Here is a 57671-nt window from a genome sequence, read left to right as displayed (position 1 = left end):
TCGCGCGCTGATCGCGTGTCCTTCGGGTGCTCCGAAGAAGCCAACTTCACCTACTTCGGCGATGCGCTGTTCGCCCAGGCATTGAACCAGACCGACGATCTGGAGCAAGCCTTCAAACTGGCCAAGGCCACCGTCGCCGAGCGTGAACTGGCGGACAATTTCGAAGCGTCGGAGCCGCAGATCTGGGCACCGAAAACCGTTTTGTCGCACTGGCAGCAACTGCGTAAACAGCAAGCGCGAAAAGCTTTGCAAAGTGCTGCGTTGAACGACGGAGCGACAAAGAGCAACTAAGCTGAACAGTATCAAGGGAGAGACACTATGTACTTGACGCCTCAGCACGTATTGCTTGCCGGAGCCACCGGTTTGACCGGTGAACATCTACTCGACCGTTTGCTCAACGAGCCAACGATTTCTCGCGTCCTCGCCCCTTCCCGTCGGCCACTGGCCGAGCATCCGCATCTGGAAAACCCGGTCGGCGACCCACAGGCATTTCTGCCGCAGCTCAGCGGTCGCGTCGACATCGCCTATTGCTGCCTCGGCACCACCATCAAGCAGGCCGGCTCGGAAGCTGCGTTTCGCGCCGTCGACCTGGACATGGTGGTGGCGTTTGCCAAGCGCGCGCGGGAGATGGGTGCGCGGCATCTGATCGTGATCAGCGCCATCGGCGCCGATCCGAAATCCTCGGTTTTCTACAATCGGGTCAAAGGGGAAATGGAGCAGGCATTGCGCGCGCAAGACTGGCCGCAACTGACCATTTGCCGGCCGTCGCTGTTGCTTGGTGAACGATCAGAGCCACGCTTGGGCGAACAGCTTGCTGCGCCGTTTTCGAAGTTGATTCCGGGTAAATACCGCGGGATCGAAGCGTGCCAACTGGCCCGGGCGATGTGGCGGTTGGCGCTGGAAGAGCAGGATGGGGTGCGGGTGATTGAGTCGGATGATCTGAGGAAATTGGGCAAATAACGTTGTGGTGTCCGGGCCGGCCTCTTCGCGGGCAAGCCCGCTCCCACAATGTTCTTCAGCGAGCACAGTATTGGTGAACGACATCGAAACCTGTAGGAGCTGCCGAAGGCTGCGATCTTTTGATCTTTACAACCCGCCAGTCGCCTGAAAGCTCACGCCTATCACCGTCAGCAATGACAACGGCAACAACAGCGTATCGAGCAAAGCACTCCCCGGCAGATCCACCCCCGGATAACTCGGCGCCTCAGCACCGAACCGATCCATCGCACAACACCCGCCATTCAACGCATACAAATCCAGCCGTGTCCCGGAATACACCACCGGCGCCCCCGGTTTCGCCGCGTCCAGCGTGCGCGCAGTGGCGCACCCGGTCATTTGCAGCGCCAGCACAATCGCCAGCAGCTTATTCATCGCTGCTCAGATGATGCTCGCCCCAACGCGGCAGCATGTCCTGGGGAATGCCCAGCAGATTGAGAATCCGCGCGACGACGAAATCGATCAGGTCATCGATGGTCTGCGGCTGGTGATAGAAACCGGGTGAGGCCGGCAGAATCGTCACGCCCATGTTCGACAGCTTGAGCATGTGCTCCAGATGAATGCTCGAATACGGCGCCTCGCGCGGCACCAGAATCAACTGGCGACGTTCCTTCAAGGTGACGTCTGCTGCGCGTTCGATCAGGTTGTTGCAGGCACCCGTCGCGATGGCCGACAGCGTCCCGGTCGAGCACGGCACCACCACCATCGCCGCTGGCGCACCGGAGCCCGAGGCCACCGGCGACATCCAGTCTTCCTTGCCGTACACGCGGATCTGCCCGGCCGCTGCCCCGGTGTATTCGGTGAGGAACGCCTGCATCATCTGCGGCTTGGGCGGTAGCGAGACGTCGGTCTCGGTGGCCATCACCAGTTGCGCGGCTTTGGAGATGAGGAAGTGCACCTCGCGATCTTCCCGCACCAGACAATCGAGCAGGCGCAAACCGTACTGCGCGCCCGAAGCACCGGTCATCGCCAGCGTGATGCGTTCCGGGCCGCCGTTCTGCGAAAAAGTGTTCATTGCAGCGCCTCGGCGAGTTTGCCGTGCAGACCGCCGAAACCGCCGTTGCTCATGATCACCACGTGAGTGCCGGGCTGAGCCTGGCTTTTCACGCGTTCGATGATGCCTTCCAGCGTATCGCTGACAATCGATGGCACTTTGCACAGCGCAGCGGTGGCGGCCAGATCCCAGCCAAGGTTGGCCGGGGCGTACCAGATCACCTGATCGGCATCGTTCACACTGTCCGGCAAACCGTCACGGTGCGCGCCGAGCTTCATCGAGTTGGAGCGTGGTTCGATGATCGCGATCAACGGTGCATCACCGATGCGCTTGCGCAGGCCATCAAGCGTGGTGGCGATCGCAGTCGGGTGATGGGCGAAGTCGTCGTAGATGGTGATGCCGCGTACTTCAGCGACTTTCTCCATTCGGCGTTTGACGTTCTTGAACGCGCTCAACCCGGCGATGCCCATCGATGGCACCACGCCAACATGACGCGCAGCCGCCAGTGCAGCCAAGGCGTTGGCAACGTTGTGCTGGCCAGTCAATTCCCACTCGACCGTGCCTTGGGACACACCTTCGAACATCACTTCAAAGGCCGAGCCGTCTTCGCTGAGCAGTTTGACCTGCCACTGACCGCCAGCACCGGTGGTTTGCACCGGGGTCCAGCAGCCCATCTCGATTACCCGCTGCAAGGCAGGCTCGGTGGTCGGATGGATGACCAGGCCTTCGCTCGGAATGGTGCGCACCAAATGGTGGAATTGCCGCTCGATGGCCGGCAGATCGGGGAAGATGTCCGCGTGATCGAACTCAAGGTTGTTGAGAATCGCGGTGCGCGGGCGGTAGTGCACGAACTTCGAACGCTTGTCGAAGAAGGCGCTGTCATACTCGTCGGCCTCGATCACGAAAAACGGCGTACCGCCCAGACGTGCGGACACCGAGAAGTTCTGCGGCACACCACCGATCAGGAAACCCGGGCTCATGCCGGCATGTTCCAGCACCCAGGCGAGCATGCTGCTGGTGGTGGTTTTGCCGTGAGTACCGGCAACAGCCAGTACCCAGCGACCTTGCAGTACGTGATCAGCCAGCCACTGCGGGCCAGAGACGTACGGCAGGCCTTTGTTCAGCACATATTCCACCGCCGGATTGCCGCGCGACATGGCGTTACCGATCACCACCAGATCCGGTGCCGGATCGAGCTGGGCCGGATCGTAGCCCTGCGTCAGCTGAATGCCTTGGGCCTCGAGCTGCGTGCTCATCGGCGGATAGACGTTGGCGTCGGAGCCGGTCACGTGATGGCCCAGCTCTTTGGCCAGAACCGCCATCGAGCCCATGAAAGTCCCGCAGATACCCAGAATATGAATGTGCATAGTCGACCTCGTAAAACATGGCCGCAGGTTAGCGTAGGGAGGGGGAAATCGCACTCTTTAGGTGATGGGCCGGGGTTGGTTGGGCGCAACATTTCGGTATGGCTCAGGATTGCTACCCTCACCCCAGCCCTCTCCCGGAGGGAGAGGGGGCTGACCGAGATGTCTTTTGCTATACGTCGACCTGAGAGACTGAGTCGATTATGGATCTACAACTGCCCGTCTCCTCTCAGAGCTAGAGCTCGACTCGTTTTTTCAGGTCGACGTACCCCGCAAGAACACCTCGGTCAGTCCCCTCTCCCTCTGGGAGAGGGTTAGGGTGAGGGCCTTCTAACTGACACACCGCTCAATCCCATGTTTGCGCAGCTTTCTATAAAGGGTGTTCCGGCTGACGCCGAGCTGCAGCGCGGTTTGGGTCATGTGCCAACGGGTCTGCTCCAAAGTATTGAGCAAGGCCAAGCGCTCGGCATCCTCCAGCGGATGATCGGATTGCATAACCTCCAACTCTACCGCCGGCCGCACCTGCCGGATCATCGCCGGCAAATCCTCCAGCCCGATCTGCCCCTCATCACACAACGCCGCCAGCGTGCGCAGGACATTGCGCAACTGCCGCACATTCCCCGGCCAGTTGAACGCCAGCAACGCCTGACGCGCCGGCTCATCAATCACCACCACATCCCCGCCCGCCTCTTCGGCCAGCAAAAAATCCAGCAACTGCGATTTATCACTGCGCTCACGCAACGCCGGCAACGCCACTTCCAGGCCGTTGAGCCGGTAATACAGATCCTCGCGGAAACTGCCGTTCTCCACTCGCTCCAGAAGATTGCGGTGAGTCGCACTGATGATCCGCACGTTGACCGCTTCCGGCTCACCGCCGATCGGCACCACTTGCCGGTCCTCAAGCACCCGCAAGAGACGGGTCTGCAAGGCCAGCGGCATGTCGCCGATTTCATCAAGGAACAATGTGCCGCCATCGGCCTGCTGAAGTTTGCCGCGCATACCGTCCTTGCGCGCGCCGGTAAAACTGCCACCACGATAGCCGAACAGCTCACTTTCGATCAGGCTCTCGGGAATCGCCGCGCAATTGAGCGCTACGAAGGCTTTGCTCGAGCGCTGACTGGCCTGATGCACAGCCTTGGCAAAAGCCTCTTTGCCGGAGCCCGTTTCACCATTGATCAACAGCGGCACATCACGTTCGAACACCCGCAGCGCTTTGCGAAAATCGGCCTGCAACGCCGCGTCGCCAAGGCAAATACCCGACAGACGCGGAGCCTGCGCCACGACCGGCGCGGGCGTGATCGGTATCGTTTTGCGCGACTCGCCGCGCAACACGGCAAACAGATTTCGCCCATCGCGGGTGCGTAACGGCCAACTGGCGCTGGCATTGGCGCTCGCACGACCGAGCAACTCATCCAGCGAACAATCGAAAAACGCCTCGACCGGTTTACCGAGCAAGCCGCCGCGAATATGCCCGAGCAGGTTCAGCGCGCTCTGGTTGACTGCGCTGATCCGCCCTTCTCCATCAAACGCCAGCAGCCCTTCGCTGAACAGCCCGACGGACTCGGCCTGCAAATGAAAGCGCAGCAACCATTGATTGTCGAAACAGCGCAGGAAGTAGCAGCTCTCGATCATCTTCGCCGACAGATTGACCAGTGCCATGGTGTGGAACTGGCTTTGGCGCGAGACGTCGTGACGTGCCGAGGACACATCAAGTACCGCCAGCAATTCGCCGTGCGGATCGAACACCGGGCTCGCCGAGCAGGTCAGGCCAGTGTGGCGCCCGCGGAAATGTTCATCCTGATGAATGGTCAGCGCCTGGCGCTCGACCAGGCAGGTGCCGATGCCATTGGTGCCTTCACAGGCTTCGCTCCAGTCGGCGCCCAGCCACAGGCCGGCACGCTCAAAAATCTTCCGTTCGGCCGGCGCGGTGACGCAGTTGAGGATCACCCCACGGGCATCGGTCAGCAGCACCGCGTGTCCGGCGCCGGAGAGTTGCTGATGCAGGCTGCTCATTTCATTGCCGGCAATCTGCAACACCTGTTGCAGACGTTCTCGGCTTTCAAGAACGCGCCCGTGCTCGAGCACGGTAGGCGCCATGCTCAGGGCAGGGTCGAGGTGGTAATCCTCAAGACAGCGCAGCCATGAGCGGGCAATCGACGGATCGGCTCCGGGCCCGTGCAGGTGCGGTTTGCCTTGGGTGGCGGTAAGAACCTGTTGGGCATGGCGATTCAAATGGTTGTCGTGCATTTCTTATTGTTCTCCCCGAAAGGTCGACTCGTTCCCCATGTAGGAGCTGCAGAAGGCTGCGATCTTTTGATCTTGATCTGCAAAAAAGCAGAATCAAAAGATCGCAGCCTTCGGCAGCTCCTACAGGTTTCGGTAGGGACCATCAAACCGATGATGCCCAGAGCATCCTCCTGCCGCTGCACCATTGCAATGCTGGCCAGACTGCCCGGTCACTGGCTGTGCCAAAAGCGGTACAAACTGTCCTCCCATCTGTACCGAAACCATAACAGTGGTAATCCGCCCGTCCGACATAAACCTCGCAACGCCTTGATTTACCTGACCTGCACGGCAGTGGCCCGACCTTTGCTCTACGCTTATAGCAAGCGCACTTGCGCGTTTCTCTAATAAGTACAAAGCCAAGGAGAACATCATCATGCGTTACGCTCACCCCGGTACTGAAGGCGCCAAAGTCTCGTTCAAGAGCAAGTACGGTAACTACATCGGCGGCGAGTTTGTCGCGCCTGTCAAAGGTCAGTACTTCACCAACACCTCGCCAGTCAATGGCCAACCGATTGCCGAATTCCCCCGCTCCACTGCCGAAGACATCGACAAGGCACTGGACGCCGCCCACGCCGCCGCTGACGCCTGGGGTGCAACCTCGGTGCAGGCGCGTTCGCTGGTCCTGCTGAAAATCGCCGACCGTATCGAACAGAACCTCGAACTGCTGGCGATCACCGAAACCTGGGACAACGGCAAAGCCATCCGCGAAACCCTTAACGCCGACATCCCGCTAGCCGCCGACCACTTCCGTTACTACGCCGGTTGCATCCGCGCGCAGGAAGGCAGCGCTGCCGAAATCGACGGCAACACCGTGGCTTATCACATCCATGAACCACTGGGCGTGGTCGGCCAGATCATTCCGTGGAACTTCCCGATCCTGATGGCCGCGTGGAAACTCGCGCCAGCGCTAGCGGCGGGTAACTGCGTGGTGCTCAAGCCTGCCGAGCAGACTCCGCTGGGTATTTCCGTGCTGGTCGAACTGATCGGCGACCTGCTGCCGCCGGGCGTGCTGAACGTCGTGCAGGGCTTCGGCAAAGAAGCCGGCGAAGCGCTGGCGACCAGCAAACGCATCGCCAAGATTGCCTTTACCGGCTCGACACCGGTTGGCTCGCACATCATGAAATGCGCCGCCGAAAACATCATCCCATCCACCGTGGAACTGGGCGGCAAATCGCCGAACATCTTCTTCGAAGACATCATGCAGGCCGAGCCGACCTTTATCGAAAAAGCCGCCGAAGGTCTGGTGCTGGCGTTCTTCAACCAGGGCGAAGTCTGCACTTGCCCGTCTCGTGCGCTGGTTCAGGAATCGATCTACGACGAATTCATGGCCGTGGTGATGAAGAAAGTCCTGCAAATCAAACGTGGCGATCCGCTGGACACCGACACCATGGTTGGCGCCCAGGCGTCCGAGCAGCAATTCGACAAGATCCTGTCCTATCTGGAAATCGCCAAGGGAGAAGGCGCGGAGCTGCTGACCGGCGGCAAAGTGGAAAAACTCGAGGGCAATCTGTCGACCGGCTATTACATCCAGCCGACCCTGCTCAAAGGCACCAACAAGATGCGTGTGTTCCAGGAAGAAATCTTCGGCCCGGTGGTGAGCATCACCACGTTCAAGGACGAAGCCGAAGCCCTGGCCATCGCCAACGACACCGAGTTCGGTCTCGGCGCCGGCCTGTGGACCCGCGACATCAACCGCGCCTACCGCATGGGCCGGGCGATCAAGGCCGGTCGTGTGTGGACCAACTGCTACCACCTGTACCCGGCGCATGCCGCGTTCGGCGGGTACAAGAAGTCCGGCGTTGGTCGTGAAACCCACAAAATGATGCTCGATCACTATCAGCAGACGAAAAACCTGCTGGTGAGCTACGACATCAATCCGCTGGGTTTCTTCTAAAGCCCTTGGGCGACACAGATATTTCTGTGTCGCCCTCTCGTCCGCTTTCGCGAGCAAGCTCGCTCCCACAGGGATCTGTATTAGATCTCAATGTTGAGCTAACCACGGAAATCTGTGGGAGCGAGCTTGCTCGCGAAAGCTGCGTGCCATTCAACCCGACAGTTCCTGACGGAACAGCCGGGCCAATACAACAATAAAAATGGTGAACCCTATGCCTGGCGAATCCCCTGCTGGCGCTCCGGCGACCGGCTCTTCCGTCGACTTTGAAAAAGTCGGCTCGGACTACTTCCAACAACGCGAATTGAAAAAAGGCGCCGCCGGCTGGGTTCTGCTGGTGGGGCTTGGCGTCGCATATGTGATTTCAGGCGACTATGCCGGCTGGAACTTCGGCTTGGCGCAGGGCGGCTGGGGCGGCATGTTCCTGGCGACCTTGCTGATGGCCACCATGTATCTGTGCATGTGCTTTTCCCTGGCCGAACTGTCCTCGATGATTCCCACCGCCGGTGGCGGCTACGGCTTTGCCCGCAGCGCGTTCGGCCCGTGGGGCGGCTTCCTGACCGGTACCGCGATCCTCATCGAATACGCCATCGCACCCGCCGCAATTGCCGTGTTCATCGGCGCCTATTGCGAGTCACTGTTCGGCATTGGCGGCTGGATGATTTATCTGACGTTCTACGTCATCTTCATCGCCATCCACATCTTCGGGGTCGGCGAAGCGCTGAAGTTGATGTTCGTCATCACTGCCGTCGCAGCGCTGGCGCTTGGCGTATTTCTGGTGGCGATGGTGCCGCACTTCGACGTCGCCAACCTGCTCGACATTCCGGTGACCAGCGCTGCCGGCGCCAGCCCTTTCCTGCCGTTCGGCTATGTCGGCGTCTGGGCGGCGATTCCCTACGCAATCTGGTTTTTCCTCGCCGTTGAGGGCGTGCCACTGGCCGCCGAAGAAACCAAAAACCCTAAACGTGACCTGCCACGCGGACTCATCGGCGCCATGCTGGTGCTGCTGGCCTTTGCCCTGCTGATCCTGATCGTCGGGCCTGGTGGCGCGGGCGCCAATTCGCTGCTGACGTCGGGCAACCCGCTGGTTGAAGCGCTGAGCAAAGCCTATGGTGGCTCGACCTGGATGGGCAGTTTCGTCAATCTCGTGGGCCTGGCCGGGCTGATCGCCAGTTTCTTCTCGATCATCTATGCCTACTCGCGGCAGATTTTCGCCTTGTCGCGCGCAGGCTACCTGCCGCGAAAACTCTCCGAGACCAACAAAAGCAAGGCGCCCGTGCTGGCCCTGATCATTCCAGGGATCATCGGTTTTGGTCTGTCGCTGACCGGCCAGGGCGACCTGCTGATTCTGGTGGCGGTGTTCGGCGCGACCATTTCCTACGTACTGATGATGGCGGCGCACATCACGCTGCGCATCCGCCGCCCCAAAATGGATCGGCCGTACCGCACGCCCGGCGGCATTTTCACCTCCGGTGTGGCGCTGGTGCTGGCTTGCATCGCCGTGATCGCGGGTTTCCTCGTCGATCCACGGGTGGTGATCGGTGCCGCTATCATCTATGGAGTGTTAATTGCTTACTTTGCTTTCTACAGTCGACATCACTTGGTAGCAGGTACGCCGGAAGAAGAATTCGCGGCGATTCAGAACGCTGAAAAAGCCCTGCACTGACTGTCGAAAACCACGGCGCAGGGGCACACCTGCGCCGTCACGGAGAATTCTGTATGGCGAGTTTCGCTCACACGGTCGGCGCCCAGACCTACCGCTTCGACAGCCTCAAGGACGTCATGGCCAAGGCCAGCCCGGCGCGTTCCGGGGACTTTCTCGCGGGTGTTGCCGCACTCAACGACGGCGAGCGCGTGGCCGCGCAAATGGCACTGGCCGACATACCGCTGACGCATTTCCTGCAGGAAGCGCTGATCCCCTACGAAGCCGATGAAGTCACCCGGCTGATCATCGACACTCACGACAAACCGGCCTTCGCCGTGGTCAGCCACCTCACCGTCGGCGGTTTTCGCGACTGGCTGCTCAGCGACGCCGCCGATGAAACCAGCCTGCGCGCCCTCGCCCCCGGCCTGACCCCGGAAATGGTTGCCGCCGTGTCGAAGATCATGCGCGTGCAGGATCTGGTGCTGGTGGCGCAGAAGATCCGCGTGGTCACAAAGTTTCGCGGCACCCTCGGTCTGCGCGGGCGCCTGTCGACGCGCCTGCAGCCCAATCACCCCACCGACGAGCCCTCCGGCATCGCCGCGAGCATTCTCGACGGTCTGCTGTACGGCAATGGCGACGCGATGATCGGCATCAACCCGGCCACCGACAGCATCGCCTCGATTTGCGCGATGCTGGAAATGCTCGACGCGATCATCCAGCGCTACGACATCCCGACCCAGGCCTGCGTGCTGACCCACGTCACCACCTCGATCGAGGCGATCAACCGTGGCGTGCCATTGGATCTGGTGTTCCAGTCGATCGCCGGCACCGAGGCGGCCAATGCCAGTTTCGGCATCAACCTCAATGTGTTGCAGGAAGGCTACGACGCCGGGTTGAGCCTGAACCGCGGCACCCTCGGGCAAAACCTGATGTATTTTGAAACAGGGCAAGGCAGCGCCTTGTCGGCCAACGCCCACCACGGTGTCGATCAACAGACCTGCGAGACAAGAGCCTACGCCGTGGCGCGACATTTCAAGCCGTTTTTGGTGAACACCGTCGTAGGATTTATCGGCCCGGAATACCTCTACAACGGCAAACAGATCATCCGCGCCGGCCTCGAAGACCACTTCTGCGGCAAGTTGCTCGGTGTGCCGATGGGTTGCGACATCTGCTACACCAACCACGCCGAAGCCGATCAGGACGACATGGACACCCTGCTGACCCTGCTCGGTGTGGCGGGGATCAACTTCATCATGGGCATCCCCGGCTCCGACGACATCATGCTCAACTACCAGACCACCTCGTTCCACGACGCGCTCTACGCACGCCAGACCCTGGGCCTGAAACCGGCGCCGGAATTTGAACAGTGGCTGGCGAACATGGGCATCTTCACCCAGGCGGACGGCAAGGTCCGCTTCGGCAACAACCTGCCGCCGGCCTTCCGCCAGGCCTTGGCGCAACTGGGATGAGCCTGATGGATAAACCGCCTGTCGACCCACAAAACCCATGGCTGGAACTGCGTCGCCTGACCCCGGCGCGAATCGCCCTCGGCCGCACCGGCACCAGCCTGCCAACCAGTGCGCAACTGGATTTCCAGTACGCCCACGCTCAGGCGCGGGATGCGGTGCATCTGCCGTTCGATCATGCCGGGCTCAGTGCGCAACTGAGTGAGCGTGGGCGCGAAAGCCTGCTTTTGCACAGCGCAGCGGTGGACCGCAACAGCTACCTGCAACGCCCGGACCTGGGTCGCAAGCTCAGCGATGAGTCAGCGCAGGCCTTGCGCGATTACGCAGCGGCCCATCCGGGCGGCGTCGATCTGGCGATTGTCGTGGCTGACGGTCTATCGGCGCTGGCGGTGCATCGCCATACCCAGCCGTTTCTGCTCCGGCTGGAAGAGCAAATGGGCGGCGACGGCTGGTCGATTGCGCCCCTCGTTCTGGTGGAACAGGGTCGCGTTGCCGTCGGTGATGAGATCGGTCAACTGCTCGGCGCAAAAATGGTCGTCATGCTGATCGGCGAACGCCCGGGCCTCAGCTCCCCGGACAGCCTCGGTTTATATTTCACCTACAATCCAAAAATCGGATTGACCGATGCTTATCGCAATTGCATTTCCAACGTGCGGCTTGAAGGCCTGAGCTACGGCATGGCGGCCCATCGCTTGCTGTACCTGATGCGCGAAGCCTGCCGGCGACAGCTGTCGGGGGTCAATCTGAAGGACGAAGCACAGGTTCAGACGCTGGAGTCGGACGCAGGTGCGGACATGAAAGGAAACTTCCTACTCCATCCGCCCCAAACCTGAACCGTTTCCGCATTGCGTTTCTGCGCTGGTTTAAGGCAGGATCGACGCACGGCCGCCAGGGTTTCCCATCGCCGTCAGAGCAGTTGAAGACAGCCACTTGAAGACGAGACCTATCATGCGGATTATTCAAGCGACCCTCGAACATCTGGATTTGTTGACTCCGTTGTTCGTCAAATATCGCGAGTTCTACGGCTCCCTGCCTTACCCGGATTCCTCCCGCGCGTTTCTCGAAAAACGCCTGCGCCGCAAAGAGTCGGTGATCTATCTGGCCCTGGCCGATGATGACGACAAAAAGCTGATGGGCTTCTGTCAGCTGTATCCGAGCTTCTCCTCGCTGTCGCTCAAACGCGTGTGGATCCTCAACGACATCTACGTCGCCGAAGACGCCCGCCGACAACTGGTCGCCGATAACCTGATCCGTACCGCGAAGAAAATGGCCAAGGAAACACAGGCCGTGCGCATGCGCGTCTCCACCAGTGCCAACAACGAAGTGGCGCAGAAAACCTACGAATCGATTGGCTTCAAGGAAGACACCGAGTTCAAGAACTACGTGCTGCCGATCAGCGACGAGCTCTGAAGTCAAAAGATCGTCCGAAGGTTCGGGGCGCGCCCGGACGATCTTCTCCCAACTCCCGATATGCGCTGTTTCCCTGACAATTCCTCACACCCCGACATCCGCCGCTACAAAACCAACACGCGCGTCATCATTCAAACCGTATAATCCCGATCTTTCCGGCTTGTAAGAAAAACTACATCCCGCTGTAGGCTTACACGAAGTCATCCGCACAGGCCCACAGAGTAGGGCCGCCATACAGGTGCCCCCATGGATTTCAACCCGCTCGACCTTATCCTGCATCTCGACGTTTACCTCGACTTGCTGGTGAACAACTACGGGCCGTGGATCTACGCCATCCTGTTTCTGGTGATTTTCTGTGAAACCGGCCTGGTGGTGATGCCATTCCTGCCGGGCGATTCGCTGCTGTTCATTGCCGGCGCTGTTGCGGCCGGCGGCGGCATGGACCCAGTGCTGCTGGGCGGTCTGCTGATGCTCGCGGCAATCCTGGGTGACAGCACCAACTACGTCATCGGGCGAACGGCTGGCGAAAAACTGTTCAGCAACCCGAACTCGAAAATCTTCCGCCGCGACTATCTGCAAAAAACCCACGATTTCTACGACAAGCACGGCGGCAAAACCGTGACCCTGGCGCGGTTCCTGCCGATCATCCGGACTTTCGCACCGTTCGTCGCCGGTGTAGCGAGGATGCCGTACCCGCGCTTCTTCGGTTTCAGCGTGTTGGGCACCATCCTCTGGGTGGGCGGGCTGGTGACCTTGGGTTACTTCTTCGGCAACGTACCGTTCATCAAGAAAAACCTGTCGTTGCTGGTGGTCGCCATCATTCTGCTGTCGCTGATTCCGATGATCATCGGCGTGGTGCGCAGCCGTTTTGGCGGCACTAAAGTCCAATCGCACTAAGCCGATGTGGTCGCTGAGCGCCTGGCGCCGCCGGCGGATTCTGGCCAGGCACCCGATTGCCGACGAGATGTGGCAACGGGTGCGCCATCACCTGAGCTTTCTTGATGGCATCACGCCCGCTGAAGATCAGTGGCTGCGCGAAGCCTGTGTGCTGTTTCTCGAAGACAAACACCTGAGCGCCCTGCCCGGCGTCGAATTGCATCAGGAACAACGCCTGCTGCTCGCCGCCCAGGCGCAATTACCGCTTTTGCATCTGGGCGATTTGAACTGGTATCAGGGTTTTCACGAAATCGTTCTCTATCCCGACGACTTCCTCAGCCCACAGCGTCACCGCGATGCCAGTGGCGTCGAGCACGAATGGGATGGCGAACACAGTGGTGAAGCCTGGCAGCAGGGGCCGATCATCCTCGCTTGGCCGGGCGTGATAGCCAGTGGTGGCTGGGAAGGCTACAACCTGGTGATCCACGAACTGGCGCACAAACTCGATATGCTTAACGGCGACGCCAACGGCCTGCCGCCGCTGCACACCGACATGCGCGTCAGCGACTGGGCCGACGTGATGCAGACGGCTTACGACGATCTCAACCGCCAGCTCGACGACAATCCTGACGCAGAAACCGCCATCGATCCCTACGCCGCCGAGAACCCGGCCGAGTTCTTCGCCGTCACCAGCGAATACTTCTTCAGCGCCCCGGATCTGCTGCACGAGACTTATCCACAGGTCTACGCGCAACTGCAGCTTTTCTACCGCCAGGACCCGTTGGGCAGGTTGCGGCAACTTCAGGCCAGCGACCCGGTCTATCAGGCGCACGACTAAGTTCTGCACGACTTTAGGTTCATGGCGTCGACGGCAGAATATGCCTATAATCGCCGCCACTTTTTGGTCAATCCGGCCAAGTGTTTTTGGTCAACTACGGGGGCAACGCCCAATGAGCTACAGCAAGATTCCGGCTGGCAAAGACCTGCCGAACGACATCTACGTCGCGATCGAGATCCCGGCCAACCACGCGCCGATCAAATACGAAATCGACAAAGACAGCGATTGCCTGTTCGTTGACCGTTTCATGGCCACCCCAATGTTCTACCCGGCCAACTACGGTTACATCCCGAACACCCTGGCTGACGACGGTGACCCCCTCGACGTGCTGGTTGTAACCCCTTACCCGGTTGCGCCAGGCTCGGTAATCCGCGCTCGCCCGGTCGGTATCCTGAACATGACTGACGACGGCGGCGGCGATGCCAAAGTTATCGCAGTGCCACACGACAAGCTGTCCCAGCTGTACGTCGACGTGAAGGAATACACCGACCTGCCACCGCTGCTGATCCAGCAGATCGAGCACTTCTTTGCGAACTACAAAGATCTCGAAAAAGGCAAATGGGTCAAGATCGAAGGCTGGGCCGGTGCAGACGCCGCCCGCGAAGCGATCACCAAGTCGGTTGCTGCCTACAAAGGCTAAGCTTCACGACTTGTGACAGGCTTGAAAAAAACCCGGTTGATCCGGGTTTTTTTTTGACCTGCCAGCCCGACTTAAACAGCCTGTTTATTGCGGACTACAGAAAAGTTTTAACCTGTGTAATTTCCCACAAGCACGTCTTACATCCAGTCGCAAAATTCAGCCCGTTTTTGAACGTCAGGTTTATTCAAACCCCTGTAGCACGGCCGTAGACTCCGTGTTTATGAGAAAGAACACTAGCGGTCCAAGATTCAAGGCACTCCTGGAAAAAGCGAACATCTCCACCACGGGTTTCGCGAAGTTCTGGGGCACGGAAGCCCAAAATGTCCACAACTGGTACACCCGGGGCGTCCCGGCGTATCGCATGGAAGAAGTCTCACGCCTGCTGTCCGTCAACAGCGAATGGCTGAAAACCGGTGAAGGCACAAAAGAGATACCAAGCCTGACCCCGCCCGCGAGCAATGGCGACACCTTTGACGCTCACGCCATCCGCGGCGTCTACACCGTCATCGACCCCAATGACATCGACCTGGCGTTCTTCAAAGAAACACCGCAGACCAACGGCTCTGGAAAAACCCACGTCATCCAGGACCCGGACCTGTCCATCCGCCTGCTGCGCGCGCACCTCGATCAACTGGAAATCCGCCCAGGCGACGCTATCTGCGCGCACATGATCGGCAACAGCATGGCCGACCGCATCGATGACGGTTCCATCGTCGCCATCGACCGAAGCCTCACCCAAGTCGTCGACGGCGAAATCTACGCCATCGAACACGACGGCATGCTGCGCATCAAATACCTGCACCGCATGCCCGGCAACGGCCTGCGCCTGCGCAGCCACAACAGCGCCGAATACCCGGACGAAGTCTTCCGCCCCGCACAAATCGAAGAGCAGCGGATCCATATATTGGGTTGGGTGTTCTGGTGGTCGACGCTGAGCAAACGAAGGCCGGTGGTGCCGTTTCTCTGAGTTGGTTTGGCTGATTCTGTATTCACACAGAACACTGTGGGAGCGGGCTTGCCCGCGAAGAGGCCCGGAAAAACAGTGCAAAATCCTGATTTGTACCGCTACGGTCGCTCTAACCCGCACTTCACACTGGGAATCCAAAGCAAAACTCAGTATCCTGCGCCCCACATTCGCGCATCGCCCCGCTCCCGCGGCTCAGATGACGCCCGACGCGGCAGACCAACGTCTGACCAAGTCCCACAGCCGGACGCAGATCCGGGTGTACGTTTTGAAGGCTGGCAAGGCTTACCAAAAATAGGCCAAGCCAGTCCCCGAGAAGCCGGCCACAAGCCGGCTTTTTAATGCCTGCCTAAAAACCTGAATCGGGACTTGTTGTTCACCGGGCGTAATGGTTACGGTAACGACAAGCGTCATTACAGGTATTTCATCATGGCATTCATCAGAATTCACATTGACGACGATCTGAAGCAGCGCTCCTATACCGAACTCGAAAGGTTAGGTATCACGCCCTCAGAGCTTTTGCGCCAAACACTTCAGTACGTCGCCGACCGGGGCAAGTTGCCATTCAAAACGGCGCTACCCAGTGATCAGGATAAAAAACTGATTGCCGTCGCCACCGAACGTATTGCCACTCCTCAGCGGGTAACGGTAAGGCTGGATGACCTATAACTCTCTCGCCCAGTGATGACTAGGTCTGAAATCGGTCAGCAGCCTGCTGACCGATTCAATTGGGCAGCAACCTGCTGCCCATTCCCCCTCACGGATAACTAAACGCCTTAACTAACGTCAACTCCCCAGCCGTCCGCATCGGGATCAAAAACGTCTCCATCTTCTCGCTCGGCGTACCTTCTTCAGTAATCACCGTCACCTGCGCCGTCGTCAGCGCCTGCACTGCTTCATCCCCACCTTCGTCATCCCCGCGATAGCCACCGCCGTAGTAATTCACATACACCAGATACTGGCCCTTGATCGGTGCCGGCATGGCGAAGATTTCCGGGCCGTAGCCGGTGGTGACGTCGACGTCGAGGGCGCCGCCGTTGGGGGCGGTGCGGTTGCCGTACCAGATGTGGCCGCCGTCGGGGGTGACGAGGTGCAGGTCGAGGTCGGTGCCGTCGCTGTCCCACGCGAGCAGGACGCGCAGTTTGGCCGGGGTGGCGCCGCCGCTGGTGTTGAGGAATTGGGTGCGGTGGCGTTGTTTGCCGTCGGGGCTGCGGACTTCGACGCTGTTGCTGCCGTTGGGGAAGGAGAATGGGCGGTCGAAGCGGCCGGCGTCGTCGATTTTCAGCGGCATGCTGACGCCGTTGACGATGAGGCGGCCGGGCTCTGGGCTCTTCGGTGTGGTTTTGATTTCGCCGCTGATGCGTGCGGTGTTGGCTTGGCCGATCGGGGTGTTCACCGAGGAGGCTGGGTAGTTGACGGTCTGGCGGAAGCTTTCGCCCTCGCCTTGCGGCGCGCCGCTGCGCCAGCCGCCGACCGGGGTGTCGAGTTTGACGCTGTCGGCGGCGATGGCCGGCGATAGCGCGGTTAGCGTGCAGAGCAGCAGCAAGACCTGTGGATAACGGAATGTCATGGTCTATTCCAGCAAGAGGTGACGGGCGAGCCCTTCGATGTAGGTTTCATCCTGGCCGTTGGGATGTGCTTCAAAGGCCAGGTGCAGATATTCGTGGGTGAGGTCGAGGCGATCCTGCAGGGTCAACACGCCGCGCACATAGATTCGTTGGCGCTCGCGGTCGACGAAGGGTCTGCCAAAAGCCAGTTTGCACACGGCGAACGTGCTGACTTCGTTGTAGCCGGTTTCGCTTTCAAGCTTCGGGCGCCAGCCGCGTCGTTGCTTGTGCAGCCAGTCTTGGGCGGCGGGCAGTGCTTCGCAGGAAGCGACCGGATTATCCCAACGGCTAAGGCTTGCGCGCGGATAGGCGTGGAGCAGAATCGCGTCGTAGCGCTGGCCAGCATTGGCCTGTTCGACGGCTTGTTGCCAAGCGAGTTTGTCCGGGCCGGGTTGATCGGAATGATAGGTGACGGTGCTGCCGGCCAACACCAGATCCGCGGTCCATGCGGCGATACTGCGAGACTCCGCCGAGGCCGGACGCGGGGCGACGCGTTGGCGGGTGCTGCTGTCATCGATACTCAGGCAATCGCCGTTACGCGCAGCGTTTTGCAGCAGGTAGGTGCGGATCGCCACGGCCAGCGCTTTGGCGGCTTCGGCGGGTTCGGGTTTGGCTTCGCGATCCAGCACGCGGGCGACGTATTCTTCGCGACCCAGACGCGCGACAAGTTTGTTGTTGAGCAGAAACAGTTCGCCGTCGCTGTGGATATCCAGCGCATTGCCGTTAGCGAATTCGACGCGGTAATCGCCCTGCAACGGGCCGGAAGTCACCGCCCGCTCGCCAGCCAAAACACGTAAAACCGGATAGCGCGAGAACAGCCCGACTTCGACACATCGGCCCGTCTCTGCTGGCCAAGCAGTAGGCAACACCGTCGCCAGTGCCTGACCGTAATTTCGTAGAACCATCTGACTGGTGCCACGCCCACCCGCCCACACAGGCGAACCGTCCACCGTCCAACCGGCAAATCCGCCCTGCCTCGATTGTGGATCCTGATCGCCGAGCCAGCTCCAGGTTTTCACCCGCAAGCGCCCACCCAATTCACCCACGACGTTGCCATCCGCCACATTCAGAACGACATCAAGCAACACGCGGCGCATCTGGTCTTGAGCTGGCAGCGAAGATAAAACCATTAACAAGTCAGCCACAGAAACTCGCGTGGCCGGTTGCACCATTGGCAGATCCAGCAACCACGACGGTGCCTGCCGCGTCTGCCAATACGCCCGCCAATCAGCAGAAGAAATCCCCAACCGCGCAGGCTCAAAATACAACCCACACGACTTCACCAACGCCTGATCACGTTCGATCTTGCCGCCGGCGCTGCAGCAATAAACTTCTTCTTTCGACTGCCCGCGGCATTCATAAGCGGGCTCGCGAGCGCCGGTATCCACCAGCCACGCATAAACAAACAGCTTCCACAGACTGCCCAGCGGCGCATCCAGCGAAGGTGGCAACGGCTCGCGAGCGATCAGTTGCGTTTGACTCAACGACAACAATTCGCCCTTGTAGGCCACGCGCAAAGGCTCATCCTGCGCTGTCGCCAGCGCGGGAATCACACACAACGTCAGCCACAGCAGCGGCCGCTTCATGTCAGTTGACCGTGACCTGACCAAGGGCGGCTTTCGCTTCCTGAGCCTGATGCTGCGGCGCGTAGACCTGAGTGAAGCGCACTGGCGGCAGATTGAACTGGCCCTTCTGCGAGAAACGCACGAGATGGCGCAGACGCAATTCGCCGCTCAGCGCATCCACCGGCACGGCATAAGCCAACTGCCCCGGCTCGAAACGCGCTTTCTCCAGCGCGGTCGGTTCGGTGCCGTCCTTGCCCTGCAACTTGATGCCCCACGTTGTGCGCTCGACATCGGCGCCCGGCGGCAGCGGCACTTCCAGCATGCCGTAGCGCAGCGGTTTCGGCGCTTTGCTGGTGAGGATCACTTCGTCCAGATACAGGCTGTCGCTGGACAGCGGCTTAGTGCCGACCGGTTCCAGTTTGAAGGTGAACGCTTCGTCGCCCGGCACCAGTCGCGACAGGCGACGGGTGATGGTCACGGCCATTGGATCGACGACTGGCTGTTGAGTCTGGAAACTCAGGGCCGCACGCAGCGGACGCTCCTGAGTGCCAGAAACCGTCAACACGCTCGGCACTGGCGTCGCCCCCTGCCACGTCCAGAACATCTCGCCACTGGCACCGTAGCTTTTCTTCCAGCCTTCACCCGGCGTCAGCGCAATGGTCGGCGAAGCCTGGGCGATGCTGCGTTGCAGCCAGGTCAACGCCAGTGCGCGTTCGAGCGTCGATTGCTGCGGCAACAGGCGTTGCAGCAAGGCCAGGGCGCGAGCCTGATCAAATGGTTGCAGCGACAGATTCAGCGCTTCGACAAACGGCTGCGAACTGACCGACAGACGCTGTTGCGCAGCGCCTACCTGACGATTGAATGCGTCAGGCAACGCGACTTTCGACTGCGTGGCCAGCGATGCGGTCAACACTCGCGCCGCCGCCAGACCGAGCGCCGAATCCGGATCGCTCATCACCAGACTGTCTACGCCATCGTCCATCAGGGTTTCGGCATTGCCTTCACCGGCCTTCGCCAGATCTTCCATCAACCCCGTCAGCAGCGTGTTCACCGGCAAATGCATCTGCTTGGCGAACGACAGAATCAGCGCCCGTTGCAGCAACGGCGTGTTCGGCGCCTGTTTGGCGTACACCTCCAACACCCGCTGCCAATGCTCCGGCGGCAGCGTCAGATCCAGTACCTGGCTGGCGTTCCAGTCGGCGAAGTAAGCGTACGCAGTGAGGAAAGCATCGGGCTCACCGTCGTAGCCCCACCAGGTGAAGCTCGCCGACGGCCCGGCCATTTGCACCAACCGCAGACGGCTGTTCTGCATGATCAGACGCAAGCGATCGCGGATCTGCGGGCTCGATGCCAGCGACGGATAAGCAATGCTCAGCGGCAACAAGCGACTGGCGGTCTGCTCGACGCCGCCGTACGGAAAGCTGAGCAGATCATCGAGCACCGAGCGGAACACCGCTTGCGGACTGTCATCCAGACGCAGACGAATGTCGGTCGCGTCCGCAGGCAAGCTCAGCGCCGTGTCGCCGCTGGCCACGTCGAGGCTTTGTATTTGCGTCACTTGCCAGCCGTCACCGGTTGCGCTCAAGCGTACGGCCAGGGAATCAGCGATTTTGCCGTCTTGCACCAACTCCGCCGTCCACTCGCCGGAAGCCAGTGCGAACGCCGGCAGCGGCAGGTAGTTGATGCCGTTGTTCAGGGTTACCGGCATGCGTTGTTCGGTGCCGGCGTAGTGGGTGACCAGCTCAGCCTTGACCGGTTTCTCGGCTTGGCTGAACGCGAAAATACCGAGTTGCGGCTGATCGCCCCTACGGAATTTGCTCGGCCCGCTCCACTTCAGGTACAGCGGTTTTTCCGAGCGGACAAACTGCTTCTTCTGGCCGACCTGACCGTCATCGGCGATGGCGCGGGCGGTGATGCGCCAGCGGGTCAGCGAGTCCGGCATCTTGAAAGTGAAGCGGGTTTTACCATCGACACCGGTGAGCAATTCCGGTTGCCATGCGGCGGTGTCGACGTCTTCACGACGCGGCCGCTCCAGCACTTTTACCCCGCGTTCACTGCGGTTGGCTTTGCCCGGTGCGCCCGGGCTGCCCGGCAGCGCCACGTCGTAACTGATGAACGACAGGCTGGCGCTGGTGCGCACGTTGTTGCGCCGTGGATGGTAGAAGAACTGGTCGATGGTCGGCGCGACTTCCGGCTGCAACGCGTAAACCATTTCGTCGACAACACTCACCGTCAGATGCGCCGGAATTGCTTTGCCGGCGAACTGCGTAGTCAGGTCGACGGTGACCGTGTCACCCGGCAGATACACCTGTTTGTCGGTGCTGATCGCCACGTCGATTTGCGGCGCGATCACTTTGATCCCGGCATTTTGGAAGCTGTACTGACCGCCCTTGGTGTACAGCACGGAGAAGGTCAGGTTCGGCGCGAAATTGTCCTTCACCGGAATGCGTGCGCGGTATTGGGTGTCGCTGAGTTTTTCCAGTTTCAACCAGTCGCCGCCCTTGGCCAGCAGCGCGGTGGCTTCGACCTTGTCACGCTCCAGCGACAGCAGTGCATCATTGACCGGCTCAGGAAAAGTGATCAGCGCCAGCGCTTCGTCGCCGGCCTTGTACTCAGGTTTGTCGAGGACGATTTCCACCGTGCCTGGCACCGCTTTGACGCCGTCACCGGTGACCGCATGACCGGTGGCGCCGAGGACGCGACCGTGCTGATCCTTAAGCGTCAGGTTGTAAGTGCCCGGACGTTCGAAGGCCAGACTGAAGCCTTTGTCAGTTGCCGCGAGTTTACCTTCGCCGGTGCTCTGGTCTTCCAGACGTACCCAGCCGTAAGTGCTCGGCGTGACCGCTTTGCTCTGCTCGGCGCCGCCCTCATTGGCGTAGCTGAACGCGACCTTGTCGCCGACCGCACTGAAACGCTGCGGCGCGCTCAAGCGGAAACTCGCGGCGCCACGGTCGATGAGGATTTCCTTGGTGGTCTTGACCCGATACGCCGCGCCATCGCTGGCGAACACGGTGAGCATGTAGCGGCTCGGTTTATCGGCGGCCGGCAGGTCGAGGGTGGCGTTGCCTTTGCTGTCGGTGGTCAGTTCGGTGCTGGTCAGTTCCACCGGGAATTGCCCGAGATATTGCAGTTCGTTGTCGACCATCGACAGTTGTTGCGCGCGCAGGCTCAGGGTCAGTTTGGCGTTGGCCACCGGTTTGCCGTCCGGGTACAGCAGCACCAGACTGCCTTTGACCAGCTCGCCGGTGCGGTAATCCTGCTTGGCCAGATTCAGCGAAATCTCGAAGTGTGGCTTGATGTATTCAGCCACGCGGAAGGCGCTGCTGTAGGCCTGATCCTTGTAGTTGAAGCGAATTTCATAACCGCCCGCCACCGCGTTATCCGGTAGCTGGAAGCGGCCCTGAGTGCCGGCCTTCGAATCGAGTTTCAGATCAAGGCGTTGCAGCTCGGTGCCAGTGGCATCAAGCACGCTGACATTGACGTCTGCGGCGCCCGGCAGCACCGAGTCCCGCGCATTCTTGAACTCGCGGCCGACGATTTTCAGCGACACCCAATCACCTGGGCGATACAGCGGTCGGTCGGTGAAGGCATAGAGTTTGGTGTCGTAAATTTCGCTGTCGTAATAGAAGTTTTCCGAGACGAATACACCGCCCTCCTCGTCCTCGCCGATGACGAAAGAACGCTCGGGGCTGACGTGTTTCAGGCGCAGCAAACCATCGGCATCGGTGGCGCCACTGCTCATCACGCCGAGGCCGTCGGTCCACAGCACATTGACCTTCGGCACCGAACTGCCTTCGTGCTTGCGCGCGGCCCAGACCAGCAACTCGTCACCGGCAATCTTGCTCACCGCAACGGTGTTGGAGACGAAGACCATGGTGGTCGCGCGATATTTACCGATGAGCGCTTCGACCAGATAAAGGCCCGGTTTCAACTGACCCAGCGGAATGTAAACGTTGCCCGGTGCGACGCTGACAAAGTCGCTGGAAGACCCGGCCAGGTTGACCCCGGCCGGCGGCTGAATCGGCTTGGCCTGCCACAGCGGATAACGGAACTGGCTGACCACCGGCAAGCCCGGAATCAGCGCGAATTGCGGCTGCGCGTCATACGGTGTCGGCGCCGCGATGGCGTTGCCCATCTTCAGTTCCGGCACTTCCTCGGTGACCTGTTTGCGCGACTCATAGGAGAACGCTCGCTGCATCACCCGACGGGATTTTCGGTACCAGTTGTCCCACAGATACGCGAGGGTGTTGGACAAGCCTTCGCCCTTGAACTGACCGTCGCTGACCACCCGGTGCAGGTTCTTCTGGCGTTTGAGGAAGTCCAGCGGCTTGTCGATGCGGTACACGCGAATGTCGGCGCCGCCGTAAGGCTCCATGCGGAAACGCCGATAATCGCGACCCGGCGCTTCGAGGCGAACCATGGCCTGCTCGTCGGCAGCGAAACTGCTGTCAGCCAGCAGGAAAAAACTTTCGCCGGACACCGGCGTATAGCCGCTCGGTGCAACAGTGTCTTCGGCGTTCACTACCGAAAATGGCAGGGCTAATAGCAACAGCAGAGGCAGTAAACGCAGCATGCGGGCACCGGTCATTGGGAGAGAAAGTTCAGTCGATAGACGCCGATGAAGTTGGGGTTGGCTGCGTCGGGTATCCATCGGGTGTCCTTCCATGTCATGAGTTGCTGCAGGCTTGCCGAACGCATGCCGTTGTCAGTCGGGGTGGTGGTGCCGGTGTGATAGGCGATGTAGCGGCCCATCCAGATCATCAGGTGCTGGTCGTCGCCCTGATCGAAAAACATCAGGTCACCGGGCCGCGCCTGCGACACGTCGCGGCTGACCAGATGACTGTTGAACTGAATCAGTTTGATTGCGTTGACGTACGGCCCGATCTTGCCGCCGCCCTGCTGCCATTGCTGGGCGAGCTTGCGCTGATCTTCGCTCAGCGACAGTTCCGGCGGCAGGTAACGATTGGACAGGCCATTGCTGCGCAGCCATTTGTCGTCGTGGACTTTCAGCGCTTCGTTGGCAGCGAAGCGCACCAGCCCGGCGCAATCCTGTTGATACCAGCGCGGGCTCGGGCCCTGGCTCAGTTGCTCCTGGGCGATGCGCACGAACCAGGCGCGAAACACCTGGGATTGTGCAGGATCGAGCGCAGGCGTTTCGACGGCTCGGGCGCCGGCGCTGAGTAACAGCGCGAGTAAGCCGAGGCTGCGGATCAGTGCCGTCACAGCGCTTTCCACTCCAGCGGCAGCCACTGCCAGTGACCATCCGGCTCGCTGCCTTCTGGCAAGGTCAGGGCATATTTGCCGTAGCCGCCGAGAGTGCGAAGTTTCGGGATCAGATAGGTTTGCGCGGCGTTGTAGAACACCGGTTCCATGTCTTGCGGCAGGCTGTCGAGGGTTTCCTGCTGCATCAGTTGCGCCATCGAATCCGGGCCGAAATAGATCGGCATCAGCACATCTTTGGGCAGCACATCGGCCATCGGCGGGAAGCGTTTGTCGAGGGTGCCGAGGGCCTTGTCGACGAGTTTGTCGTCGAGGGAAAACAGCAGCGTCGAGCCGTGACGGGCGAGGCTGACCTTCATGAACGCCTTGCCGCTGACTGCATCCGGATTCTCTGCGTCCTTGGCCGCGTATGGACCGAAGTTGGAGCTGACCTGACGCTGCCAGACGTGGCTCTGGCCTTCCTGTTTCTCCACCACCGGGAATACTTTTTCTTCGACGTTGGACTCGAAGGCGCCGACCATCGAACCGAACAGCTTGCCGAGATCACCGTCGAGCTTGCTGCTGTCCTCGTCTTTAAGACTGGCGACCAGCAATGGCGTGTACAAACGCGAATCGGCGTACCAGCACAGGCCCGCGGCGCCAGCCACGTGTTCGGTGAGCGTCTGCGCCACGGCGTCTTCGGCGCCGAGTTTTACCAGCAACGGCTTTTGCGGTTCGGCAGCTACCGGCAACGTTACGCAGGCACTGGCGCCCAGCGGCATGGCTTGCCAGACCGGTTTGAAATCGAATTCCGGCTGGTTTTCCAGCTCATCCATTGCGAGATAGCTGTGCCAGCCCTTGTCGTCCATGTCGAAACGCAGGCCGGCGAAGTTCGGAATGAAGCGCTGGTAGCCCATGGCGAGGACGCTGGAATTCACCGAGAGTCGCTGTTTGGTTTCCGGGGTTTTAGCAGGCAGGCCGAAGGCTTCGGGGAACAGCTTTTCGCCGTTGAGCAATGCCGCCAGTGCTTGCGGTGAAACGTGGCCGGACTCTTCGGACACGCCGCTTTCAGGGTCGTAGTACTTGGCCGGATTGGACAGCACCACCAGTTTGTCGCCGCGCGAAGCGAACAGCAGCGATTTGCTGGCGTTGTAGCTCAATTGGTACAGCGGCACCTCGTCACTGCCAACCTTGAGGTTGCCGAAAACGCTGAGTTGCGTGTCATCCAGCGCCACTTTCGCCAGCGGCTCCAGCAGCTTGGCCAAACCACCGCGATCCATTACCAGCAGAAAGTCCTTCAAGCGACCATCGGCACCGCGCCACAGCGCGACATCGGCTGGCTGATCGAAAAGTTGTTCGATCAAGCTGTCCTGCAACTTCAGGTCATGCTCGTAAATGATTCGGCGCAGACTGCCGATCAAGCCGAGGCGATCGGCGTGGGTTTCGTAATAGAAGACGAAATCTTCGGTGAGCGTGGCCTTGAGGAACGGCACCGTCAGCAGGTCTTTGGGCAACTGGCTCAGCGAGCGGGTTTCCAGCAATGCATCCGGGCGGCTCAGGCCAAGTTTGTCACCGGCAAGCTCCACCGGCGGCGCCTTGGGTTTGAGCAGCAGCCAGCCAAAACCGCCTGCTACGCCAGCCACCAGGCACAGCCCGGCCAACAGCAACGGCCAGCGCCGGGAAGGTTTGCCAGCAGGTGTTTCGGCAGCCGGGGTAACAGTGTTATCGCTCATCTTCACGCTCATTCCCAAAGCTCACGATTTCATCCATGGCGGGATACTTAATAGTTGAAAGTCTTGACCAGCAGCAGATCACCAATCGCCCGCAGGGGCACGATGAACGTCTCGCGTTTTTCGTCGACGGTGTTTTCGTTGAGCACCAGCGTGATTTGCGAAGTAATCACCTCGTTCTGGTTGCTGGTCTCCTCGAAGTTATAGCCGCCATTGCCGAAGTTGCCCCAATAGTTGACGTAAACCAGATAGGTGCCGTGCAGCGGCGCGGTCATGGTGAACATCTCAGGGCCGGGGCCATCGACGCCATCGGGGTCGAGGCCGCCGCCATTGCTCAGCGCCGGCCGCGCCCAAAAGGCATGCTGGCCATCGGGCGTGACAATGTGCAGATCCAGCTCAGCCTTTGGATCGTCCCATCCCAAGACAAGACGAATTCGCGCCGGCGTGCGCAAATTATTTGCTTCATAAAATTGCACGCGCTTGAGCGACTGGCCCTCGGCGCTGATCACCTCGACGCTGTTGGAACCGGCGCCAAAGGCATATGGCCGGGCGAAACGGCCCTGATCGTCGGTGTACAGATTCAGCGGATTGCCATTGACGGCGAGGCTGTGCGGCGGGCGCATATGGCCGATGGCCTTGAGCTGGCCCTGGATCATCGTGCGATTGCGCTGGATGCCGCGGTCGATCGGCGGCGTCGGATAGGCGACTTGCGGGTTTTCCGTGCGATCGAGAAAGCCGTGATAACGCCAGCCACCCACCGGTTCCGACAGCTCGGCACTCGGTGCGGCCAGCAGCGCGGATGCGCAGGCCATCCCGATCACCAGCAAAATGAATGAACGCATGTAATGCCTCCTGCCATGCCTGAACGAAACCTTGCACCCGATCCTCGGTACTTCACAGCCTCTAAAACTGCGTTTCGTCTGAAAGACCCGTGACTGCCGGGTCGTTGAAGGCGCGAAGATTAGCCATTCGGCGGTTTTTTAACAATCGGATACATGTGCTATCGCTGTAGGAAACCTGCCTTTTGAAGGTAGTGAGCCGAATAGCGAAGTTATTCGGCTCACAAAATGAGCCGAATAACCCTGAATCACCACAAATCCTGTGGCGAGGGGATTTATCCCCGTTGGGCTGCGCAGCATCCCCAAAAGTTAAGAACACCTATCTTCAGGTCTACAGAGTCAGCATTGATTACGACTGCTGCGCAGCCGATCGGGGATAAATCCCCTCGCCACAAGGGATCTTTGTTCTTGCTGACATCGCCCCGCTCATTTGCCCATACCCCCCCTATCTGCTAGTGTAGCGCCGGTTTAACGTCAACCGGAAACTGCCGCCATGGCCCGCAAAAAAGCTGCACTGGATTTCGAACAGTCCCTCGCCGACCTGCAAACACTGGTCGAGCGTCTGGAGAACGGTGAATTGTCGCTGGAAGACTCGCTGACCGCTTTCGAGCAGGGCATCGGGCTGACCCGTGACTGCCAGGCAGCGCTGGCTCAGGCCGAGCAGAAGGTGCAAGTGCTGCTGGAGCGCGATGGCGAACTCGCCGAGGAACCCTTCGACGCGGAACAGCCAGAATGATTGCAGCGTATTCGGCGACCAGCCAGGCCCGGGTCAACGCGGCACTGGAAAGCCTGTTCAACGCCCCGTTGCCGGAGCTGGCGCGCCTTTACGAGGCCATGCGCTACAGCGTGATGAACGGCGGCAAACGCGTGCGTCCGCTGTTGGCCTACGCCGCGTGCGAAGCCCTCGGTGGCAAGCCTGAGCAGGCTAACGGCGCGGCCTGCGCGGTGGAGCTGATCCACGCCTATTCGCTGGTGCACGACGATTTGCCAGCGATGGACGACGACGACCTGCGTCGCGGCCAGCCCACCACTCACAAAAAATTCGATGAAGCTTGCGCGATTCTCGCCGGTGACGGCTTGCAGAGTCTGGCGTTCAGCGCCTTGCTCGATCCGCGCCTGAGCGACCTCAGCGCCGATATCCGTTTGCAGATGGTCAGTGCGCTCGCACTGGCCGCAGGCCCGGCTGGTATGGTCGGCGGTCAAGCCATCGACCTCGGCTCGGTCGGTCTCAAGCTCGATCAAAAAGCCCTCGAGCAGATGCACCGGCACAAGACCGGTGCGCTGATCGAAGTCAGCGTCAAACTTGGCGCCTTGGCCAGCGGCCGTGCCGAGCCGGATGAACTGCAATCCTTGCAGACTTACGCACAAGCCATCGGCCTCGCCTTCCAGGTGCAGGACGATATTCTCGATGTCGAAAGCGATACTGAAACCCTCGGCAAACGCCAGGGCGCCGATATCGCCCGGGATAAGCCGACCTACCCGGCGCTGCTCGGCCTGGACGCGGCCAAGGCCTACTCCCTGGAGCTGCGCGATCAGGCCCTGCACGCCCTGCGACCGTTTGACGCGGCAGCCGAGCCGTTGCGCGAGCTGGCCCGGTATATCGTCGAGCGCCGCAGCTGACGGCGAATCGGCCAAAAAAGATCAACGCGTGGGCAGTGGGCGATGCATCAGGTAAACTGCCGCATCTTTTATACCTATAACGATTCGCCTGATGCCCACGACGTTTCATGAGATTCCCCGCAAGCGCCCGACCACGCCCCTGCTCGACCGTGCGAATACGCCGGACGGCCTGCGCCGGTTAGCCGAAGCCGAGCTGGAAACCCTGGCTGATGAGTTGCGCCTGGAATTGCTCTACACGGTCGGCCAGACCGGTGGGCATTTCGGTGCCGGTCTGGGCGTCATCGAGCTGACCATCGCGTTGCATTACGTCTTCGACACCCCGGACGACCGGCTGGTGTGGGACGTTGGTCATCAGGCTTATCCGCACAAGATCCTCACCGGTCGCCGTGAGCGCATGGAATCGCTGCGCCAGAAGGACGGCATCGCCGCTTTCCCGCGTCGCGCCGAGAGCGAGTACGACACCTTTGGCGTCGGCCATTCCAGCACGTCGATCAGCGCAGCGCTGGGCATGGCGATTGCCGCCCGCCTGCAGAACAGTGATCGCAAGGCGATTGCCGTGATCGGCGACGGCGCATTGACCGCCGGTATGGCCTTCGAGGCGCTGAACCATGCGCCGGAAGTCAACGCCAACATGCTGGTGATCCTCAACGACAACGACATGTCGATCTCGCGCAACGTCGGTGGTCTGTCGAATTATCTGGCGAAGATTCTTTCCAGCCGCACTTACGCGAGCATGCGCGAAGGCAGTAAAAAAGTGCTGTCGCGCCTGCCCGGCGCCTGGGAAATCGCCCGCCGCACCGAAGAATACGCAAAAGGCATGCTGGTTCCAGGCACCCTGTTCGAAGAGCTGGGCTGGAACTACATCGGCCCGATCGACGGCCACGACCTGCCGACCCTGATCGCCACGCTGCGCAACATGCGTGACCTGAAGGGCCCGCAATTCCTGCACATCGTCACCAAGAAAGGCAAAGGCTTCGCCCCGGCAGAAGTCGATCCGATCGGTTACCACGCCATCACCAAACTCGAACCTGTCGACGCACCGGCCGCTGCGCCGAAGAAAACCGGCGGGCCGAAGTATTCGGCGGTGTTTGGCGATTGGCTGTGCGACATGGCCGCAGTTGATCCGCGCCTGGTCGGGATTACCCCGGCGATGAAGGAAGGCTCGGATCTGGTGGCGTTCAGCGAGCGCTTCCCGCTGCGTTATTTCGACGTGGCGATTGCCGAGCAACACGCGGTGACGTTCGCCGCCGGCATGGCCTGCGAAGGCGCAAAACCGGTAGTAGCGATCTACTCGACGTTCCTTCAGCGCGGTTACGACCAACTCGTCCACGATGTGGCGGTGCAGAACCTCGACGTGCTGTTCGCCATCGATCGCGCCGGCCTGGTTGGCGAAGACGGCCCGACCCACGCCGGCAGCTTCGACCTGTCGTACCTGCGCTGCATCCCGGGCATGGTCATCATGACCCCGAGCGATGAAAACGAATTGCGCAAAATGCTCACCACCGGTCATCTCTACAACGGCCCGGCGGCGGTGCGTTATCCGCGCGGCAACGGCCCGAATGCGGCAATCGAGAAAGACCTCGAACCGATCGAGATCGGCAAAGGCATCGTTCGGCGTCAAGGCAGCAAAGTCGCCCTGCTGGTGTTCGGCGTGCAACTGACCGAGGCGCTGAAAGTCGCCGAGAAGCTGGATGCGACAGTGGTCGACATGCGCTTCGTCAAACCACTGGACGAAGCTCTGGTACGCGAGATTGCCGGCAGTCACGAGTTGCTGGTGACCATCGAAGAGAACGCGATCATGGGCGGTGCCGGTGGTGCGGTCAGCGAATTTCTTGCCCGCGAGAATATCCTCAAGTCGATGCTGCATCTGGGTTTGCCCGATGTTTACGTCGAGCATGCAAAGCCTGTGCAGATGCTGGCCGAGTGTGGGCTGGATGAGGCCGGGATCGAAGCGTCGATTCGCGAGCGTCTGGAACTGTTGAACCGCTAACGCGGCCCCCTGTAGGAGCTGCCGAAGGCTGCGATCTTTTGATCCTGATCTTCGGCAGCTCCAGACTTTTTAAAAGCAAAATCAAAAGATCGCAGCCTTCGGCAGCTCCTACACGGTTTTGCATAAACCATGGATTGCCATGAAACTCTCGCGTCTCGCCCTGCCCTTCCTTCTGCTACCGACCGCCAGCGCTGTCGCCGACACTTTCGAGCGCGATCAAGCGCTGAAGCTATCGGACGTGTTGATCAGCGCCAATCGTCAGGTCGAAGCGCGCAATGACAGCAGCGCCGCCAACACCGTGTTCACCCGCGAAGACATCGATCGTCTGCAACCGAGCGATGTGCCGGACCTGCTGCGTCGTGTGCCAGGCGTGCAAGTAGCGCAAGCAGGTGGACGCGGCAGCTTGCCCGGGGTCTATATCCGCGGCACGCAGTCGGCGCAAAGCCTGGTGCTGGTCGACGGCCAGCGCATCGGCAACTCCACTTCCGGTGACAGCAATCTGCAGCACCTGAACATCGAGCAGATCGAACGCGTGGAAGTGCTGCGCGGTTCGCGCTCGGTGATTTACGGCAGCGATGCGATTGGCGGGGTGATTCAGATTTTTACCCGCCGTGGGACTGAGCAAGGCTTGCAACCGCGCATGCATGTCGGCTTCGGCAGCCATCAAACCTGGGAGCGCAGCCTCGGCCTATCCGGTGGCGACGACAAAACCCGCTTCAACCTCGGCGCCAGCCTGGATGAAACCGCCGGGATCGACCGTACTCATGAGTCATATCCAAGCGACGGCGATCACGACGCCTACCGCAACAAGTCCGTCAGCCTGAGCCTCAGCCATGCGCTGACTGATGACATAGAAGTCGGCGCCAACCTGCTGGATAACCGTGGCAAAAGCGAGTTCGACAATCCGTTCGGCCGCTTCGACATGACCACGTTCGAAGCGGTCCAGCAACAGCCTTACAGCGATTTCAACGTTAGTAGCGTCAGCAGTTACGTCGATGCCCGGGTCAACGATATCTGGAAAACCCGCGTCGAATTCGGCCACACAGAGAACCGCGAAAAGACCCTCGACAAGCTCAGCGACGAGCGCACGGTATTCAACACCTACCGCGACTCGGTGAACTGGCAGAACGACCTGACCCTGGATGCGCGCAACAGCCTGATCCTGGGCGGCGACTGGTACGAAGACCGGGTCAACAGCAGCACCGCGTTCGACGAGGACAGCCGCTGGAACCGCGCCGCGTTCATCCAGCACCGTTATCAGGCCGACAGTTTCTCCACGGAGCTGGGTTTGCGTCACGACGACAACCAACAGTTCGGCAGCCAGAACACCTGGAGCGGCACCTTCACCCTGCCGCTTAATCCGGACAACGATCTGCTGCTCAGCTACAGCGAAGGCTTCCGTGCACCGACCTTCAACGACCTGTACTACCCTGATTTCAGCAACCCGAACCTGAAACCGGAAACCTCGAAAAGCTATGAGCTGCAATGGCGCAGCCAACTGAGCGACAGCAGTCGTCTGGAAGCGTCGCTGTACCGCACGGACCTTGAGGACGCGATCATCTTCGGCAGCAACTCACGGCCGGAAAACGTGGCTTCAGCACGGATCAACGGTTTCGAAGCAGCGCTGAAGCAGGAATTGTTTGGTTGGCAGAGCAACCTTGGCGTATCGATCATCGACCCGCGCGACCGTGATACCGGCCATACGTTGGCGCGGCGGGCACGGCGGACGTTGAGTTGGGATCTGGATCGGCAGTTTGATCGACTGAGCCTCGGCGCCAGTTGGCAGGCGGTGAGCAGCAGTTATGACGACCTGAACAACAATCAAGCACTAGGCGGCTATGCGCTGTTCGGCCTGCGCAGCAGTTGGGCGCTGAACCGGGAGATCAACCTGGATCTGAAGGTGGATAACCTGCTGGACAAGGGTCACAGCCGCGCAAACTACAGCTATGACGGCAGCCAATATGGTTATCGCGAAGAAGGTCGAGCGTGGATGTTTGGGGTGACCTGGACCCCCGAACTGCGCTGAAACTTCTGAAACTTCTGAAACTTCTGAAATTGCTGATGTTCCCTGTAGGAGCTGCCGAAGGCTGCGATCTTTTGATCTTATAAAACAACAACAAAAGATCGCAGCCTGCGGCAGCTCCTACAGGGGTTAATTGTCAGGCTGGATGAGGTGGCAGAGTTTGGCGGTAGCGTCGATCATCTGAGCGCTCGGGCGTTCCAGGCCTTTGTCGGTGACCAGCAGCAATTGCCTCTGCTTTACAGCCGTCACCTGCGGCCACGCCTTCCACGCATCCAGCTGCGCCTGATCACTGGCCAGAATCACCTCGGGATCTCGCTGCAACACCGCCTCAATGCTGACTTGCGGCGCCGGCAGACTCAAGTCGCCGAACACATTGCGCGCCCCGCACACCTCAAGCGCATCGCTGATGATCTGCCCCCCGCCGACGGTATACAGCGGCTTGTCCCACACCTGATAGAACACCTTAAGTGGCCTATCCCGGTGATAACGCTGGCGCAGGTTCTCGAGTTTCTTGCGAACATCCGCCGCCAACGCAGCCCCGCGCTCGGGCCGACCGAGCTGAGACGAAATGGCTTCGATCTGCGCAGAAAGCTGTTCAAGACTGTGCGGTTCGGCGACGTAAGTAGGGATGTTCAGCCGCTGGAGCTGATCGCGCTGCGCCGGCCCGACACTGCCGGGCCAGAGCAACAACAGATCAGGTTTGAGGCTGAGCAAACGCTCCATGTCGAGCTGGCCATAGCGACCGACCGAGGGAAGATTCGCAATTGCTGCAGGCCGCTCGCCCGCATCCAGCACGCCGACCAGCAGATCGGCGGAATCCAGTTCAACGACGATTTCAGAAAGCGACGGCGCGAGGCTGACCACGCGCAGAGCGGCGAATACAGGGCCATTGATGGCCAGCAGCAGAACCGCCAGCCAGAGATGGCGCATCAGCCGAGTTGACGCGGGATACGGTAGAGGTAAAACAGCACGACGGTGGACAGCGCCAGCAACATCAGCGGTATGGCTTCAAGGCCGACAAATACCGCCAGTGCACCGACCCACGCGGGCAACGCGGCCGCTAGAAATGCCGCTCGGCGACTTGCTGCGAGGGCGATCCAGGCCGCCGGTTCATCTGCAGTGTCGAGGGATTTCTGCGTGGCGATCAGCGCATGTTTGTAGCGGCCAAAAAACTTCAGGCTGACGAACATCGACGCGACACCGGCGATAAACAGCGGCATCGCCAGCACCGGCAGAATCGGCTCGTTCTGAGCAAACACAGCATTCAGCACGAACAACGGCACCAGCGCTAACGCCAGGTATTTCCACCAGTCGACGCTGAGGCGACGCTTTACCTGACCGCGAGTCACGCCCGGTCTACCTCGCCCTGATGCTCGTTGCCCATCATGTGGTCGAGCTTGCTGGCCTTGGTCGCCAGGTACAGTTTGTTGTGCGGGTTGTGGCCGGTGTGCAGCGGCACGCGCTCGGCGACGACGATGCCCATGTCGGTCAAGGCTTTGACCTTGCGCGGGTTGTTGGTCATCAGACGCAGGGCTTTGACCCCGAGGTGTTCGAGCATCGGCAGGCACATGGCGTAGTCGCGCTGGTCGGCGGCAAAGCCCAGACGCTCGTTGGCTTCAACGGTATCGGCGCCGCCATCCTGCAATTCGTAGGCGCGGATCTTGTTCAACAGACCGATGCCGCGACCTTCCTGACGCAGGTAGAGCAATACGCCACGACCTTCGCGGGCGATGGCCTTTAGCGCGCCCTCAAGCTGCGAACCGCAGTCGCAGCGCTGGCTGAACAAGGCATCGCCAGTCAGGCATTCGGAGTGCAAACGGCCGAGTACCGGGGCACCGTCGGCAAAATCACCCAGGCTCAGCACGACATGCTCGCGGCCGGTGGCTTCATCTAGAAAGCCGTGCATGGTGAATTGCGCAAAAGGCGTTGGCAGCTTGGAAGCGGCGACAAAAACGACAGGCACCGGTGTGCTCCTGATCTAAAAAAAGTCTGAAGATTCGCTGGGCGGCATTGTAACAGCAGGTTCCTACAGACGCTTAGGCTGAATTATCGGGCATAACGATCAAAAAGTTTGATGACTTACCCGACAACACAGACCCGTGTAGGAGCTGTCGAGTGAAACGAGGCTGCGATCTTTTGATCCGGCTTTCAAAATCAAGATCAAAAGATCGCAGCGTGCCGCAGCTCCTACAGGGGATTCGCCGCGCCCGCGCTAAACGGATACGGCTGCTTCCACTTCTCGAAAATCGGTTTCAGCTCGCCGCTCTTCACCAGTTGATCCATGCGCCGGTCAAACAGCGCCATCAACGTGCGGGCCTTGGGGGTATTGGCGAAGCACAGGTACAGCGGCAACTCGGCAACATGGGTCGTGCGAAATTGCGACGGATCCCTCGCCCGACTGAGCACGTAATTGATTTCAGTCAGCGCGTCGATGTAATAGTCGGCACGGTTGTGGGTCAGCATCGACAGGATCCCGGTGCGCCGGATCACTTCGTTGAAGCTGCGTACATTGGGCAAGTAGCTCTGATAGTCGTAGCCGCGCACCCAGGCCAGCCGATAGTTGCCCAAGGTCTCCAGCGTTGGTGCCGGGTTGCTGGCAAGGCCCAGCGCATAGACGTGATCGGTGTCGAAATTCCAGCGCGGATAGAGCAGATCACTGAACTCTTCGTGATACGAGCCCACGCAAGCATCGACTTCAGCACGCTGCGCCAGCCCTACAGAACGCGTATAGGGTTCGCTGCGAATATCGAGTTTTACTCCGACCGGTTCGAACACCTTGCGCAACACATCCCAGGCCAGCCCATGGCCATCGGCAGCGGTGTAGTCTTCCCAGACTTCGCTGGCCAGACGAATAACCGAGGGCGCCGGCGCGGTTTCCTGCGCACTGGCGACAGTGCCCAGCACAGCCAAAACCACCCCTGCCAACCAGCGCCGCGACATCCTAATTACCCTCTTTAGCCTGACAACCCTCGAATCAGGCAAATACCCACACCAGTCCCTGCATCGCCAGCCAGGCGAACACGCCGGCCAGCACGTCGTCGAGCATGATGCCGACTCCGCCATGAACATGCCGGTCGATCCAGCGGATCGGCCACGGCTTGAGAATGTCGAAGAAGCGGAACACCAGGAAACCCGCGAGCAACCAGTACCAGCCTTCCGGCACCAGCCACAGGGTGATCCACATCCCGACCATTTCGTCCCAGACGATGCCTTCGTGGTCGTGCACGCGCAGATCGTCGGCGACCTTGCCGCACAGCCAGAAGCCGAACAGCATGGTGATGCCGAGCATCAGCCAGTACCCCCAGTCAGGCAACATCTGCCACAACGGGATAAAGGGTAGCGCAACGAGCGAACCCCACGTGCCCGGCGCTTTGGGCAAAGTACCCGAACCGAAGCCGAAGGCGAGGAAATGCCAAGGATTGCGCCAGACAGAAGGCGGGACGAATTCGGCCGGAACCTGTTTCGGGTGATCTGTCACGGTGACTCCTGAAAATGTTGATAGCCCCGGATTTGCGGGGTGATGTCGTGCCCTTCGCGGTCCAGTAGCGCCACGCCCTGCCCCTGCGCCACACGACCGATCACATGGATCGGCCAACCATCGGCGAGCAGTGCCGGCAACTCGACGGACGGTAACGTGAAGGCCAGCACGTAATCATCGCCACCGCTCAGCGCCGCACGCTCGGCACCGCGCTGACCGAGAAACGCCACTAGTGCATCCGACAACGGCACACGCTCACGTTCAATTTCAAGTCGCACCTTCGACGCCAACGCGATGTGCCCACAATCGGCGAGCAAACCGTCGGAGATATCCAGCGCTGACGTGGCTTTGCCGCGTAGCGCCTGACCGAGCGCGAGTTGCGGTTGCGGTGACCAGTAGTGATCGAGCAGCGGCTGAGCGATATCCGCCGCGGCGTAGCGCTGGCCCAACACCAGCGGCAACGCGCCAGCGGCATTGCCCAGTTCACCGCCGACACACAGCAAATCACCTGGCTGCGCGCCACTGCGAGTCAAGGCCAATCCGGTCGGGACGCGACCGAACACAGTGACGGTCAGGCTCAACGGCCCGCGCGTGGTGTCGCCACCCACCAGAGCCACGCCGCAGTTCTGCGCCATGCGGTTCAAACCGTGGGCATAGGCTTGCAGCCAATCGGCGGTCACCGTCGGCACAGTCAGGGCAAGGGTAAAGGCAATGGGTGTGGCGCCCATGGCGGCCAGATCGCTGACCGCGACGGCCAGCGAGCGCTGACCGAGCAAAAACGGATCGCAGGGATCGGCGAAATGCACGCCGGCCACCAGCGTATCGGTGGAAATTGCCAGTTGTTCCCCGGGGGGAACCGCCAGCAAGGCGCAGTCGTCGCCGATCCCGAGAGCAACGCCCTCGCCGCCCTGCGCACAAGGCGCGGCGGCGAAGAAATTGCGGATCAGCTCAAACTCGCCCATTGGGTATCAAGCGCATATCAGCGCTTGAACGCCTTCACTTCAGCTTCACGCAGACGCGGGGCCAGCTTGTCGAGCACACCGTTGACGAACTTGTGGCCGTCGGTCGAACCATAGACTTTCGCCAGTTCGATGCCTTCGTTGATCACCACGCGGTACGGTACGTCGACGCGCTTGAGCAGCTCCCAGGTGGACAGGCGCAGCACGCACAGCTCAACCGGGTCCAGCTCTTCGATGGTCAGGTCCAGGCACGGCGCCAACGCAGTGTCGATCTCGGTCTGGTTAGCCGGAACACCGTGCAGGATGTCGTGGAAGTAGCTGGCATCGGCAAAGGTAAAATCGTTGTCGACGCGAAACTGCGCTTCGATTTCGTTCAGCGAAGTGCCGGCCAGAAGACGCTGGTACAGCGCCTGAGTCGCCAACTGACGGGCAGCCCGGCGCTTTTCGCTTTTCGAAGGCTTGCCGGCGTCCGCTGGACGTGGGTCGCGCGGGTTGAAACGATCGCTTTCGTCGCTAATCACTTGGCCTCCAACTGTGCCAGCAGGCTGACCATTTCCAGCGCGGACAGGGCTGCTTCAGCACCTTTGTTACCGGCCTTGGTGCCGGAACGTTCGATGGCTTGCTCGATGGAATCAACGGTCAGGACGCCGAACGCGACCGGAACGCCGAACTCCATGGACACCTGGGCCAGGCCCTTGGTGCACTCGCCTGCCACGTATTCGAAGTGCGGAGTACCGCCACGAATGACCGCGCCGAGGGCGATGATTGCTGCGAACTCGCCTTTCTGAGCGACTTTCTGCGCAACCAGCGGGATTTCGAAGGCGCCAGGAGCGCGGATGATGGTGATGTCGCTTTCGCTCACGCCGTGGCGAACCAGGGCATCCACTGCACCGCTGACCAGGCTTTCAACAACGAAGCTGTTGAAACGGCCCACTACCAGAGCGTAGCGGCCTTTAGGGGCGATGAAGGTACCTTCGATGGTCTTCAGGGTCATTCGTCAGATCTCTTAAAGAGCCGGGACGCGTCTCGTACGCATCCCTCAGTGATATTAGCCACGAATACATGATCGCAGACACCGCATTGCCGTTCCATTACATCCTGTGGCGAGGGGATTTATCCCCGATGGACTGCGCAGCAGTCCCAAAAACAGGGGCCGCTGCGCAGCCCGTCGGGGATAAATCCCCTCACCACAAGGGTACACACCAGCAATACGAATCTGCGGGTCATTATTCGGAGGGCACGTATTCTACAACTTCCAGATCGAAACCGGATATCGCATTAAATTTCATCGGTGCCGACATCAGGCGCATTTTGCGTACACCGAGGTCACGCAGGATCTGCGAACCGGCACCAACGATGCTGTAAGTGGTCGGTTTTTTTGCCGGTACCTGATCGCCGGTTTCACGAATATGCGCCAGCAACACGTCGCCATCGAGCGGATGACCCAGCAACAGCACCACGCCACTGCCGGCCTCGGCAACTGCAGCCATGGCGGCGCGCAGGCTCCAGCGGCCCGGTTGTTTGACCATCAGCAGGTCGCGTAGCGGGTCCATGTTGTGCACGCGAACCAGGGTTGGTTCTTCAGCGCAAACGGTGCCCAGCGTCAGGGCCATGTGCACGTCGCCTTCCACCGAATCACGATAGGTCACCAGGTTGAATTGGCCCAGTTCGCTGTCCAGTGGCTGCTCGGCAATCCGCTGAACGGTACGTTCGTGGATCATCCGGTAGTGAATCAGGTCGGCAATGGTGCCGATCTTGATGTTGTGTTCAGCGGCGAACGCTTCCAGCTCAGTGCGACGAGACATGGTGCCGTCGTCGTTCATCACTTCGCAGATCACGCCGCTCGGCTCGAAACCGGCCATGCGCGCCAGGTCGCAAGCAGCTTCAGTGTGGCCGGCGCGCGCCAGGGTGCCGCCAGCCTGAGCCATCAGCGGGAAGATGTGGCCAGGACTGACGATGTCTTCAGCTTTAGCGTCTTTCGCGGCGGCAGCCTGCACGGTACGTGCACGGTCAGCGGCGGAGATGCCGGTGGTCACGCCTTCGGCCGCTTCGATCGACACGGTGAACTTGGTACCGAACCCGGAACCGTTGCGTGGCGCCATCAGCGGCAGCTTCAACAATTCGCAGCGCTCGCGGCTCATCGGCATGCAGATCAGGCCACGGGCGTGCTTGGCCATGAAGTTGATGTGTTCGGCCTTGCAGCACTCGGCGGCCATGATCAGGTCGCCTTCGTTCTCGCGATCTTCGTCATCCATGAGGATGACCATCTTGCCTTGGCGGATGTCTTCAACCAGTTCTTCGATGCTATTGAGCGCCACAAGGCACCCCCTTCAGTCAGGAATTGAGGTAGCCGTTGGCGGCCAGAAAGCTTTCGGTAATCGTGCCACCAGCGCTCGGCTCTGCGGCCTTGTCGCCTAACAGCAGGCGCTCCAGATAACGCGCCAGCAAGTCGACCTCCAGATTCACCCGACGACCCGGCTTGTAGGAAGCCATGATGGTTTCGCTCAGGGTGTGCGGAATGATCGTGAGCATGAACTCGGCGCCATCGACTGCGTTCACGGTCAGGCTGGTGCCGTCGACGGTGATCGAGCCTTTATGGGCGATGTACTTGGCCAGGTCTTTCGGTGCGCGGATGCGAAATTCCACGGCGCGGGCATTATCGGCGCGCGAGACGATTTCGCCGACACCGTCGACGTGACCGCTGACCAGGTGACCACCCAGACGAGTGGTTGGGGTCAGGGCTTTTTCCAGATTGACCGGGCTGCCGCTTTTCAGGTCATTCATGGCGGTGCAGTCCAGCGTTTCGCGGCTGACGTCGGCGGCAAAGCCGTTGCCCGGCAGCTCGACAGCCGTCAGGCAGACGCCGTTGACCGCGATGCTGTCGCCGAGTTTGACATCGCTCAGGTCGAGCTTGCCGGTTTCAACATGCACCCGTACATCGCCGCCCTTTGGGGTCATTGCACGGATGCTGCCGATGGATTCGATGATGCCGGTAAACATGGGGTTCTCCTTGAGAACGAAGCCAGCGCTAACGCGATGGCCGGGAATTATACGCTCGCCGTAAGGACAGGGACGGCAGTGACTCGCCAGTCATCGCCCACCGCACGAATTTCAGTGATTTTCAGCTCCGGCGCATCCTTCATATAGGCCAGCGGCCAGTCCAGCAATGGACGCGCCGTGGAGCCAAGGAACTTGCCGGCGATAAAGATCACGAACTCATCGACCAGACCGAGTTGGGCAAACGCCCCCGCCAGACGCGGACCGGCCTCGACCAGCACCTCGTTTACGTCACGGTTGGCCAACTCGACTAGCAGTTGATGCAGGTCGACCTGACCGTCATCACCCGGCACGATCAAACATTCCGGGCCGTTGGCGTATTGCTCTTCGACGGCCATGCAGGTCGCGACCAACGCCGGGCCAGCCTTGAAGAAAGGTGCATCAAGCGGCACCCGCAGACGCCCGTCGATCAAAACCCGCAGCGGCGGACGGCTCATGGCCAATGCGGTTTGCTCGGCATCCAGACCCAGTTCGTCGGCGCGAACCGTCAAGCGCGCGCCATCGGCCAGCACGGTATCGGCGCCGGTCAGCACCACGGCCGCCTGAGCGCGCAAACGCTGCACCGCCGAACGCGCAGCCGGGCCGGTGATCCACTGACTCTCGCCGCTTTCCATCGCCGTGCGACCGTCCAGACTCATGGCCAACTTGACCCGCACAAACGGCAAGCCGTGTTCCATGCGCTTCAGAAATCCGTGATTGAGCTTGCGCGCTTCAGCTTCCAGCACGCCGCTATCAGTCGCAATGCCGGCATCGGCCAGACGCTGCAAACCACGCCCGGCCACTTGCGGATTCGGATCACGCATTGCCGCAACCACTCGGCCGACACCGGCAATGACCAGCGCATCGGCGCACGGCGGCGTGCGCCCATGGTGGCTGCAAGGCTCGAGGGTGACGTATGCCGTAGCGCCGCGGGCCAGTTGACCGGCGGCGCGCAAGGCGTGGACTTCGGCGTGAGGTTCGCCGGCGCGCTCGTGCCAGCCTTCGCCGACAATCTGCCCGTCCTTCACGATCACGCAGCCAACCCGAGGATTGGGGTGCGTGGTGTAGTGACCTTTGCGGGCCAGTTCCAGCGCGCGCGCCATGAAGTGGGCGTCGAGGATGGCCTGCTCGGCGACGGTGGTCATTCTTTCACCGGTTCGCGGGCGAGACGGTCGATTTCTTCGCGGAACTCGTTGAGGTCCTGGAAGCGCTTGTACACCGAAGCGAAACGGATGTAGGCGACTTCATCAAGCTTTTGCAGCTCGGCCATGACCAGTTCGCCGACCACGAGGGATTTGACCTCGCGCTCGCCGGTGGCGCGCAGCTTGTGCTTGATGTGGACCAGAGAGGATTCGAGGCGCTCGACGCTCACCGGACGTTTCTCCAGAGCGCGTTGCATGCCCGCGCGCAGTTTTTCTTCGTCGAACGGTTGGCGGCTGCCGTCGGTTTTGATCAGGCGCGGTAACACCAGTTCGGCCGTCTCGAATGTCGTGAAACGTTCGCCGCAGGCCAGGCATTCACGCCGGCGGCGCACCTGTTCGCCCTCGGCGACCAGACGCGAGTCGATGACCTTGGTGTCGTTGGCACCGCAGAAGGGACAGTGCATGGTGGCTGGCAACAAAAAAAGGGAGGGCCATGGTAGCGCATCCCGGTGGCAAGACAAGACATAGGGTTTGCGGTATACAGACGGGCATGATCGTTTGATCCATGGATTTCATTTTGCCGGAGCTGCCAATGCCTTTACGTCCGCTCGTTTTGCTCAGTCTTTTCAGCCTGCTGGTGGCCTGTGGCAGCGATGCGCCCAAGCCTCAGCCGCCGACACCAGGCCCGGCGCCGCAGCAGGCGCAGAAAAAAGCCAATCAGGCCGCTGCCCTCGGCCCGCTGCCCGCCCATCAACGCGAATTGAGCGGCACCCTGCAAGGTGTGCCGGCCGGTGCCGAAGTCGAACTGGCGCTGCTGGTGATCGACGAGAAGGATCGCCCGCAACAATTGCTCGCCAGTTCAAGCCTGATCGGCAACAACCAGATTCTGCCGTTTCACGTGCGCTTCAACCCCGAGGCCTTTCCGGCGGGCGCGCGGGTTGAGTTGCGCGGCCGTGCGAGTCAGTCCGGCCAACTGATCCTGCATCTGCCATCGCAGACCATCACCCAGCCGACCACACAGGCGTTGGGCCAGCTGCAATTCGTCAAAGCACCATGAATGCACCGCTCGACCTGCAACAGGCATTGGGGGAATTGCTCGGCGACGCCAGACTCAAGGCTTGCGCGTTGCCGGGCACCGATTTACAGCTCTGGCTGATCGACGGCGACAACATGGCGCGCGAATTCAGCCAGGAAGAAACCCAGCGCATACTGCATGAGCCGCCGTACTGGAGCTTTTGCTGGGCCAGCGGTCTGGCGGTAGCGCGCTATCTGGCTGAGTTTCCCGAATGGGTGCGCGGCAAACGCGTGCTGGATTTCGGCGCCGGTTCCGGCATCGCCGGGATTGCGGCGGTGAAGGCCGGCGCGCTGGAAGTGGTGGCCTGTGATCTCGATCCGCTGGCGATTGCTGCCTGTCGGGCGAATGCCGAACTCAATGATGTGCAGATGAGTTATTCGACGGACTTCTTTGCCGAGGCGGATCGCTTTGATCTGATTCTGGTCGCGGATGTGTTGTACGACCGGGCGAATCTGCCGTTGCTGGATGCGTTTCTCAGCCGTGGCCGCGAGGCATTGGTGGCGGATTCGCGGGTCCGGGATTTTCGCCATCCTTTGTATGAACGCATAGAGATGCTTGAGGCGATGACTTTGCCGGATCTGGCGGAGCCGGAAGAATTTCGGCATGTCAGCCTTTACCATGCGCGACGTGATTGATAACGCCAAAAGATCGCAGCCTTCGGCAGCTCCTACAGTGGTCGGATCCACCGCCAATATTGCGGATGAACGATAAACCTGTAGGAGCTGCCGAAGGCTGCGATCTTTTGCTTCACCCCTTATAGTGCGTTCATTGACGCTTAAAAGAGATCCCCCATGAGTCAGCAAACGCCGTACATCTTCGACGCCACGACTGCCGATTTCGACCAGTCGGTGATCGAGGCTTCTTTCAACAAACCGGTGCTGGTGGATTTCTGGGCCGAGTGGTGTGCGCCATGCAAGGCGTTGATGCCGATGCTGCAGGGCATTGCCGAGAGCTATCAGGGCGAGCTGCTGCTGGCCAAGGTCAATTGCGACATCGAGCAAGACATCGTCGCCCGTTTCGGCATTCGCAGCCTGCCGACCGTGGTGCTGTTCAAGGACGGTCAACCGGTGGACGGTTTTGCCGGCGCGCAACCGGAATCCGCCGTGCGTGCGTTGCTCGAACCGCATGTGCAGATGCCGCCGCCAGCCGCAGCCGATCCGTTCGAACAGGCTCAGGCGCTGTTCGATGACGGTCGCTACGCAGATGCCGAAGCGGCGTTGGTGGTGATGCTTAATGAGGACAACACCAACGCCAAGGCGCTGATTCTCTACGCACGCTGCCTGACTGAACGTGGTGAACTGGACGAAGCGCAAACGGTGCTCGACGCGGTCAAGAGCGATGAACACAAAGCCGCGCTGGCCGGGGCCAAGGCGCAGATCAAATTCCTCGGCCTCGCCCGCGATCTGCCGGACGCCGCCGACCTGAAAGCACGTTTGGCGAAAGATCCGCAGGACGACGAAGCGGTGTATCAACTGGCGATCCAGCAACTGGCGCGTCAGCAATATGAAGCGGCGCTGGATGCCTTGCTCAAGTTGTTTATCCGCAATCGCGGTTATGCCGAGGGCTTGCCGCACAAGACGTTGTTGCAGGTGTTCGAGTTGTTGGGCAACGAGCACCCGTTGGTGACTGTTTACCGTCGCAAGATGTTTGCTGCGCTTTATTAAGATCAAAAGATCGCAGCGTGCCGCAGCTCCTACAGGGGATCGTGGACCACCCGTTTTGCGGATGTACGCAGATCGTGGGCGCCACCCGTTTTGCGGATCAACACGGGGCGCGGGCGCCACACCTTTTTGCGGGTGAATGCTGAACCTGTAGGAGCTGCCGCAGGCTGCGATCTTTTGCTTTTGCGCGCTACTCGATCCAGCTGTAGAGCGGCGTATCCCCGCCGCTCATCACCTTTACATCCGCACTGTGCCGCAGTCGCACCAGCAGGCGCTTGCCTGACACCGCGCTGCCGGTCAGCCCTTCGAGCTGTTCCAGCAGATCCGGCCCGCTGAGTTGCCCGGCCTTGCGCAACAGATCCTTGGCGACCTGCCACAACGCATCGTCCTGGTTCAGCGGTTTCGCCGCTGGCGTTATCGCAACCCCTTCAGGTTGAGCAATTGGCGCCTGCGCATTCAAGGCCGAACCGAGCTTGGCCCAATCACTGTCATCCAGTTCCACCGTCAAATCCACCGGCAAGTCACCGACGGTTCCGCGTATCCGCAACATTGAGTTCGCTCCCGCACATTTCTGACCTGCATGCTCCCATGGGACTTGTGTAACGCCAAGCGCACGGGCAAACTCTGCGCACTTTCGTTATAAGATTACATAACAAACTTTTCATTTTATTGTTCGGAGACCGCCATGCGTCGTCTGTTGCTCGCTTTGCCGTTTGCCCTGTTGCCGCTGGCCGTTGCCCATGCTGCCGATGAGCATGACCACGATCACGACCATGAACACGGTAGCCTCGGCGCGCATGAACATGGCGTTGGCCGTCTCAACGCTGCACTGGATGGCCAGACGCTGGAACTTGAGCTGGAAAGCCCGGCGATGAATCTGGTGGGGTTCGAACACGCCGCCACCACGGATGCCGACAAGGCCAAGGTTGCCGCTGCCCGTGCGCAACTTGAAAAGCCATTGGCCCTGTTCAACCTGCCCGCCGCTGCCGGTTGCAAAGTGGTCAGCCAGGAACTGGAAAGCCCGCTGTTCGGTGACAAGCCCGACGCAGACGATCACCACGAAGATGAAGCCGGCAAGGACGGTCACGAGCATCACCACGACCACAGCGAAATCCACGCGCACTATCAGTTCAGCTGCGCGACTCCGGGCGCATTGAAGACGCTGGATCTGGCGACTATCTTCAGCACCTTCCCGGCGACTCAGAAAATTCAGGTACAACTGATCAGCGCAAGCGGCCAGCAAGGTACGGAAGTGACAGCGAAGGCTGCCTCGCTGAAATTCTGAATCCAGTGAAATACCCCTGTAGGAGCTGCCGAAGGCTGCGATCTTTTGATCCTGGTTTACAAAAATCAAAAGATCGCAGCCTTCGGCAGCTCCTACAGGGTTTGTGTTCAACTCTTGAAATTGGTGTCATGACCCAAGCACTCATCGAACTGTCCGACCTGGGCTTCAGTTGGCCCGGTCACCCACTGCTGCTGGACATCCCGGCGTTTCGGCTGGAAGCGGGTGAAACCCTGTTCCTCAAAGGCCCCAGCGGCAGCGGCAAGACGACCCTGCTCGGCTTGCTGGGCGGTGTGCAGAAACCCGATCGCGGCAGCATTCGTCTACTGGGCCAGGAGCTGACCGAACTCTCTGCCGGTGCCCGCGACACTTTCCGCGTGGACCACACCGGTTACATCTTCCAGCAGTTCAACCTGCTGCCGTTTCTCTCGGTGCGCGAGAACGTTGAGCTGCCCTGCCACTTTTCGAAATTGCGCGCTGGACGGGCGAAACAGCGTCACGGCAGTGTCGATCAAGCCGCGGCAACCCTGCTCGCGCATTTGGGGCTGAAGGACGAAAGCATCCTCAGTCGCCGCGCCGACTCGCTGTCCATCGGTCAGCAACAACGTGTGGCCGCTGCCCGTGCGTTGATCGGTCAGCCAGAACTGGTGATCGCCGACGAACCGACCTCGGCGCTGGACTACGACGCCCGGGAAAACTTCATTCGCCTGTTGTTCGCCGAATGCCGCGAGGCCGGTTCCAGCCTGCTGTTCGTCAGCCACGACCAGAGTCTGGCGCCGCTGTTCGACCGTCATCTGTCCCTGGCCGAACTCAATCGCGCCGCCACGTCTGCCGAGGTCTGAGATGTATCTGTTTCGTCTGGCCATGGCCAGCCTGGCCAACCGCCGTTTCACCGCGCTGCTCACTGCATTCGCCATCGCCCTGTCGGTCTGCCTGCTGCTGGCCGTCGAGCGTGTGCGCACCGAAGCCAAAGCCAGTTTCGCCAGCACCATCAGCGGCACCGACCTGATTGTTGGCGCCCGTTCCGGTTCGGTGAACCTGCTGCTGTACTCGGTGTTTCGCATTGGCAACGCTACCAATAACATCCGCTGGGACAGCTTCGAACACTTTGCCAACAACCCGAAAGTGAAGTGGGCGATCCCGATGTCCCTAGGCGACTCCCATCGCGGCTATCGGGTGATGGGCACCACCGAAGCCTATTTCGAGCATTACCAATATGGCCGCCAGCAGCATCTGGCGCTGGCCGACGGTCGCGCCTTTGCTACCGACCCATTCGAAGTGGTGCTCGGCGCCGAAGTGGCCGAGGCGCTGCATTACAAACTCGGCGACAAACTGGTGCTGGCTCATGGCGTGGCCGCGATCAGCCTGGTCAAACACGACGACAAACCGTTCACCGTGGTCGGCGTTCTCAAGCGCACCGGTACGCCGGTGGATCGCACGCTGCACATCAGCCTTGGCGGCATGGAGGCGATTCACATCGACTGGCACAACGGCGTGCCGGCCCGTGGCAATGGGCGGATCAGTGCGGATCAGGCGCGAAACATGGACCTGACGCCGCAAGCGATCACCGCGTTCATGCTGGGCCTCAACAGCAAGATTTCCACCTTCGCCCTGCAACGCGAGATCAATGAATTCCGTGGTGAGCCGATGCTGGCGATCCTGCCGGGCGTGGCCTTGCAGGAGCTGTGGAGCCTGATGAGCACCGCCGAAAAAGCGCTGTTTGTGGTCTCGCTGTTCGTGGTGCTGACCGGGTTGATTGGCATGCTTACGGCGATTCTGACCAGCCTCAACGAGCGGCGCCGCGAGATGGCGATTCTGCGCTCGGTGGGTGCGCGGCCGTGGCACATCGCGAGTCTGCTGGTGCTGGAAGCGTTCGCTCTGGCGTTGATCGGAGTGATCGCCGGGCTGGCGTTGTTGTACATCGGCATTGCGGCTGCGCAGGGTTACGTGCAGGCCAATTACGGTTTGTTCCTGCCGCTGGCGTGGCCGAGCGAGTATGAATGGACGCTGCTCGGTGGCATTCTGGCGGCCGCGCTGCTGATGGGCAGCGTGCCGGCCTGGCGCGCCTATCGCCAATCTTTGGCCGATGGCCTGTCGATCCGTTTATGAGGATGTTCACCATGCCCCGCGCACTGCTCGCGCTGTTATTAATGGTCGCCCTGCCCGTGTGGGCAGCCGCGCCAAAAGACCTGACCTGGTCGGAAATGATCCCGCCGGACGCCGCGCCGGAAGTGCCGAACATGACGCCTCTGCACGACCTGTCGAAAATGAGCGATGCGTTGTCGGCTGAGTCAGCGCCAGCAGCCAAACAGGACTTGCCGAATGCACCGGTGGTGCAGAGCCTCGACGGCCAGAACATTCGCCTGCCGGGCTATATCGTGCCGCTGGAAGTCAATGAAGAGGGGCGCACCACGGACTTTTTGCTGGTGCCGTATTTCGGCGCCTGCATCCACGTGCCGCCACCACCGTCGAACCAGATCGTGCATGTGAAAAGCGAACTCGGGGTGAAGCTCGACGAGTTGTATCAGCCTTACTGGATCGAGGGGCCGATGCAAGTCAAGGCGTCCAGCAGTGAGCTGGCGGATGCCGGGTATCAGATGGAGGCGGACAAGATTTACGTGTATGAGCTGCCGGAGTAAACCCCGGCACTTTCAAGATCAAAAGATCGCAGCCTTCGGCAGCTCCTACAAGGGATAGCATTTCAACTGTAGGAGCTGCCGAAGGCTGCGATCTTTTGGCGCCATCACTGTTTCATTGAGCTGAATCAAAAGACCGTATCAGTTGGCTTCATACAATAGGACATCAGAAAATTTCAACGTCCTTTTGGAGCCCCCATGAACAAGTCCTTGCTCAGCGCTTCGCTGGTTGCCCTCGCGCTCGCAGCCCCGCTCGCCCACGCCCACGAAGCCGGCGACATCCTGATCCGTGCCGGTGCAATCACCGTCAACCCGAAGGCCGACAGCTCCAGCGTCAAGGTCGATCAGGGTCCGTTGAGCGGCGCCAATCTGGGCGGCAAGGCGACCATGAGCAGCGACACTCAACTGGGTCTGAACTTCGCTTACATGCTCACCAGCCACGTCGGTATCGAATTGCTCGCTGCCACGCCGTTTGAACATGACGTGAAGCTCAAGGGCACTGCCCTGCCAGCGGCCAACGGCAAACTCGGCACGCTGAAACACCTGCCACCGACCCTCAGCGTCGTCTACTACCCGCTGGATTCGAAGTCGGCTTTCCAACCGTATGTCGGCGGCGGCATCAATTACACCTGGATCTACGACGAACACGTCGGCAGTGAAGCCAGTGCCAACGGCTTCAGCAATTTCAAGGCGAAAAACTCCTGGGGTCTGGCGTGGCAGGTCGGTGCGGATTACATGATCACCGACAACATCATGCTCAACGCCCAAGTGCGTTACATCGATATCGACACCCGCGCGACCGTTGAAAACAACGCTGTTGCACCGGGCACTCGGGCACGGGTGAATGTGGATGTGGATCCGTTCATCTACATGGTCGGTTTGGGCTATAAGTTCTAAGCCGGATTTACAGAATGTTCACGTGGTGGTGAATGAGGCTTGGTGGTGAGCAGGTTGAAACTGAAGGCGACTGATGTGCAGTCGATCGGGGAATAAGATTCCCTTGCCACAGGGATTGAGACAAATCCCGGCCGTGAAAAAGGCGCCTGTTGAAGGGCGCCTTTTTCATGTCTGACAGATTTGTGCAGTGAGTTGAATCGAACCCCCTCACCCCAGCCCTCTCCCCCAAGTGGGCGAGGGGGAAAGGGAGCCGATCTCATGCAGTTCAGAACCTGAGTTCAACTCGGACTTTCACGTCGACATAGCTCGACCATCCACCTCGGTCAGTCCCCTCTCCCTCCGGGAGAGGGTTAGGGTGAGGGGCCTTTCAGGCGCGCCCCAACAACCGCGCCAGACCAACGTTCATCGGCGTTTGCGGTGGCATTTCGAATCGCTCGAGCAACCGTCGATTGTTCGCCCGCGAATGGCGGATGTCGCCCGAGCGAGCCGGGCCGTAGCTGATCGGCGGCAACTCTCCGACAACCTTTTGCAGCTCGGCGAGCATCTGTTTGAGGCTCATCGCCTGATTCCAGCCGACGTTCACTGCGCCGGTTTCGACAACAGGCTTTTCGATTGCCTGCACCAGAATGTCGACCAGATCCTCGACATAGAGGAAGTCGCGCGTCTGCTCGCCATCGCCGAACACGGTGATCGGCAAGCCGCTCTGCGCGCGTTCGCTGAAGATGCTGATGACCCCCGAGTACGGCGAGGACGGATCCTGGCGGGGGCCGAAGATATTGAAGAAGCGGAAAATCGCCGGCTCAAGACCATGCTGGCGGCGGTAGAAATCGAAGTAGTGCTCGCCGGCCAGTTTGTCCGACGCGTAGGGCGTCAGCGGGGCTTTTGGCGTGTCTTCGTCAATCGATTCGCCCTCGCCGTTGTTGCCATACACCGCTGCGCTGGAGGCGTATAAAACACGCTTGACCCCGGCCAGACGCATGGCTTCGCAGACATTCAAGGTGCCGATGAAATTGCTCTGGTGAGTCTTCACCGGGTCATCCACCGACGCTTGCACCGAGGCCACAGCCGCCAGGTGGGCGACCGCGCTGCAGCCCTGCATCGCCTGGGCAACCAGCGCCGCATCGGCGACATCGCCAACAATCAGTTCCACCCGAGGGTTGTCCAGCGGCAGGTTGCTGCGTTTGCCGGTCGACAGGTCGTCCAGTATCCGCACCGAATGCCCCTTGGCGAGCAAGGCGTCAGTCAGGTGCGAGCCAATGAACCCGGCGCCGCCGGTGATTAAAACAGTGCCTTCAGCCATGGCGATAAAACCTATCCAATAAGCCCGGGAGCGCGGCACGCCAGGCGCGCGGCTTGATCCCGAAAGTGTGCAGAATTTTCTTGCAGGCGAGCACCGCGTGTTGCGGTTCCTCGGCAGCGTCCGGCCGTGCGGCGTGAGCCTGGGCGGTCGGTGCTTCGATGGCCAGCGCGTGGAGACTGCGGGCCTCGGTCAGAATCGCCTGACCCAGCGCCAGCGGTGTGGTCGCCTCATGCCCGGCGTAGTGATAAGTGCCCCACAGCGGTGCCGCGCAATCGAGTTGCTTGAGCACCGAGATGATCACCCGTGCGGCGTCGTCGACCGGCGTCGGATTGCCTCGGCGATCATCGGCCATGAGCAATTCTTCCGGCAGTTCGGCGCGGGCAAGGAAACGCCCAAGGGTGCCTTGCGCGCTGTCATCGAGCAGCCAGCCGAATCGCAGCAACACATGCTGTGGGCAGGTGGCGCGAACGCTTTGCTCGATCCGCCACAACGCCTGACCGCGCAGGCCCAAGGGCACCGGCTCATCTTTTTCGCTGTACGCGGTAGCACGCGAGCCGTCGAACACCCGATAACTGGACGGTTGCACGAGGACGATATTGTGGTGCTGGCACAGTTCGGCCAGACGCTCGATGGCGCGTTCCTGCCCGGCCATACGGCTTTCGCTGACCGTTTCGGCCTGGAACCAGTCGAAATAGTAGGCGAGGTTGATCAACGCATCCGGACGAGTGTCGTCGAGCAGTTGCGTCAGGCTCGCGGCATCCCAGCCGTCTTCTGGCGGGCGGGGGGCGAGGAAACCGATGTCTTCTTCCGCACCGAGGCGAATCAGCGCCTGCCCAAGGGCATTTCCGCCGCCCAGTAACATAAGGCGCATTCGCATAGAGTCAGCAGGCCCAGTCTGATTGGAACGATGGCTTTGGCGACGATGCTTGCAGCAGCGTCGTCGATAATTGCCGGAATCGTTGCATTTTGCGGGTTTAGTGCGCAACCGTCACCCGTAAAGTGTAGATCCCCGGGATTTGTACCAACGCAACTGGCCCTATCGCTGGCAAGCCAGCTCCCACAGGTTGCGCGGTGTCTGCAAATTCTGTGGGATAGCTCAGAGTTTGTGTTGAAGCAACAACGGGTTGGAGGTGTTCACAAATCATGTGGGAGCTGGCTTGCCAGCGATGAGGCCCCGATTGCCAGCCGAGATACCCGGCGGTACTTGCATCTTCCCGCCCTCGCCCGCATAACTTAAGCCATGAATCTGCCCATCCCCACGGACGCGGCCCTGGCAGGCTTTCACCCCGCCGTCAGCGCCTGGTTCAGGAACACTTTTGCGACGGTCACCGCCGCTCAGGCCCGCGCATGGCCGTTGATCCGGCAGCGCCGCTCAACATTGATTGCCGCACCCACGGGTTCAGGGAAAACCCTCACCGCGTTCCTCGCCGTGCTCGACGACCTTGTCCACCGAGGCCTGGAAAACCCCGCCGGCCTGCCTGACGAAACCCTGGTGGTCTACGTCTCGCCGCTGAAGGCGCTGTCCAACGATATCCGCATCAACCTGCAAAATCCGCTCGCCGGGATTACCGAACAGTTACGACAGATGGGCTTGCCGCAGCTGGAAATCACCACCGCCGTGCGCACCGGCGACACCCCGCAAAAAGAACGCGCGGCCATGCGCAAGACCGCGCCGCACATTCTGGTGACCACCCCGGAATCGCTTTACGTGCTGCTGGGCTCAGAGTCGGGACGCAAAATGCTCGGCACCACGCGCACCGTGATCATCGACGAAATCCACGCCATGGCCGCCGGTAAACGCGGCAGTCACCTGGCCCTGAGCCTGGAACGCCTGCAAGCGCTGTGCGCTGAACCGCTGACCCGCATCGGCCTGTCCGCCACGCAGAAACCGGTGGAAGCCGTGGCGCAGTTTCTCGTCGGCCATGATCGAACCTGCGACATCATCGATATCGGCCATGCGCGCCCACGGGATCTGGGCATCGAGGTGCCGTCGGTGCCGTTGTCCGCCGTCATGGCCAACGACGTTTGGGAATTGGTTTACGACCGCCTCGCCGAACTGGCCCGCGAGCACCGCACCACGCTGATTTTCGTCAACACCCGCCGCCTCGCCGAGCGCCTTAGCCGCCACCTCAGCGAACGCTTGGGCAAACACGCAGTGGCCGCGCATCACGGCAGCCTCGCCAAGGAATTTCGCCTCGATGCCGAACAGCGGCTCAAGCGCGGTGAGCTACAAGTGCTGATTGCCACCGCATCGCTGGAGTTGGGGATTGATATCGGTGAAGTCGATCTGGTCTGCCAGATTGCCTCGCCCCGCTCCATCGCCGGGTTTCTGCAACGAGTGGGACGTTCCGGCCACCAGGTCGGCGGCACGCCTAAAGGGCGATTGTTCGCCACCACCCGTGACGATCTGATCGAGTGCGCCGCGCTGCTCGACTGCGTACGCCGTGGCGAACTCGACACGCTGCACATCCCCGAAGCACCGCTGGACGTGCTGGCCCAGCAGATCATCGCCGAAGTCAGTTGCCGGGAATGGTCAGAAGACGCGTTGCTGGCGATGTTTCGCCAGGCCTCGCCCTATCGAAATCTCGACCAAAACCACTATCAGGCCCTGCTGACAATGCTCGCCGAAGGCTATAACGGCCGTCAGGGCATTCGCAGCGCCTACCTGCACCGCGACGCAGTCAGCCGCACCTTGCGTGGCCGGCGTGGCGCACGACTGGCGGCGGTGACCAGCGGCGGGACCATTCCGGACAACGCCGATTACAGCGTGATGCTCGAACCGCAAGGCCTGAACATCGGCAGCGTCAACGAAGACTTCGCCGTGGAAAGCATTGCCGGTGATGTCTTTCAGCTCGGCAACACCTCCTATCGCATCCTGCGGGTGGAAACCGGCAAAGTCCGCGTCGAGGATGCGCAAGGACAGCCACCGAGCATTCCGTTCTGGCTTGGCGAAGCACCGGGGCGCAGCGACGAATTGTCGGCCGCCGTGGCGCGTCTGCAAGCGACGCTCGACGAGTTGCTCGGCGCCAGCCTCGGCAATCTGCAACCTGCGCTCGACTGGCTCACGCAGACCCTTGGCCTGAACGTCGCCAGCGCCGAACAACTGGTCGAATATCTGGCCCGTGCACGACAGACGCTCGGCGCCCTGCCTTCGCAAGACACGTTGCTGATGGAGCGGTTTTTCGACGAGTCAGGTGGCACGCAACTGATCATCCATTCGCCGTTCGGCAGCCGCATCAATCGCGCCTGGGGCCTGGCCCTGCGCAAGCGTTTCTGCCGCACCTTCAACTTCGAATTGCAAGCTGCGGCCAGTGAGGACGCAATCGTGCTGTCGCTGTCGACCAGCCACAGTTTCGAACTCGATGATGTCTGGCGTTACCTGCACAGCAACAGCGCCGAACACCTGCTGATTCAAGCGGTACTCGACGCACCGCTGTTCGGCGTGCGCTGGCGCTGGAATGCCGGGGTGGCGCTGGCGTTGCCGCGTTTTACTGGCGGTCGCAAAGTCGCGCCACAGTTGCAGCGCATGAAGAGTGAAGACCTGATCGCCAGCGTGTTTCCCGATCAGATCGCCTGCCTGGAAAACCTCGCAGGCGAACGGGAAATCCCCGCGCATCCGCTGGTGGAACAGACCCTCGACGATTGTCTGCACGAGGCGATGGACTGTGAAGGCTGGCTCACCCTGCTGCGGCGCATGGAGGCTGGCGAGGTGCGCTTGATCAGCCGCGATCTGCCGGCGCCGTCACCGCTGGCGGCGGAAATCCTGAGTGCCCGGCCGTATGCCTTTCTCGACGATGCACCGCTGGAGGAACGCCGCACTCAAGCGGTGATCAACCGTCGCTGGAGCGATCCGCAATCCACTGACGACCTCGGTGCGCTGGACGCCGACGCAATCAATGCTGTGCGCGAAGAAGCCTGGCCGACACCGGGCAACCTCGATGAAATGCATGAGGCGCTGATGAGCCTGGCGTGTATCAGCGATCTGGAAGTTGAGGCCAACCCACAGTGGCGCGAATGGCTGGATGCACTGACCAGCAGCGGTCGCGCCTGTTTCCTGAAGATCAACCCACAACGTTCGTTGTGGCTGGCGCGGGAACGACTGACGTGCCTGCTGGCGCTTTATCCACAGGCCACGCTGCAACCGCAGCAGCAAGCCCTGCCCGGTTTCGATGAAGCCTGGACTTTCGATGAAGCGCTGGTCGAGGTCATTCGTGCGCGGCTCGGTGCATTCGGCCCGCTGCCGTTAAGCGCCATCGCCGAACCTTTGGCGCTTGCCGGCGCGCAAGTCGCGCAGGCTCTCGCTCATCTTGAGCGCGAAGGTTATGTGCTGCGCGGCCAGTTCACGCCGGGCGTGGCAGTTGAAGAATGGTGCGAGCGGCATCTGCTGGCGCGCATCCACCGTTACACGGTCAAGCGCCTGCGCCGGGAAATCGAACCCGTGGCGTTGCAGGACTTCATGCGTTTCCTGTTCGACTGGCAGCATTTGTCGCCCAGCACTCAGGGCCAGGGCAACGCCGTACTGCCGGCAATTGTCGGCCAGTTCGAAGGTTATGCGGCCGCCGCATCGGCGTGGGACAGCGACATCCTGCCGACGCGCCTGAAGGACTATTCACCGAGCTGGCTGGATGACCTGTGTCGCAACGGCAAACTGGTGTGGACACGTCTCAGCGCCCGGCAGAAAGTCAGCGGTACGGCGTTGCGCAGCACACCGGTCGTGCTGCTGCCGCGCAGTCAGGTCGGTTTGTGGAGCGGGCTCGCCGAGCAGACGCCGGTTAGTGAACTGTCGGCAAAAACGCAGAAAGTGTTTGAAGCCTTGAGTCAGCACGGCGCGTTGTTTTTCGACGAGTTGATTCACGAAGCGCATCTGCTGCGCACCGAGCTGGAAATCGCCTTGCAGGAACTGGTCGGCGCCGGTCTGGTGAACGCCGACAGCTTCGCCGGCCTGCGTGCGTTGATCACCCCGGCGAGCAAGCGCCAGCAACGCAGCAGTCGGCGCGGGCGCGGAGCGTTTATCGGCGGCATGGATGACGCCGGGCGTTGGGCATTGTTGCGGCGCGGGCCGGTTGTGGATAACCCGAGCGTCCCCGCCGAAACACTCGAACACGTCGCCATGACCTTGCTACGGCGCTACGGCGTGGTGTTCTGGCGTTTGCTTGAACGTGAGGCCGACTGGTTGCCGAGTTGGCGCGAATTGCTGCGCACGTTTCATCGACTCGAGGCGCGCGGCGAGATCCGTGGCGGGCGCTTTGTCAGTGGCCTGGCGGGTGAGCAATTTGCTTTGCCAGAGGCGATTCCGCTGTTACGCGAAGTGCGACGGCGACCGCATGACGGCAGCTTGATTACGGTGTGCGGAGTTGACCCGCTGAATCTGGCCGGGACGTTGTTGCCGGGGGCGAAAGTGCCGGCATTGGCGAGTAATCGGCTGGTGTATCGGGATGGTTTGCCAGCGGGGGCCGTGATCGCCGGCAAGCAGCAGGTCTGGATTGAGCTTGATCAGGAACACATGATTGAGCTCCAGCGCGAGCTGATCCGGCATTGATGTCGCCGAGTCTGGCCTAATCGCGGGCAAGCCCGCTCCCACAGGTTTGCGGGTGATGCCTTGATAGCCGTCACACCATAAACCACTGTGGGAGCGGGCTTGCCCGCGATTAGGCGAGCAATCCCGGCGCAAAACTGCTGTCAGGTCCGAGAAGGCTGCGGCAACACCACCGGCGAATTCTCAGGCGCCGCCTCCTGCACGACCTCCCCTTGCCGTTGCGGCAACAAAACCTGCTGTGGATAAGTCTGCGCGAAATGCACCGACGGGGTGTTATCCACAAGCTTCTTCAAACGCTGATTGAACGCTCTGCTCACCGCATATTGCCCACCCGACACCGTGCGGAATTGCGCCGTGAGCACCACGCCGTTGAGATCCATCTTGTCCACGCCAAACACATCCAGCGGCCCTTGCAGGTTGTATTTGAGGAACGGGTCTTCGCGGATCGAATCGCCGGTCTCGCGAATCAGCTCGATGGCCTTTTCGACATCCGTGTCGTAGGTGAACTGCACCGAGAAGAACGCGAAGGCGAACTGCCGTGATTGATTGGTCACAGCCTTGATTTGCCCGAACGGTACCGAGTGCACAAAGCCCTTGCCGTCGCGCAGGCGCAACGTGCGGATGGTCAGCCCTTCAACCGTACCGGCATGCCCAGAGTCGAGCACCACCCAGTCGCCGATCGACAGCGTGTCTTCGATGATGATGAACAACCCGGTAATCACGTCCTGCACCAACTGCTGCGAGCCGAAACCGATAGCCAGACCGACTACCCCGGCACCGGCCAGCAACGGTGCAACGTTAATCCCCAGATTGGCCATGGTTGTGATCGCGCAAATCACCACGAGGATGATTTTGATCGCATTACGCAGCAGCGGCAGGATGGTTTTTACCCGGGTGCTGGGCTGGCGCGCCCCGCGCTTGCTGACCGGCGGTTTCAGCGCTTCCTGAATCGCCGTGTCGAGCACTACCCACAGCAGCCACGTCACCAGGAAGATCAGGCCAATGCTGCTCAAGGCATTGCTGATCGCCCGGCCGACCGTGCTGCTCTGCGCGAAATCGAGTAGCGACACGCCCCAGATCCGCCCGAGGATATCGATGAAGGCAATGGCGATGACGATCCGCAGCAAGGCATGCAAAAGGCTGAGGAAACGCTCTTTGTAAGCACTGCTACGCTTGATCGTCTCGGCCTTCCGCGACTTGAACAGGTGCTGCAGGACGGTGCTCAAAAACACCGTGCCGATCAGCAGCACCGTGGTGAACAACGCGCAGCGCAGGGCCTTTTGATTGTCCTCGCCGATGCCGATCAGATTGACCGCCGACACCAACACCATCAGCACAATCGGCCAATACCACAACCCGGAAAAAATCCTCAGCGACTCCTGCAATGACGGCTGTTTCAGACGCTGGCTCAGTGACCGATTGCGGATCAGATGCGCCACCGGGCGGCGCAGGCGAATCACCAATAAACCGAAGATGATCGAAGCCATCAACCCGGTGAACACCGCAACACTGCTGGTGATGTTGCCGCCCAGCTGCCGGGCGATTTGCGGACTGGTCAACGCATCACTCAGCGCGGCAAGAAAGCCGATCAGGAACAGCGGTCGCGGGCAGTAATCGCGGATGATTTTTGCCGCCGGGCGTTTGTGCCCGACATTGAACATCACCACCACGCACAACAGCATTGACGTGGAAAAGATGCCGCTGCTGGTCGCATACGCAAAACACAGCGCCAATGCTCGGCCGACAGATGCTTGCAGGAAATGGCTGACGTACAGCGTCAGCGGCAGGCATATCAGCGCCGGCAGTGTGTACGGCAACAAATAGCCGAGCAAATCCTGGCAGCGCTGGCGTGTGCGAAACCAGCGCCCTTCGCGCAGACGTTTTGCCAACAGGCTGCCGAGTACGGTCAACAGGGCGAATGTGCCGAGCCACACCCCGGACAACATCAGGAAGTCCCCGGCGACACTCCAGCCAGAGCGGTTCGAGGGGTGATTGACCAGCTTGTCGACCTCATTCGCGGCGCGGTCGGCGCGCAGGCGCCAGGCATCCACCAGATTTTCGTTGAGGTCGAGTTTGTCTTGTACGTCGTCGATGCTCGTACTGATGGCACCGAGCAACCCGCCCTGCACAATCGGTTCGGGCTTGGCCGGCTCTTCAGTGGCGGCCGGCAACCCCGGCAGTGTCGCGGCTTCGAGCTCGCTGGCACCGAGAAACAACAATGCTCCCAGCAGAATGGCGATCCTGAACTTGATCAAAACTCCGATCTCCCGTTGGCTGAACCTGTAAGGAACTGATCGGTGAAAGGAGGACAAGTTCGGTTTTGGCCTGAATAACTCACTGAGCCCAGTGCAATCCCCATCAATGCTTCTTTTGAAATCCACCTTTCCCCCGTGGCGAGGAGATTTATCCCCGATGGGCTGCGAAGCGGCCCCAAACCTGTATCGCCAATCCCCCTGTCAGACCGAGTTGCACGGTTTACGACTGCTGGCCGGCCGATCGGGGATAAATCCCCTCGCCACAAAAGCGCTCTACCGTCCGTAACACCGCCGAAACTTTCCCGAACCGCCAGCAGTCATCAACAGACAGAGGCAACACGAGGACTTTCGACGGGAGGGCGGCATGGCAACGATTCACATTGGTATTTCAGGCTGGCGCTACGCCCCGTGGCGCGGGGATTTCTACCCCGATGGACTGGCGCAGAAACGCGAATTGCAGTTCGCCTCGCG

General features: G+C 60.6%; 52 protein-coding genes (2 of these 52 only partly in view). 26 read left to right on the top strand and 26 right to left on the bottom strand.

Features of this window, described 5'->3' with window-relative positions; all coding sequences use genetic code 11:
• A protein-coding gene (locus ICA16_RS24265) for a C13 family peptidase (RefSeq protein ID WP_210701810.1) crosses the window boundary here: on the top strand, positions 1-291 show its final stretch. The gene continues 1437 nt to the left of window position 1, outside the view; only the last 291 of its 1728 coding nucleotides appear in the window; its start codon lies off the left edge, out of view; the stop codon is at positions 289-291.
• A gap of 27 nt (positions 292-318) precedes the next feature.
• The gene (locus ICA16_RS24260) at positions 319-960 is read left to right on the top strand and encodes an oxidoreductase (protein ID WP_150602103.1); all 642 of its coding nucleotides are present in this window, start codon (positions 319-321) and stop codon (positions 958-960) included.
• A gap of 126 nt (positions 961-1086) precedes the next feature.
• Here ICA16_RS24260 and ICA16_RS24255 read toward each other — a convergent pair whose 3' ends face one another.
• The 4 genes from ICA16_RS24255 to ICA16_RS24240 all read right to left on the bottom strand — a co-directional run bounded on the left by ICA16_RS24255 (position 1087) and on the right by ICA16_RS24240 (position 5601).
• Complete coding sequence (locus tag ICA16_RS24255; RefSeq protein ID WP_210701809.1) at positions 1087-1371, bottom strand: YceK/YidQ family lipoprotein; 285 nt, start codon at positions 1369-1371, stop codon at positions 1087-1089.
• The gene (gene ubiX / locus ICA16_RS24250) at positions 1364-2011 is read right to left on the bottom strand and encodes a flavin prenyltransferase UbiX (protein ID WP_150595227.1); all 648 of its coding nucleotides are present in this window, start codon (positions 2009-2011) and stop codon (positions 1364-1366) included. The genes ICA16_RS24255 and ubiX overlap by 8 nt, the downstream gene beginning before the upstream one ends.
• Positions 2008-3357, bottom strand: a complete 1350-nt coding sequence (gene mpl, locus ICA16_RS24245; protein ID WP_042561268.1) for a UDP-N-acetylmuramate:L-alanyl-gamma-D-glutamyl-meso-diaminopimelate ligase — start codon at positions 3355-3357, stop codon at positions 2008-2010. The genes ubiX and mpl overlap by 4 nt, the downstream gene beginning before the upstream one ends.
• 327 nt (positions 3358-3684) lie before the next feature.
• Positions 3685-5601 (bottom strand): sigma-54-dependent Fis family transcriptional regulator, encoded by a 1917-nt coding sequence (locus ICA16_RS24240; protein WP_210701808.1) that lies wholly within the window; start codon positions 5599-5601, stop codon positions 3685-3687.
• Positions 5602-6013: 412 nt separating this feature from the next.
• Here ICA16_RS24240 and exaC point away from each other — a divergent pair, with 412 nt between their 5' ends.
• The 10 genes from exaC (at position 6014) to ICA16_RS24190 (ending at position 16039) form a co-directional block, all read left to right on the top strand.
• Positions 6014-7534, top strand: a complete 1521-nt coding sequence (gene exaC / locus ICA16_RS24235) for an acetaldehyde dehydrogenase ExaC (protein ID WP_042561269.1) — start codon at positions 6014-6016, stop codon at positions 7532-7534.
• Positions 7535-7745: 211 nt separating this feature from the next.
• A complete protein-coding gene (gene eat / locus ICA16_RS24230) occupies positions 7746-9197 on the top strand; it encodes an ethanolamine permease (protein WP_210701807.1) in 1452 nt (483 codons plus the stop codon).
• Between the two features lie 53 nt (positions 9198-9250).
• Positions 9251-10645, top strand: coding sequence for an ethanolamine ammonia-lyase subunit EutB (locus ICA16_RS24225; protein WP_150595224.1), 1395 nt, complete (start codon positions 9251-9253; stop codon positions 10643-10645).
• A 2-nt stretch (positions 10646-10647) separates the two neighbouring features.
• Entirely contained in the window at positions 10648-11475 is an 828-nt protein-coding gene (gene eutC, locus ICA16_RS24220) for an ethanolamine ammonia-lyase subunit EutC (protein WP_414704754.1), read from the top strand.
• 115 nt (positions 11476-11590) lie between these two features.
• The gene (locus ICA16_RS24215; protein ID WP_016773002.1) at positions 11591-12052 is read left to right on the top strand and encodes a GNAT family N-acetyltransferase; all 462 of its coding nucleotides are present in this window, start codon (positions 11591-11593) and stop codon (positions 12050-12052) included.
• A gap of 246 nt (positions 12053-12298) precedes the next feature.
• A complete protein-coding gene (locus tag ICA16_RS24210; protein WP_042561272.1) occupies positions 12299-12949 on the top strand; it encodes a DedA family protein in 651 nt (216 codons plus the stop codon).
• A gap of 4 nt (positions 12950-12953) precedes the next feature.
• Positions 12954-13766 (top strand): M90 family metallopeptidase, encoded by an 813-nt coding sequence (locus ICA16_RS24205; protein WP_210554841.1) that lies wholly within the window; start codon positions 12954-12956, stop codon positions 13764-13766.
• 112 nt (positions 13767-13878) lie between these two features.
• Positions 13879-14406 (top strand): inorganic diphosphatase, encoded by a 528-nt coding sequence (ppa, locus tag ICA16_RS24200; protein ID WP_003205933.1) that lies wholly within the window; start codon positions 13879-13881, stop codon positions 14404-14406.
• Between the two features lie 220 nt (positions 14407-14626).
• Positions 14627-15373 (top strand): S24 family peptidase, encoded by a 747-nt coding sequence (locus ICA16_RS24195; protein ID WP_150617290.1) that lies wholly within the window; start codon positions 14627-14629, stop codon positions 15371-15373.
• Between the two features lie 426 nt (positions 15374-15799).
• On the top strand, positions 15800-16039 hold the full coding sequence (locus tag ICA16_RS24190) for a type II toxin-antitoxin system RelB/DinJ family antitoxin (protein WP_210701805.1): 240 nt from the start codon (positions 15800-15802) through the stop codon (positions 16037-16039).
• Positions 16040-16127: 88 nt separating this feature from the next.
• Here ICA16_RS24190 and ICA16_RS24185 read toward each other — a convergent pair whose 3' ends face one another.
• From ICA16_RS24185 to ICA16_RS24160, 6 genes are read right to left on the bottom strand one after another with little or no spacing between them, the layout of a single operon-like run.
• Positions 16128-16940 carry a YfaP family protein gene (locus tag ICA16_RS24185; protein ID WP_210701804.1) on the bottom strand — a complete coding sequence of 271 codons (813 nt, stop codon included), beginning with the start codon at positions 16938-16940 and terminating at the stop codon, positions 16128-16130.
• 3 nt (positions 16941-16943) lie between these two features.
• Positions 16944-18563, bottom strand: coding sequence for a DUF2300 domain-containing protein (locus tag ICA16_RS24180; protein WP_210701803.1), 1620 nt, complete (start codon positions 18561-18563; stop codon positions 16944-16946).
• A 1-nt stretch (position 18564) separates the two neighbouring features.
• Positions 18565-23130, bottom strand: a complete 4566-nt coding sequence (locus ICA16_RS24175) for an alpha-2-macroglobulin family protein (protein ID WP_210701802.1) — start codon at positions 23128-23130, stop codon at positions 18565-18567.
• Complete coding sequence (locus ICA16_RS24170; RefSeq protein WP_150617285.1) at positions 23127-23765, bottom strand: DUF1175 domain-containing protein; 639 nt, start codon at positions 23763-23765, stop codon at positions 23127-23129. Before ICA16_RS24170 ends, ICA16_RS24175 begins: the two co-directional genes overlap by 4 nt.
• The gene (locus ICA16_RS24165) at positions 23762-25474 is read right to left on the bottom strand and encodes a DUF2138 domain-containing protein (RefSeq protein ID WP_210701801.1); all 1713 of its coding nucleotides are present in this window, start codon (positions 25472-25474) and stop codon (positions 23762-23764) included. Before ICA16_RS24165 ends, ICA16_RS24170 begins: the two co-directional genes overlap by 4 nt.
• A 47-nt stretch (positions 25475-25521) precedes the next feature.
• Complete coding sequence (locus ICA16_RS24160; RefSeq protein WP_210701800.1) at positions 25522-26313, bottom strand: YfaP family protein; 792 nt, start codon at positions 26311-26313, stop codon at positions 25522-25524.
• A gap of 490 nt (positions 26314-26803) precedes the next feature.
• Between ICA16_RS24160 and ICA16_RS24155 the strand changes: the two genes are divergently transcribed.
• From ICA16_RS24155 to ICA16_RS24140, 4 genes are all read left to right on the top strand, one after another.
• On the top strand, positions 26804-27046 hold the full coding sequence (locus ICA16_RS24155) for an exodeoxyribonuclease VII small subunit (RefSeq protein WP_003228627.1): 243 nt from the start codon (positions 26804-26806) through the stop codon (positions 27044-27046).
• Positions 27043-27930, top strand: a complete 888-nt coding sequence (gene ispA / locus ICA16_RS24150) for a (2E,6E)-farnesyl diphosphate synthase (RefSeq protein WP_210701799.1) — start codon at positions 27043-27045, stop codon at positions 27928-27930. Before ICA16_RS24155 ends, ispA begins: the two co-directional genes overlap by 4 nt.
• 91 nt (positions 27931-28021) lie before the next feature.
• Positions 28022-29920: a 1-deoxy-D-xylulose-5-phosphate synthase gene (gene dxs, locus ICA16_RS24145; protein ID WP_150602087.1), complete on the top strand. Its 1899-nt coding sequence runs from the start codon at positions 28022-28024 to the stop codon at positions 29918-29920.
• A 139-nt stretch (positions 29921-30059) separates the two neighbouring features.
• Positions 30060-31946, top strand: coding sequence for a TonB-dependent receptor domain-containing protein (locus ICA16_RS24140; RefSeq protein WP_210701798.1), 1887 nt, complete (start codon positions 30060-30062; stop codon positions 31944-31946).
• Between the two features lie 126 nt (positions 31947-32072).
• On the opposite strand, the gene ICA16_RS24135 is transcribed toward ICA16_RS24140, so the two are convergent.
• The 12 genes from ICA16_RS24135 to nrdR form a co-directional block, all read right to left on the bottom strand.
• On the bottom strand, positions 32073-32873 hold the full coding sequence (locus ICA16_RS24135) for a cobalamin-binding protein (RefSeq protein WP_210701797.1): 801 nt from the start codon (positions 32871-32873) through the stop codon (positions 32073-32075).
• Positions 32873-33292 carry an MFS transporter gene (locus ICA16_RS24130; protein WP_210701796.1) on the bottom strand — a complete coding sequence of 140 codons (420 nt, stop codon included), beginning with the start codon at positions 33290-33292 and terminating at the stop codon, positions 32873-32875. The genes ICA16_RS24135 and ICA16_RS24130 overlap by 1 nt, the downstream gene beginning before the upstream one ends.
• The gene (ribA, locus tag ICA16_RS24125; RefSeq protein ID WP_150617279.1) at positions 33289-33906 is read right to left on the bottom strand and encodes a GTP cyclohydrolase II; all 618 of its coding nucleotides are present in this window, start codon (positions 33904-33906) and stop codon (positions 33289-33291) included. Before ribA ends, ICA16_RS24130 begins: the two co-directional genes overlap by 4 nt.
• 224 nt (positions 33907-34130) lie before the next feature.
• The gene (locus ICA16_RS24120) at positions 34131-34883 is read right to left on the bottom strand and encodes a substrate-binding periplasmic protein (protein ID WP_150617278.1); all 753 of its coding nucleotides are present in this window, start codon (positions 34881-34883) and stop codon (positions 34131-34133) included.
• Positions 34884-34917: 34 nt separating this feature from the next.
• Positions 34918-35421 (bottom strand): phosphatidylglycerophosphatase A family protein, encoded by a 504-nt coding sequence (locus ICA16_RS24115; protein ID WP_011336134.1) that lies wholly within the window; start codon positions 35419-35421, stop codon positions 34918-34920.
• Positions 35418-36383, bottom strand: a complete 966-nt coding sequence (gene thiL, locus ICA16_RS24110; protein WP_210701795.1) for a thiamine-phosphate kinase — start codon at positions 36381-36383, stop codon at positions 35418-35420. The genes ICA16_RS24115 and thiL overlap by 4 nt, the downstream gene beginning before the upstream one ends.
• 17 nt (positions 36384-36400) lie before the next feature.
• Positions 36401-36901, bottom strand: coding sequence for a transcription antitermination factor NusB (gene nusB / locus ICA16_RS24105; protein ID WP_047303669.1), 501 nt, complete (start codon positions 36899-36901; stop codon positions 36401-36403).
• A complete protein-coding gene (gene ribH, locus ICA16_RS24100) occupies positions 36898-37374 on the bottom strand; it encodes a 6,7-dimethyl-8-ribityllumazine synthase (RefSeq protein WP_003228649.1) in 477 nt (158 codons plus the stop codon). The genes nusB and ribH overlap by 4 nt, the downstream gene beginning before the upstream one ends.
• Positions 37375-37606: 232 nt before the next feature.
• Positions 37607-38698, bottom strand: a complete 1092-nt coding sequence (gene ribBA / locus ICA16_RS24095) for a bifunctional 3,4-dihydroxy-2-butanone-4-phosphate synthase/GTP cyclohydrolase II (RefSeq protein WP_150595200.1) — start codon at positions 38696-38698, stop codon at positions 37607-37609.
• Between the two features lie 16 nt (positions 38699-38714).
• Positions 38715-39380, bottom strand: coding sequence for a riboflavin synthase (locus ICA16_RS24090; RefSeq protein WP_150595199.1), 666 nt, complete (start codon positions 39378-39380; stop codon positions 38715-38717).
• A gap of 47 nt (positions 39381-39427) precedes the next feature.
• Positions 39428-40561, bottom strand: coding sequence for a bifunctional diaminohydroxyphosphoribosylaminopyrimidine deaminase/5-amino-6-(5-phosphoribosylamino)uracil reductase RibD (gene ribD, locus ICA16_RS24085; RefSeq protein ID WP_210554829.1), 1134 nt, complete (start codon positions 40559-40561; stop codon positions 39428-39430).
• The gene (gene nrdR, locus ICA16_RS24080) at positions 40558-41022 is read right to left on the bottom strand and encodes a transcriptional regulator NrdR (RefSeq protein ID WP_007910946.1); all 465 of its coding nucleotides are present in this window, start codon (positions 41020-41022) and stop codon (positions 40558-40560) included. Before nrdR ends, ribD begins: the two co-directional genes overlap by 4 nt.
• 128 nt (positions 41023-41150) lie before the next feature.
• Between nrdR and ICA16_RS24075 the strand changes: the two genes are divergently transcribed.
• The 3 genes from ICA16_RS24075 to trxA all read left to right on the top strand — a co-directional run bounded on the left by ICA16_RS24075 (position 41151) and on the right by trxA (position 43297).
• Positions 41151-41615, top strand: coding sequence for a YbaY family lipoprotein (locus ICA16_RS24075; protein WP_150602079.1), 465 nt, complete (start codon positions 41151-41153; stop codon positions 41613-41615).
• Positions 41612-42268, top strand: coding sequence for a class I SAM-dependent methyltransferase (locus tag ICA16_RS24070; RefSeq protein WP_210701794.1), 657 nt, complete (start codon positions 41612-41614; stop codon positions 42266-42268). Before ICA16_RS24075 ends, ICA16_RS24070 begins: the two co-directional genes overlap by 4 nt.
• Before the next feature lie 156 nt (positions 42269-42424).
• On the top strand, positions 42425-43297 hold the full coding sequence (gene trxA, locus ICA16_RS24065) for a thioredoxin (RefSeq protein ID WP_210554828.1): 873 nt from the start codon (positions 42425-42427) through the stop codon (positions 43295-43297).
• Between the two features lie 187 nt (positions 43298-43484).
• On the opposite strand, the gene ICA16_RS24060 is transcribed toward trxA, so the two are convergent.
• The gene (locus tag ICA16_RS24060) at positions 43485-43844 is read right to left on the bottom strand and encodes a hypothetical protein (RefSeq protein WP_210701793.1); all 360 of its coding nucleotides are present in this window, start codon (positions 43842-43844) and stop codon (positions 43485-43487) included.
• Positions 43845-43979: 135 nt separating this feature from the next.
• Here ICA16_RS24060 and ICA16_RS24055 point away from each other — a divergent pair, with 135 nt between their 5' ends.
• From ICA16_RS24055 to ICA16_RS24035, 5 genes are all read left to right on the top strand, one after another.
• Complete coding sequence (locus tag ICA16_RS24055; RefSeq protein ID WP_210701792.1) at positions 43980-44579, top strand: DUF2796 domain-containing protein; 600 nt, start codon at positions 43980-43982, stop codon at positions 44577-44579.
• 128 nt (positions 44580-44707) lie between these two features.
• Positions 44708-45418: an ABC transporter ATP-binding protein gene (locus ICA16_RS24050; RefSeq protein ID WP_150617271.1), complete on the top strand. Its 711-nt coding sequence runs from the start codon at positions 44708-44710 to the stop codon at positions 45416-45418.
• A 1-nt stretch (position 45419) separates the two neighbouring features.
• Positions 45420-46685, top strand: coding sequence for an ABC transporter permease (locus tag ICA16_RS24045; protein WP_210554824.1), 1266 nt, complete (start codon positions 45420-45422; stop codon positions 46683-46685).
• An 11-nt stretch (positions 46686-46696) separates the two neighbouring features.
• On the top strand, positions 46697-47215 hold the full coding sequence (locus ICA16_RS24040; protein WP_210701791.1) for a DUF3299 domain-containing protein: 519 nt from the start codon (positions 46697-46699) through the stop codon (positions 47213-47215).
• Positions 47216-47410: 195 nt separating this feature from the next.
• The gene (locus ICA16_RS24035; RefSeq protein WP_150595190.1) at positions 47411-48109 is read left to right on the top strand and encodes an OmpW/AlkL family protein; all 699 of its coding nucleotides are present in this window, start codon (positions 47411-47413) and stop codon (positions 48107-48109) included.
• 367 nt (positions 48110-48476) lie between these two features.
• On the opposite strand, the gene ICA16_RS24030 is transcribed toward ICA16_RS24035, so the two are convergent.
• Positions 48477-49409, bottom strand: coding sequence for an NAD-dependent epimerase/dehydratase family protein (locus ICA16_RS24030; protein ID WP_210701790.1), 933 nt, complete (start codon positions 49407-49409; stop codon positions 48477-48479).
• Positions 49402-50286, bottom strand: a complete 885-nt coding sequence (locus tag ICA16_RS24025) for a sugar nucleotide-binding protein (protein ID WP_042561311.1) — start codon at positions 50284-50286, stop codon at positions 49402-49404. Before ICA16_RS24025 ends, ICA16_RS24030 begins: the two co-directional genes overlap by 8 nt.
• A 363-nt stretch (positions 50287-50649) precedes the next feature.
• Between ICA16_RS24025 and ICA16_RS24020 the strand changes: the two genes are divergently transcribed.
• The gene (locus ICA16_RS24020) at positions 50650-54948 is read left to right on the top strand and encodes a DEAD/DEAH box helicase (protein ID WP_210701789.1); all 4299 of its coding nucleotides are present in this window, start codon (positions 50650-50652) and stop codon (positions 54946-54948) included.
• 140 nt (positions 54949-55088) lie between these two features.
• On the opposite strand, the gene ICA16_RS24015 is transcribed toward ICA16_RS24020, so the two are convergent.
• On the bottom strand, positions 55089-57200 hold the full coding sequence (locus tag ICA16_RS24015) for a mechanosensitive ion channel family protein (RefSeq protein WP_210701788.1): 2112 nt from the start codon (positions 57198-57200) through the stop codon (positions 55089-55091).
• Positions 57201-57564: 364 nt separating this feature from the next.
• Here ICA16_RS24015 and ICA16_RS24010 point away from each other — a divergent pair, with 364 nt between their 5' ends.
• On the top strand, positions 57565-57671 hold the 5' end (the start) of the coding sequence (locus tag ICA16_RS24010) for a DUF72 domain-containing protein (protein ID WP_210701787.1). 820 nt of this gene lie beyond the right edge of the window; 107 of the gene's 927 nt are visible here — the first part of the coding sequence; it begins with the start codon at positions 57565-57567; the stop codon falls past the right edge of the window.

It is taken from the genome of Pseudomonas anatoliensis (assembly GCF_017976235.1).
GTDB lineage: Bacteria > Pseudomonadota > Gammaproteobacteria > Pseudomonadales > Pseudomonadaceae > Aquipseudomonas > Aquipseudomonas anatoliensis.
The sequence above is the reverse complement of the archived record's forward strand: the minus strand, read 5'-3'. Positions and strand labels throughout refer to the sequence as shown.

What these genes read in the sequence shown, in the direction of transcription:
- ICA16_RS24260 (WP_150602103.1), top strand. Translation starts at nt 319, where the DNA reads ATGTACTTGACGCCTCAGCACGTATTGCTTGCCGGAGCCACCGGTTTG.
- ICA16_RS24255 (WP_210701809.1), bottom strand. Translation starts at nt 1,371, where the DNA reads ATGAATAAGCTGCTGGCGATTGTGCTGGCGCTGCAAATGACCGGGTGC.
- ubiX (WP_150595227.1), bottom strand. Translation starts at nt 2,011, where the DNA reads ATGAACACTTTTTCGCAGAACGGCGGCCCGGAACGCATCACGCTGGCG.
- mpl (WP_042561268.1), bottom strand. Translation starts at nt 3,357, where the DNA reads ATGCACATTCATATTCTGGGTATCTGCGGGACTTTCATGGGCTCGATG.
- ICA16_RS24240 (WP_210701808.1), bottom strand. Translation starts at nt 5,601, where the DNA reads ATGCACGACAACCATTTGAATCGCCATGCCCAACAGGTTCTTACCGCC.
- exaC (WP_042561269.1), top strand. Translation starts at nt 6,014, where the DNA reads ATGCGTTACGCTCACCCCGGTACTGAAGGCGCCAAAGTCTCGTTCAAG.
- eat (WP_210701807.1), top strand. Translation starts at nt 7,746, where the DNA reads ATGCCTGGCGAATCCCCTGCTGGCGCTCCGGCGACCGGCTCTTCCGTC.
- ICA16_RS24225 (WP_150595224.1), top strand. Translation starts at nt 9,251, where the DNA reads ATGGCGAGTTTCGCTCACACGGTCGGCGCCCAGACCTACCGCTTCGAC.
- ICA16_RS24215 (WP_016773002.1), top strand. Translation starts at nt 11,591, where the DNA reads ATGCGGATTATTCAAGCGACCCTCGAACATCTGGATTTGTTGACTCCG.
- ICA16_RS24210 (WP_042561272.1), top strand. Translation starts at nt 12,299, where the DNA reads ATGGATTTCAACCCGCTCGACCTTATCCTGCATCTCGACGTTTACCTC.
- ICA16_RS24205 (WP_210554841.1), top strand. Translation starts at nt 12,954, where the DNA reads ATGTGGTCGCTGAGCGCCTGGCGCCGCCGGCGGATTCTGGCCAGGCAC.
- ppa (WP_003205933.1), top strand. Translation starts at nt 13,879, where the DNA reads ATGAGCTACAGCAAGATTCCGGCTGGCAAAGACCTGCCGAACGACATC.
- ICA16_RS24195 (WP_150617290.1), top strand. Translation starts at nt 14,627, where the DNA reads ATGAGAAAGAACACTAGCGGTCCAAGATTCAAGGCACTCCTGGAAAAA.
- ICA16_RS24190 (WP_210701805.1), top strand. Translation starts at nt 15,800, where the DNA reads ATGGCATTCATCAGAATTCACATTGACGACGATCTGAAGCAGCGCTCC.
- ICA16_RS24185 (WP_210701804.1), bottom strand. Translation starts at nt 16,940, where the DNA reads ATGACATTCCGTTATCCACAGGTCTTGCTGCTGCTCTGCACGCTAACC.
- ICA16_RS24180 (WP_210701803.1), bottom strand. Translation starts at nt 18,563, where the DNA reads ATGAAGCGGCCGCTGCTGTGGCTGACGTTGTGTGTGATTCCCGCGCTG.
- ICA16_RS24175 (WP_210701802.1), bottom strand. Translation starts at nt 23,130, where the DNA reads ATGACCGGTGCCCGCATGCTGCGTTTACTGCCTCTGCTGTTGCTATTA.
- ICA16_RS24165 (WP_210701801.1), bottom strand. Translation starts at nt 25,474, where the DNA reads ATGAGCGATAACACTGTTACCCCGGCTGCCGAAACACCTGCTGGCAAA.
- ICA16_RS24160 (WP_210701800.1), bottom strand. Translation starts at nt 26,313, where the DNA reads ATGCGTTCATTCATTTTGCTGGTGATCGGGATGGCCTGCGCATCCGCG.
- ICA16_RS24155 (WP_003228627.1), top strand. Translation starts at nt 26,804, where the DNA reads ATGGCCCGCAAAAAAGCTGCACTGGATTTCGAACAGTCCCTCGCCGAC.
- ispA (WP_210701799.1), top strand. Translation starts at nt 27,043, where the DNA reads ATGATTGCAGCGTATTCGGCGACCAGCCAGGCCCGGGTCAACGCGGCA.
- dxs (WP_150602087.1), top strand. Translation starts at nt 28,022, where the DNA reads ATGCCCACGACGTTTCATGAGATTCCCCGCAAGCGCCCGACCACGCCC.
- ICA16_RS24140 (WP_210701798.1), top strand. Translation starts at nt 30,060, where the DNA reads ATGAAACTCTCGCGTCTCGCCCTGCCCTTCCTTCTGCTACCGACCGCC.
- ICA16_RS24135 (WP_210701797.1), bottom strand. Translation starts at nt 32,873, where the DNA reads ATGCGCCATCTCTGGCTGGCGGTTCTGCTGCTGGCCATCAATGGCCCT.
- ICA16_RS24120 (WP_150617278.1), bottom strand. Translation starts at nt 34,883, where the DNA reads ATGTCGCGGCGCTGGTTGGCAGGGGTGGTTTTGGCTGTGCTGGGCACT.
- thiL (WP_210701795.1), bottom strand. Translation starts at nt 36,383, where the DNA reads ATGGGCGAGTTTGAGCTGATCCGCAATTTCTTCGCCGCCGCGCCTTGT.
- ribH (WP_003228649.1), bottom strand. Translation starts at nt 37,374, where the DNA reads ATGACCCTGAAGACCATCGAAGGTACCTTCATCGCCCCTAAAGGCCGC.
- ICA16_RS24090 (WP_150595199.1), bottom strand. Translation starts at nt 39,380, where the DNA reads ATGTTTACCGGCATCATCGAATCCATCGGCAGCATCCGTGCAATGACC.
- ribD (WP_210554829.1), bottom strand. Translation starts at nt 40,561, where the DNA reads ATGACCACCGTCGCCGAGCAGGCCATCCTCGACGCCCACTTCATGGCG.
- nrdR (WP_007910946.1), bottom strand. Translation starts at nt 41,022, where the DNA reads ATGCACTGTCCCTTCTGCGGTGCCAACGACACCAAGGTCATCGACTCG.
- ICA16_RS24075 (WP_150602079.1), top strand. Translation starts at nt 41,151, where the DNA reads ATGCCTTTACGTCCGCTCGTTTTGCTCAGTCTTTTCAGCCTGCTGGTG.
- ICA16_RS24070 (WP_210701794.1), top strand. Translation starts at nt 41,612, where the DNA reads ATGAATGCACCGCTCGACCTGCAACAGGCATTGGGGGAATTGCTCGGC.
- trxA (WP_210554828.1), top strand. Translation starts at nt 42,425, where the DNA reads ATGAGTCAGCAAACGCCGTACATCTTCGACGCCACGACTGCCGATTTC.
- ICA16_RS24060 (WP_210701793.1), bottom strand. Translation starts at nt 43,844, where the DNA reads ATGTTGCGGATACGCGGAACCGTCGGTGACTTGCCGGTGGATTTGACG.
- ICA16_RS24055 (WP_210701792.1), top strand. Translation starts at nt 43,980, where the DNA reads ATGCGTCGTCTGTTGCTCGCTTTGCCGTTTGCCCTGTTGCCGCTGGCC.
- ICA16_RS24050 (WP_150617271.1), top strand. Translation starts at nt 44,708, where the DNA reads ATGACCCAAGCACTCATCGAACTGTCCGACCTGGGCTTCAGTTGGCCC.
- ICA16_RS24045 (WP_210554824.1), top strand. Translation starts at nt 45,420, where the DNA reads ATGTATCTGTTTCGTCTGGCCATGGCCAGCCTGGCCAACCGCCGTTTC.
- ICA16_RS24040 (WP_210701791.1), top strand. Translation starts at nt 46,697, where the DNA reads ATGCCCCGCGCACTGCTCGCGCTGTTATTAATGGTCGCCCTGCCCGTG.
- ICA16_RS24035 (WP_150595190.1), top strand. Translation starts at nt 47,411, where the DNA reads ATGAACAAGTCCTTGCTCAGCGCTTCGCTGGTTGCCCTCGCGCTCGCA.
- ICA16_RS24030 (WP_210701790.1), bottom strand. Translation starts at nt 49,409, where the DNA reads ATGGCTGAAGGCACTGTTTTAATCACCGGCGGCGCCGGGTTCATTGGC.
- ICA16_RS24025 (WP_042561311.1), bottom strand. Translation starts at nt 50,286, where the DNA reads ATGCGAATGCGCCTTATGTTACTGGGCGGCGGAAATGCCCTTGGGCAG.
- ICA16_RS24020 (WP_210701789.1), top strand. Translation starts at nt 50,650, where the DNA reads ATGAATCTGCCCATCCCCACGGACGCGGCCCTGGCAGGCTTTCACCCC.